Raw genomic sequence first — 56,142 nt, 5'->3', positions numbered from 1 at the left:
GGCGAATGCACCTGCAACGGGGGCTATTTTATTTTCAATAAAATCAAAAAAAATGTTAGACATGATTTTTCTCCTGTTATTAACCAATCATGGCCAATGCATCGTTAAGGATTTTCTCGCCTTTCATCATGCCGTAATCCATGGAGTTGATGACACCAACGGGCTTACCTGCGGCATCCCCTTTGGCTTTAAATGCGGCCAGTTTGTATTTAATTTGTGGGCCTAAAAGGCAGCAATCGTAATTAGGTAATGTGGCGTCAAACTCATCCATACCGACCGCGACAATATCAACTTCAATGCCTTTAGCTGCTGCAGCTTGCTGCATTTTTCTAACGACCATGCTGGTAGACATACCGGCTGCACAACAAAGAAATATTTTTTTCATGTTATTACTCCTGATTTGATGAGGTTAAACGTTATTGGTTAAGTAAGGTGCTTGCATGCATGGCAGGAGTATAACAGTAAACTGGTAGCGGTTTCTGCAAGCGCTTGCACGTTTTATTTGAAATGTGAGTTAGCACAAAAAATGCGTGTTATTTGTTCTGTTAAGCGAGATGCTGATCACAAAATACAGGGTTAAAGTGAGTAAGTTATTTTTGTGGAGGAGATAGAGAACAAGATGTTTTGAGTTTTGAGTTTTGAGTTTTGAGTTTCGAGTCTTCAGCAAAGGTTGATAGTCACAAAGACAAAGATATATTTTGTGATGGCAGCGCACTGCCATTCGAGTACTGATCGCAGTGAGCATCGCCGACCTAAAACGCTGCGGTCATGCCGTTATTTGATTTGAAACGATGAGAAACGAGAATATCATTCAGTGTAAAACAGAGTGTAAGTTAGCGTAATGGGCACTCTGCCTTGAGCTGTTGTGGTTTTTCTCAGAAGGCTTATTGATAAAAATTTTCCATCCAGCTCTCAAGAATAAGGGCGGCGGATACGCTGTCAATTTTGCCTTTTTCAAGGGCTTTATAACCACCATGTGTAAAGATAAATTCTTTTGCGCTGGCGGTGGTTAAACGTTCATCCTGTAAGGCAACTTTAACACCAAAGCGGCCATTTAAACGGTTGGCAAATTTTTTGGCGCGTTGTGTAATTGGCTGCTCGCTGCCGTCCATGTTCAGGGGTAAGCCAACTACAATTAAGTCAGGCATCCAGTCGCGGATCACTTGTTCGACAATATTCCAGTTGGGAATACCGTCATTTGCTTTAATGGCTGCTAAGGGCTGGGCGGTTGCGGTGATCATTTGACCGGTGGCGACGCCGATACTTTTTGTACCGTAATCAAAACCTAATAGGGTTGCTGGTGATTTTAATGCTTCAGTCATGGGTATCCTGGTGTAAATGGGGCATTTATATGTTTTTATTAACCGATGTTTTATAAAAACAGCGGTCAAGCTTTGACGGCGCGCTTATGCGTGGCCCATCTCAGTTGATAATTGTTCGGGATTTATTCCCAGTCGTTGCAAAGACGCAGTCCAACGTTGCTCTGCGGGAGTACTGAATATTATGTCATTTTGACTTTCCATGGTAATCCAATGGTTGTCATGCATCTCTTTTTCTAATTGTCCGGAGCTCCAGCTTGCATAACCCAGGGTCACTATATATTTTTCGGGTTCATTTTTAGTACCAAGGGTTGATAAGATGGCATTGGAATTGGAAATCATCAATTGCTCATTAAGCTGGGTACTTTTTGAATTATCGGCAACGGGAGAGTGTAATACAAATCCTCTTTCAAGTTCCAGTGGTCCGCCTAAAAAGACCGGATTGAGCAACGGAGGTTCAGGATGATGATTAATACTGTCAACGTTGTTTAATAATTCCTGCAGGGTTAATTTTACGGGAAAGTTAATAATAAAACCCATTGCGCCTTTTTCATCATGTTCGCAGATGTATACAACAGAATGTTTAAAATAAGGATCGTTCAAAGAGGGCATAGCAATTAAAAAATGATCCTTCAGTGTGTTGAGTACTTCCGCCGGGTTATCAATTTTTATGGTTTCCATATGAAGGCTCCTGATTATTGCCATACTTTGAGTATGGCAATAATTACATATATTACTGTTTTTTTGTAATACGTTTTTCGATCGCATCCATTAACTTGGCGCTGATGTTGGTGCCAAAGGCATTATCAATTTCCTGTATACAGGTCGGACTGGTCACATTTATTTCAGTTATCTTGTCACCTATAACGTCCAAGCCAACAAAAATAAGCCCTTTTTCTTTCAGTTGAGGACCAATGGTATTGGCAATATGCCAGTCACTTTCAGAAAGCGGCTGTGCCACACCGCGACCGCCGGCAGCTAAGTTACCACGCGTTTCACCCAATGCTGGAATACGCGCAAGTGCATAGGGCATCGGTTCGCCATCAACGATTAGAATACGTTTATCACCGGCATTTATTTCTGGCATAAATACTTGCGCCATGCAGTAGCGGCTTTGATGCTCGGTTAATGTTTCGATGATCACGCCAATATTGACATCATCTTCTTTAATTCGAAATATTGAAGCGCCGCCCATACCATCAAGCGGTTTTAGAATGACGTCTTTATGCTTTTTATGAAATTCGCGAATTTTTGAACTGCTGCGAGTCACTAAGGTGGTTGGCGTGAATTCACTAAACCATGCGGTAAACAGTTTTTCATTCGCATCACGTAAACTTTGCGGCTTATTAACAATTAAGCAGCCTTCAACTTCAGCGCGCTCTAACAGGTAAGTGGCATAAATGTATTCGGTGTCAAAGGGAGGATCTTTGCGCATTAATACCGCATCGAGATCCGCAAGCGGATGATCGACGGCATCTTCAAGTTGATAAAAATTATTAGGATCGCGCTGCACCGTCAGTTTTCTACTGCTTGCAAAACAGCGGCCATTTTCTAAATAGAGATCCTGCATTTCTAAATAATAGAGTTCCCAACCACGGGATTGCGCTTCCAATAACATTGCAAAGCTAGAGTCTTTATGAATTTTAACATCTTTGATTGGATCCATTACGATCCCGATTTTAATGGTCATTTTATTTCCTATTTATCGGTCTTATTGAGTATCTTATGCGAGATCACCAAAACGGCATTGCAGTGCGGTAATTGCACTTAATGCAGCGGTTTCTGTGCGTAAAATACGCGGGCCTAATAATGTTTCTGTGAAGTTTAATGTTTCAGTCAAGGTTATTTCTTGATCGGTTAAACCACCTTCAGGGCCGATCAGTAAACGAATCCGTTTGATTTCCGGCGGTAGCGTATTAATCGAATATTTAGCACGTGGATGCAGGGTCAGTTTGGTGGCTTGCTCGGTACTACTGCACCAAGTCGTTAACGCCTGAGTTTCATGGATAACCGGAATGATATTACGGCCCGATTGTTCGCAGGCTGCCACGGCTATTTTTTGCCACTGCTGCTGTTTTTTAGCCATGCGCTGGTCATCGAGTTTAACACCACAACGTTCACTTAATAATGGGGTTATTTCATTAACGCCTAATTCTACGGCTTTTTGAATAACAAACTCCATGCGATCGCCCCGTGAAATGACTTGTCCCAGGTGCAGATATAACGGACTTTCATTATTGGTTTGATTAAATGAGTTTATCAATGCCGTGCAACTGCGTTTCTGCAGGTCAGTCAGGGTTGCCAGAACTTCTCCTCCCAAGCCATTAAACAGAATTATTTGTGCGCCGACTCTTAAACGTAAAACATGGATATGCTGTATCGCATCTTTTGAAAGGTTAACTTCAGTGGCAACGGTTAATGTTTGTGGATCATAAAAACGAGGAATACGCATAATCATTCTGTTTAAGTAGAGGAAAATTTTGCCAAGTATAACGTGAAAACATGCGATAAAACTATGCTAAAAATTGTTTTATCAAATGTATGAAATTCAAGTCCTATAAAAATATTTTTGAATAACGCCCTGCATGACTTTAAACATAAGGTAGATAATGGTTTGTTTTTAACTCATTGCAGTCTGCAAAATGCATGGCGAATAATTTTCTTAAAAGGCTGGTTATCCATGCCGAATATCGCGTAATAGCTTGTCTGCCAAAGGTTGTAAAATATCAACTTGAGGATGAGTGTGAGAAAAAGTTCTTAAACCGTAAATACCCATCATTAAATATTGCGCTAAAAATTCGCTGTTACAGTCTTTATCTAATAATTTCTGGGCCTTAGCGTTATCAAATACCTGCGACAGAGCATTTTGCCAACTGTGTAAATGTTTATTAATCATCAGTCTGATATCGTCGTCTTGCTCACCCATCTCACTTAATGATTTGGTTAACAAGCAAGATTTTGTGGCATCGCAGCTCAGACATTCTTCAACAATATGTGTTAAATAATCACGTAAATTGTCTAATGCCGGCTTAGCATTATCAAAAAATTGTTGAAATTGCAGATTTCGATCTTGCTGATATTGGTCAATTGCCGCTAATAACACGCCTTTTTTATTTTCAAAAGCGCAATAAATGGATCCTGGATGTAAGCCTGTTGCTTTAGTTAGATCCTGCATACTGGTTTTAGCATACCCATTGACCATGAATGCACTCATAGCCGCACGCAAAACGGTTTCTCGATCAAATTCAGCATTTCTCATGACATGTCACTGTAGGTTAACAACAAAGCATTATATTCCATAGAAGTTGATTCTAACTAATTTTGAACATTTATTCAAAAAATACTTGAATGAATGTTCAAGTAAGACTATCTTGAATGAACATTCAAGATAGGAGGTGTCAGATGACATCTAATTTATTTACACCCTACAAATTCAATGACACTTTAACATTAGCAAATAAGATTTTAATGGCGCCGTTAACGCGTTGTATGGCGGATGATGATCTTGTGCCAACTCAAGCGATGGCTGACTATTATGCCCGCCGTGCAGATGCCGGTTTGATTATCAGCGAAGCAACGATTATTCGCCCTGATGGTCAAGGTTATCCTCATACTCCCGGTTTATTTACGCCTGCACAAATCAATGGCTGGCGTGTGGTGACCGATGCCGTACACCAAAAAGGAGGTAAAATTTTTGCTCAACTTTGGCATACCGGCCGGGTCGCACATCCACACTTTTTTGCTGGCGGTGATGTCCTATCTGCGTCTGCGCAGGCGGTTGAAGGTACAGTGCCAAGAATGCGCGAACTGATTTATCAAACGCCCAAAGCAGCAAGCTTAGAGGATATTAAACAATTAGTTGCAGATTATGCACAAGCGGCAGAAAACGCCATCGATGGTGGTTTTGACGGCGTTGAGATCCACGGTGCTAACGGTTATCTAATTGATCAGTTTTTACACCACGACAGTAACCGCCGCGAAGACGAATATGGTCAGAGCGCCGAAAATATGTCACGTTTTGCGCTTGAAGTTGTCGATGCGATAGTGGCGCGCATTGGCGGAGATCGCACCGCTCTGCGTGTATCACCTGGTGCTTATTTTAATATGGCAGGCGATCCGCGTGACCGTGATGTGTTTGATTATTTACTGCCTGAGTTAGCAAAACGGGATCTTGCCTTTTTACACGGGGGTATTTTTGACGATTCAATGGAATTTGATTATCTCGGTGGTACTATTTCATCTTATTTACGCAGTGTTTATCCTAAAACCTTAGTAGGTGTCGGCAGTTACACAGCTGAAACGGGAAGTGCAGCCATTGCGGCTAATAAATTTGATTTACTGGCCATTGGTCGCCCTTTTATTGCTAATCCCGATTACGTGGAAAAAGTACGCAAAGGTGCTGAACTTGTTCCTTACGCTGATACTATGCTATCGGAACTGATTTAATAGTTTGTTATTGTTTTAGGTTATGGCTGGTTGTTTTTAGTCATTTCTTTTCAATATTTGTTAAGACTACCGCCTTTTATGCGGTGGTCTTTTTTATCCCGGGTAGCATTGATCAGGCTGCCGTTTAAGACGTGATCATCAAGTCATTATGGTTTGCAGCTGATACCAAATCCTATTATTCCCTACTGTGCGGCCAGCTTAAGCTGCGCTCGGTACTTCTATCATTACCTTTATCATCTTCTTCAATACTGTATTTGTTAGTTGTTTGACCATGGTCAATATGCGACAATTTAGCATAATTATGCTATCTCGATTGTTTAGGAAAAACTTATGAGTTTGACGTCTTTAAAAAATAAATCCAGTGATCCCAAACAGGGGGTTTATTTTATTGGTACAACACCACCCAAGCAGGATACAGCGATAGAATTGGTGGCTGGTATTGCAGATAAATTATTAGACAGGCTCGATTCGATTGATTATGACGGTTTAATTGTTTATGACATTCAAGATGAAACCTCACGTATTGATAAACCACGTCCATTTCCCTTTAAATATACCCATGATTCGCGCTTATATTCAAAAATTTTACATGATAAGTCGACTAAGCCGGTGATCACCTATAAAAGTGTTTCGCAACGTGACGGAGTTGATTTTTCGCGCTGGTTGTCCGATGCATGGCACCAGTTTTCGGTGCGTGACATTGTCTTAGTCGGCAGCCCCTCGGCCGATGGTGATATTAAATTATCGTTAGCCGATGCTTATCAGGTTGTGAAAGATCACAATTTAGATTTTCATTTAGGTGGCGTGACAATTGCAGAGCGCCATACCAATAAAGGTGATGAACATCTGCGTATGCTCTCTAAAGATGATCAGGGTTGTGAATTTTTCATTTCACAAGCGGTTTATAATGCTCAGGCAACCATTGATATGCTCACCCGTTATGCTCTGGAATGTAAAAAACAGGGGAGAAAAGCAAGACGTGTGGTACTAACTTTTTCCCCCTGCGGCAGTGCAAAAACTCTGGCATTTATTGAGTGGCTGGGTATTTCCGTGCCCGAGGCTACTAGCCTGCGAATTCTCGAATCGGATAATCCATTAAAAGAATCGTTGTTAATCAGCCGCAATAATTTTGAACAAATTCTGCAAGCATGTCTGCCTTTGGATATTCCCTTAGGTTTAAATATTGAAAGCTTAACCAATCGCAAAGAAGAGATAGATGCAGCCATATTATTATTCAAATTGTTAAAAGCAACATTAGATCTTAAGTTGGCAGAATCGCAACTTTAAGTTTGATTGATATACCCAAATTCCTTGAATATGCAGATTTAAGGAATTTGAGCATAGAATAATAGGATAAAAAAATGTCTCTAAGTAGACAAGCACAGACAGAGTTAACGCGTATTGCCGCTAAAGCCGGGCAATTATTGCATCAGCATGGGGCAGAAAGCCGTTTAGTGGAGCAAACAACACAACGTCTGGGAATGGCACTCGGTGCCCGCAGTATTGAGTTGTCCGTTAGCCCCGATGCCATCGTTATCACCAGTTTATTTGAGGACGACTGTGTTACCACAACGCGGCGATGTTACGACCGGGGTATTAATATGCAGATGGTATGTGATGTACAACGCATCTGTATCATGGCTGAAAAAAAACTGTTGGAGGCAGACCAGGTAAAAGAACGGCTTAATCGTTTAAAACCGATGAAATATAATCGTTGGGCAGTGGTGCTCATGATTGGCCTGGCATGTGGCAGTTTCAGCCATTTTTTCGGTGGAGATTGGCCGGTTTATATCACTACTTTTTTTGCTTCCGCAGGGGCAATGACGATCCGTCAAGAAATTGCTCATCGCCAGCACAATCCTCTGGTCAATTTTGCCGTTGCGGCATTTGTTGCTACCACTATTGCCAGTGTTGGTGTTATTTTTCAATTTGGTGAAAAACCTGAAATCGCACTGGCGGCTTCGGTATTATTACTGGTTCCCGGTTTTCCTCTGATCAATGCCGTGTCCGATATGCTCAAAGGGCATATCAGTATGGGCATCGCGCGCTGGGTATTCGCAAGTTTATTGACCTTGAGTGTTTCCGTTGGAATAGTCGCTTCTATGGCGTTAACGGGGGTTGTTGCATGGATAGGATCATAAAACGGCTGGCTTTTTTGCAGACCCAGATTAAGGAATGCTTAAAATGGATTTAATAAGGTTATTGATAATAGATGCCTGGTTTGCCTGGATCCCCGCGGTTGGTTTTGCGATGGTCTTTAATGTGCCTAAAAAAATGCTTATTTACTGCGCAATTGGCGGCGCATTTGCGCACAGTTTCAGATTTTTATTAATGCACTTTGGGGTACATATTGAGTGGGCAACCCTTGCCGCTTCAAGCAGTATGGGATTTTTAGGATTGTACTGGTCGCGTAAACATTTGATTCCGCGTCCGGTGTTCACCGTCGCATCTGTTATTCCTATGATTCCGGGCAGTTTTGCATTTACCACAGTGGTGGGTATTGTGCAGTTAAACTCAGGTGGATATAGCCTGGAGTTGATCCAAGTTGTGATTGAAAACGGTTTACGCACTTTGTTTATTTTGGCAGCTCTGAGCTTTGGTTTGGCCATACCTTCACTGCTCATTTACCGTGGCCGGCCTATTGTGTAATTTAATAGCGTAAAAACAGTCATTTTTCTGTTATTGAAATTTAATTAGCTATTTGCTAATACCTCTTTATACCAATTCCACTAATTAAGTGATCTGTTTAGGCGCAGGGAAAATGCATGAAAGCAAGGCATTGATTGCAGTAACTAGTTGTTCTAATTATCAAATAAATAGCTAAGACTAAAACGTAGTTTTATGTCTAGCTAGCATGTATTTTAACCAGCATAAATGAACAGAAAATTAATGGATTTGGTATTACCTGTTAATCGTGTAAACTTCGCGCTCTTAATTTTTGAAATAAGGCTTTAAAATGTCAGACAAATTTTTCTTTAAGGGTAAAAAAGAGAAAAAACCCAAACATTCCAGTTATGGTTTTAATACCAAGCGCGCAGCAAAAGCAGGCACTGAAGAATCTCCCTTTTTATTATCAGTCAACACTGAAACAAGAAAAGCTGAAATTGAACAAATTTTGCAGGACAATAATTTGTTTGCAAAGATTGAAGTGAATGCAAATGTTGCTGAAAATATTGCCGAACTTGAAGGGTTCTTGAATAAACCTAAAACTATCACCGTTGAAGCAAAACCGCAACGTAATGATCCCTGTCCTTGCGGCAGTGGTAAAAAATACAAAAAATGTTGTGCTTAAAGCAGTAATTAACCCATTTTATGATATTTCAGGGAGCTAATATGACTAACGAGCAACAGATTCAACTTGAGGCCGCCGCTTTTCGCCGTTTATTAAAACATTTAGACAGCCGTAAAGATGTGCAAAATATCGAACTCATGAATACAACGGGTTTTTGCCGTAACTGTTTATCTAAATGGATGATGGCAGAAGCAAAAGAGTTAGCGGTTGAACTCGATTATGACCAGGCTCGAGAACACGTTTACGGTATGCCCTACAGTGAGTGGAAAGAAAATCACCAGTTACCGGCAACCGCGGAGCAGATGGCTGTTTTTGATGCATTACAGGCGAAAAAATAAGCACAGTTTATGAGGGATTTCACTCCCTCTCGCGTATTTTTGGCTACTCTATTTGCCGGGGTTTTCAGCGTAATATTTTAAATCTTCTTTCCATAACCGTTCAAACTCCATCATCTGAGTATGCCTTTTTGATTGATTATGATTAAGCCTGTCTTCCTGCCGAACAAAGGGGCCTGCGCGGCAAAGGGTACAGAGGTCATCATCCAGGTAAAGTGCACCCTGTAAGGCGTCACTCAAATCATGTTGTTTTTTGCTGCTCCAGACATAAGTGGTGCCCTTGGTATCTTTAACAAATTTATCACGTTCAACATTACGGATTTTGTAGCCGGGGAAATTGGTAATGTCAAAATCAATTGAGCCTAAGTAGTTAATATCTGTCTGTACATGCAGCGAATTTTCAATATTCCATTCGCGGTACGGTTTAACATCTTTAGAGGTGATGAAACACAGTTGCTGGCCATCCGGATCTAAAAAATGCTTAAAGGAATTAATTAAAAATCTCCGTAATAAGCGCCGGTTAAGGGTATTGAAATTGACATCTTTACCACGCTCCTGATACTCGGAAAATGAACGGAAAGCGGGTAATAATGGAAACTGAAAGATAACCACATCAAAACTGTTTTTTTGCAGACCTTTCCAGGTTTTTGGATTGGTCAGATCAAATCCAAATATGAGAGGAATCTCTTTGGCGCTTAACTGCTGCTGAAAATGATCGCCGTATTTTTCGCTCATAGTGGCGAATGAGTCATAGACAGTTGCTGTTAAAGCTGCCGGTTGATGACTTAACAGGGCATTGGAAAAAGATAAATCACCATCCCCAACGGTTAAAATTCGCCACTCTTTTTTAATAATCATGTTGTTAACTCTTTGAAATAAATTTGCGAGTGTAATCTAACATTTTATGGCTGCTATTAGTATTATACTGACCTAAACCGTTATGTTCTTAGGTGGGGTTGTATGAGTGACAGTTGGTTATCTAAAAGTCTATTTTTTACCCTGTTTTTTGTTTTTTCTGCTATTTCCTCGGTTATGGTTTCAGCGGAGCCGCCTATTGAGAATAAGGTTAACCAGCAAGCTTATGAGATTGGTCTGATGGTGCGGGACTTACAAAGCGCCATCAAATCACCCCAACAGCAAGAATCATTATTGCTCATTCTCAATTACGGGTCCGATAATCGTTACCACAGGATGATCCGCGCTTGGTTATTTGAAACCTTAGTGGTTGTCGAAAATCAGTTATACGAGAGTCAAAATGTTAAACAGCAGAATAAACTGCAACTAAAATCGGACGCATTAAAAAAAGCCATCGCTCTGCTAAATACTGATTAGGGGAGGCTATAATAAAAATCACGCTAATCATCAGAAAAGGGGACTTGTGGTGATGATACTACTTATCGAAAATGTGCATTCAAATTACAATTAGATTAAACTTACTAACCCATTATTTGCAATCAATTAGTTATAAATATGTATACGCTTCGCCCCTATCAACAAGACGCTGTTCAAGCGACTGTTCATTACTTTCGCCAGCATGCTACTCCTGCCGTACTGACGCTTTCAACCGGTGCGGGGAAAAGCCTGATCATTGCTGAATTAGCCCGGATCGCTAAAGGAAAAGTGCTGGTGCTGGCACACGTTAAAGAGTTGGTTGAGCAAAATCACGGTAAGTATGAAAGCTATGGCTTAAAAGCGTCAATTTTTTCCGCCGGTCTGGGCCGTAAAGAAAGCGAACTTCAGGTTGTTTTTGCGTCGGTACAGTCAATAGTGAACAGTTTAAAAGAATTTTCTGAAGCTTTCTCTTTACTGGTGATTGATGAGTGCCACCGCGTACCGGAAGACGAAAACAGCAGTTACCGAAGAGTTATTAGCCATCTGCAAAAAATCAATCCGAAAATAAAAGTGTTGGGGCTTACCGCCACACCCTATCGTCTCGGAACAGGGTGGATTTATCAATATCATACGCGCGGGCAGGTCCGTACGCAGCAACCTCGTTTTTTCCGTGATTGTATTTTTGATTTACCGATTCGCTTTTTACTGGATGAAAAATACCTGACTGAGCCCAAAATAATGGACATGGCTGTTTTGGGGTATGATTTTTCAAGCCTTAAATCATCATCAAACGGGCATTTTAAAACCGCTGAACTGGACAGTATTGTCAAAAAATCCCAGCGCGTCACACCAGAGATTATCAAGCAGGTGATTAATACTGCGAAAGATCGACTTGGGGTGATGATTTTTGCTTCAACGGTTAATCATGCACGAGAAATCATGGGCTACTTAGAGGATCAAAATGCAGCGCTGGTGATTGGCGATACGCCGCTTGAAGAGCGTGATCGTATTATTAACGCTTTTAAACAACGCAGCATTAAATATCTGGTGAATGTCTCAGTATTAACCACCGGATTCGATGCTCCGCATGTCGATTTGATCGCCATTTTACGTCCAACGGCATCCCTGAGCCTCTATCAACAGATTGTGGGACGGGGTTTACGCCTGTTTGCGGGCAAAGAAGATTGTCTGGTGATGGAATTTGCGGGTAACTGCTATGATTTATATCAACCGGAATTGGGTGAACCTAAACCCGATAGTGACAGTGAAATAGTCACTATCCCTTGTCCTGCTTGTCGCTTTAATAATAACTTTTGGGGAAAAATGGATCCCGCCGGGTTTGTGATTGAGCACTATGGCAGACAATGCCAGGGTTATGCTAACAATGAGCAGGGTGAAAGGATCATATGCGGTTATCGTTTTCGGGCTAAGTTTTGTGAACTCTGTGGTACGGATAATGATATCGCGGCGCGGCAGTGCCATGATTGTGGCCATGTACTGGTGGATCCCGATAAAAAACTGCGCGAAGCGCTTAAGCTCAAGGACGCATTAATTATAAATTGTGCGGATCTTAGATTAGAGCCCGGCAAAAATAAATATGGCAAACCGCAACTTAAGGTCACTTATATTAGTGACGAGGGTGCAGAGCTGAATGAATTTTGGCAGCTTTCGACTAAAACGCAAAAATCTGAATTTTTAAATAAATTTATTCAAGCGCATTTAATTGACCGTCACCATCCTTTTACAGAAACAGCGCCGAGTAAGATTTTTAATAATCAGCACCGGCTGCGTCCGCCTGAAATTGTTATAGCCAGAAAAAAAGGCCGTTTTTGGAGTATTAGCGACAAGTTGTTTGATCTCAAGCTGTATCAAAAAGACGCGGTTTGATAATTTATTCCGTTTTAACGTTTTAACGTTTTTAGTGATCATCAGCCGATAACAATGATATTAATCTGTTCTTTTGGCCAAGGCTTTGAGCATACTCGCCGTGACCAGAGTGATCCCTTTTTCAGTCACACGGAAACCGTTTGCTATATCTTGCTCTTTATCATAACCAATGGTTAAACCGGCAGGAATACGACAGCGACTATCGACGATAACACGCTTTAATTTACAGTGTTCACCGATATCGCAGCTATGCAGTAACACGGATTCCTCAATAACACTGTAAGAGTGGGTATGAACATTTGAATATAATAATGAGTTACAAACAGTTGAACCTGAGATGATACACCCGCCGGCAATCGTTGAATCTACCGCCATACCACGGCGATCTTGGTTATTAAAAATGAATTTGCTCGGTGGAAGCTGCTCCTGGTATGTCCAAATTGGCCAGGCTTTATCATACAAATCCAGCTGTGGTTTAGGCATAACAAGTTCCATATTCGCTTCCCAAAATGAATCTAATGTACCCACATCGCGCCAGTATGGTTGATTATCACTAGCCGGATCTTTGAAGGCATAGGCAAAGACGTTATTATCTTTGATAATGGCAGGGATCACATCATGGCCAAAATCACGACTGGAATCTTTGCTTGAATAATCATTTAGCAGATGTTTGAATAAAAAATCAGTATTAAAAAGATAATTACCCATTGAAGCCAGACACTGACCCGGCTCACCTGGTATTTCATTAGGTTGAGCAGGCTTTTCATTAAATGCAATTACTTTATTATTCGCGTTGATGGTCATTACGCCAAAGCTACCCGCCGCTTCTTCCGTTGTGGCTTCAAGACAGCAGACGGTCATATCAGCATTATTGGCAACATGCTCAGCTATCAGAGGGCCATAATCCATACGATAGACTTGATCGCCGGATAAAATCAAAATATATTTAGGATGTTCAGCAAGAATGATATCCATGTTTTGGTACACTGCATCGGCTGTCCCCTGATACCAATCGTTGCCACTGCCTTTTGATGCCGGCAAAACTTCAACAAATTCGGATAAATTAGCCTTAAAATGTCCCCAGCCGCGGTGAATATGGCAGATTAAAGAGTGTGACTTGTATTGAGTGGCTACCCCGACGCGGTTAATACCAGAGTTGATACAGTTTGATAATGGAAAATCGATGATTCGAAATTTACCGCCAAAATAGACAGCAGGTTTAGCTCGCGAATCAGTCAGTTCGAATAATCGACTGCCACGACCGCCTGCTAAAATTAATGCGTAGGTATCTTTAGTGAGGTTACTAATATTCCTATCGCTGTCGTAGCGCATAAAAATCTCCTAAAAATTGAGTAAGAAAGAGATAACTTTTGTTATTTTTATCACTAATATGAACATTAACCAGATAAAGAATAATAAAATACAAACTGTATTCTTCACCCCTTGATTTAAATACTTGAGTCATAACAAAGGCTTTGTTTGTCCAGTGCCTGTTTATGACCATGTGCATGGAAACTATAAATAAATGCTGCAGTAAATTGTCAGGTTAGCCCAATATTTTGCTTATCTTTTAAAAATATCGGCATTATTCGCCATGTTGCGACTTATGCCTGAATAACAATAGATCTTATTTTTGTTAAAACTAAAATCAATCAACTGATCAATTAAATATGATTTTTTAATCAATTTCAAGTGATTTAAGATTTAAGTATATATAAAATCGATGACGCCATTGATTGAAGTAACGGCTCATTTTTACCAGAAAGAAAAATCCTGTGCGTTATCGCTAAAATATTAAGTTGCAGCAAGCACTCGGAATGTATTTTCGGTAAATATTTTTATCTTACCTGTGCATTCACTTTTTAACGCACCGGCTTGGACAGCTGAACCATCTACCGAGCCAAGTTTAGTGAAATTAAAGACATACAGAGTTTCGTACGTTCATAAAACTAAACTGGCGTTTAATTCGCTCGATGATTTCTTTAGCTAACGTCATTTAACAGACAGAAAAATGTAAACTAAGGCGCTTGCCGAAAGGGTTGGTTTATTTATAAAAATTTTGGATGTTGCCGAGTTTGCATTTTAATCTTGAAAAGTATCAAAAAAAGAAAGTTCGCATTCAAATTGCCAATATTCATCGCTATAGTTTTAGGGCTAGTCTTGCATACTCACCAGCAAGATTAAGCCAATATCGACTTGTTTTGCTACTCGATCGGGCGAATTTAAAAAGCAGTCAAAAAAAAAGAGTAACCGAAGCTACTCTTAATTTATTTTTGCACTAAATAAGCGCCTCTAATCAATGGCAGTCCATTCCTTAGAACCACTATCCTTGCTGTTTATCTGATCAATTTGTTTTTTAGCCAAGGCTTTCAGCATATCACGAGTAACAAGCGTTACCCCTTTGTCAGTAACACGGAAACCATTTGCGATATCCTGCACTTTATCGTAACCAATTGTTAAACCCGCCGGGATCATACATTTACTATCGACAATCACTTTTTTTAATTTACACTTCTCGCCGATATCGCACCCATGCAGTAATACTGATTCTTCAATAACACTGTAAGAGTGTGTATGCACACTTGAATATAGCAATGATTTACGAATAGTTGAACCTGAGACGATACAGCCGCCGGAAACCGTTGAATCAAGCGCCATACCGCGGCGTTCTTCGTTATCAAAAATAAACTTAGCGGGAGGAAGTTGCTCCTGATATGTCCAAATAGGCCAAGCCTTATCATATAAATCAAGCTGTGGTTGAGGCTCCACAAGTTCCATATTGGCTTCCCAAAATGAATCTAATGTACCTACATCGCGCCAATAGGGTTGATTATCACAATCCGGGTCTTTGAATGAATAGGCAAAGACGTTCTTATCTTGGATAATTGAAGGGATGATATCATGACCAAAATCACGACTGGAGCCTTCCGTAGAACAATCCTTTTCTAGCTGTTCAATTAAAAATTCAGTATTAAAAACATAATTGCCCATTGAAGCTAAACACTGACCTGGCTTACCGGGTATTTCATTAGGCTGGGCCGGTTTTTCATCAAATGCTATAACTTTATTGTCAGTATTGACTGTCATCACACCAAAACTACCGGCGGCCTCTTCCGTTGCGACTTCGAGACAGCAGACTGTCATATCTGCATTATTGTCAACATGCTCAGCGATTAAAAGACCGTAATCCATGCGATATACATGATCGCCAGATAATACCAATACATATTTAGGGCGTTCAGATTTAATGATATCCAAGTTTTGGTATACCGCATCTGCTGTCCCTAAATACCAATCTTCGCCTTTCTGTTGTGATGCCGGCAAGACATCGACAAACTCAGATGCATCAGCTTTAAAATGTCCCCAACCACGGTTAATATGACGGATTAATGAGTGTGACTTGTATTGAGTTGCAATCCCTACGCGGCGAATGCCTGAGTTGATACAGTTTGATAGCGGGAAATCGATAATACGGAATTTACCACCAAAATAAACCGCTGGTTTAGCGCGCGAATTAGTTAGTTCATATAAACGACTGCCGCGACCTCCAGCTAAAATTAATGCATAAGTATTTTTAGTGAGGTTACTAATATATCTATCAGCATGATTATGGGGCATAAAAAATCTCCAGAAGGTATGATATGAGAGGGGTATTGTCGTATTTATAAATAAATATGGCTTACACCAAAGAAAGGATTTACTTTCGAAAATAGAACGAACTGAGTTTGAACATTGGTTTCCAGTATCCCCGTAGACTAATATAAATAATTAGTTTTCAGCAATCTGTAATGTAGATCTGAAATTGTTAATTTCATCGAAATAATGATGATTTTATTGTGATTTTTGTGAGGTGCGTTAATGTGGTAGGTTGCTGTAAATTATGCTGAGTAAAACATCTTTTACACTCAACTGACCATAAAATAGAATTTATTTTATGGTCAGTATGACCAGAGGTATATATTAGGTGATAATATTTTTCATTATCTGGTATTCATGATTGATTAGTTTCTCAGTGTTTTATTTTAAAAGGTTGGCAAAGGAATAACTTAAAATTATTTTTTCACTAAATATTTTGAAATTTAAACGGACCAACATTTATTTGCAATTCGAACTCGTCAGAATAATAGTAAATCAACTTGTTTTTTATTTTTTGTATTTTATAAAGAGTATAAATGCGATGCGTTACTAATTTGTGCTACCAATAAATTCATTTATGATAAATAATGTTTATATTGATATGTTATTTATTTTTCCTGAGGAGAACAGAAAAATCTATTTTCCAATCGATTTTTCAAAAACTATCTTACTTGGTAAAAATTATACTATGTCTAATTTGTAAACAGTCTTGTCGTTTGAAATTTTGTTACTAATTTTTAAACAGAAAATACCCCTCCTAATGCAGGTCATTTTAAGGGGCAGTTATATTCTTAATGCACTGAGTATAATTAAACCGTACCACACTGAAATTATTTACTTAAATATAAACAAGGGATGTTATGAAAAAAACTTTAAGTACCACTGCGCTGGCCGTGTCGTTAGCTTTATGTTCGTTTGTTGCGAACGCTGCAGATTTTAAACCTGCAGTTGCCTATGACTCCGCCGGCAAGTTTGATAAATCGTTTAATCAGGCCGTTTTTCAAAACGGAGCAACTAAATTCACTGAGGATACACAAATTGCAGTACGTGATTTTGTGCCGTCAAATGATGCGCAACGCGAACAGGGCTTAGCCCGTCTTGCTCGTGGTGGTTATAATCCGATTGTTGCCGTGGGTTTTATGTATGGCTCTGCACTGGAAAAAATAGCTAAAAAATATCCTGATACGCAGTTTGTGATTATCGATTCGGTTGTCGATTTACCGAACGTTAAGTCACTCTTATTTAAAGAGCATGAAGGTTCATTCTTAGTGGGCGCATTAGCTGCACTCAAATCTGAAAACAAAAAAGTGGGTTTTGTGGGTGGAATGGATATTCCACTGATTCGTAAGTTTGCTTGCGGGTATGAGCAGGGCGCTAAGTACATCAATAAAGACGTTGAAGTATTTCAAAATATGACCGGTTCTACCAATGCGGCATGGTCCGATCCTGCCCGCGGTGCTGAGCTGACCAAAAGTCAGTTCACTAAAGGGGTTGATGTTGTTTTTGCAGCCGCTGGTGGTACCGGTGTAGGTGTTTATCAAGCAGCCAAGGACGGTGGCAAGTATGCGATTGGTGTTGATTCAAACCAAAACCACTTACATCCTGGAGTGATGCTGACATCTATGGTTAAGCTGGTTGGTGTGGCAACCTATGATATTTTCAAAAAAGCGGAAGCGGGTAGCTTTAGCGCCGGTATTGATACCCTTGGTTTAAAAGAAAATGGTGTTGATTGGGCGTTAGATGAAAATAACCGTGCGCTGGTAACACCCGAGATGGAAACTCAAATTAATAATATCAAAAGCAAAATAGTAGCCGGTGAGATTGTAGTACACGACTATACGACTGACAGCAGCTGTAACTATTGAAATTAATTTGTAACAAATGCTAAATGATAAAAAGCTCCCTTATCCGCAACGGTAAGGGAGCTTTTTTAAGTATTTATAGCCAATCTTACTGCTTCAGGCAGATTAGCTATAAATAGTACCAGCAAAGAGAAATAGCGATGTCTACAGCTACAAATAAGCAAAAGTTTGCCTTAGAGTTACACGGTATTGATAAAAAATTCGGTGCTGTTCACGCCAATAATAATATTGACCTGCAGGTGCCCGCCGGCAGCATTCACGGTATTATCGGAGAAAATGGCGCGGGAAAATCCACTTTGATGAATATTATTTATGGATTTTATACGGCTGATGCCGGCGAGATTAAAATTGAAGGCATCCCTCGCAAACTGTTAAGTTCTAAGGAAGCCATCAGTTATGGCATTGGTATGGTGCATCAGCATTTTATGTTGATAGATAACTTCAGTGTGCTTGAAAATGTGATTTTAGGCGCTGAACATGGCCTGTTATTAAAACCTAGCTTAGCCGCTGCGCGTACTGAACTCGAACGTCTTGCCAAGGAATATCAACTTGATGTGCCGATTGATGCGTTGATTGAAGATCTGCCCGTTGGTTTACAGCAGCGGGTGGAAATTTTAAAAGCGTTATATCGGGGCGCTAAAATTCTTATTCTAGATGAACCGACAGGGGTATTAACCCCTCAGGAAACAGAGCACCTGTTTAATATCTTTGATGCACTGCGTGATCAGGGGGTGACCATTATCCTGATCACCCATAAATTAAAAGAGATTCTGGCGGCAACCGATAATGTTTCGGTTATGCGTCAGGGAGCGATGGTCGCCCACCGAAAAACATCGGATACGGATAAAGAAGAATTAGCTGAATTAATGGTGGGGCGCAAGGTAAGGTTAAAAGTTGATAAAAAGGTTGCTCATCCTAAACAAATATTATTATCAACGGACAAGCTGACTTACACGGATCAGATGGGCGTGGATCGTCTAAAGTCTGTTTCAATAAACATTAAAGCCGGTGAAATTGTCGGTGTTGCGGGTGTCTCCGGCAACGGGCAATCTGAATTAATCAATATGTTAGCGGGCTTATTAACCCCGACTAGCGGCAGCATTATTATTGGCGATACCACGATAGATGCGGCTCATCCGGCAACGCCGGACAGTACTCGTCAATTAAGTGTCGGCCATATTCCCGAAGACAGATTGTCAATGGGCCTGATAAAATCTTTTTCTGCCGAAGAGTCTGCTCTGCTTGGTTATCAGAACCTGCCTAAATATAACGGTAAAATACTCAATAAATTAAAGGTTATTACCAAGGAATGTGCCCGATTAATGAAGGAGTGGGACGTTCGTCCGCAAAACCCCAAACTGCGCAGTTCATTATTTTCCGGCGGTAATCAACAAAAATTAATTATTGCGCGCGAAGTGGATCAAAACCCCGATATATTACTGATTGGCCAACCAACACGCGGCGTGGATATCGGTGCAATAGAGTTTATTCATAAACGTATCGTTGAATTACGTGACCAAGATAAAGGGATCTTACTGGTTTCCGTGGAGTTGGAAGAAATTATGACCTTAGCTGACCGGATAATTGTTATGTTTGATGGCCATATTGTCGGTGAAGTAAGTGCCGCACAAGCCAATGAGAAAATTCTTGGCATGATGATGGCCAATATTATACCCGATGAATTGCAGGGAGAAGCGCAATGAATGATTCAAAAATACCCGCATGGGTAAATGCTTTTGTCCTGCCGATGATTAATATTTTATTGGCCTTTGCATTTTCGGCTATTATTTTTATCGCCGTGGATGTGGATCCCATTGAAGCTGCCCAGGTAATGATTCGCGGTGCTTTAGGATATCAGGAAGGCATAGGTTATACATTGTATTACGCGACTAACTTTATGTTTACCGGGCTCGCGGTGGCGGTGGCTTTCTCCGCTGGTCTGTTTAATATCGGCGGCGAAGGTCAGGCTTACATGGGCGGGCTTGGTGTCGGCATGGCCTGTCTGGCGCTCGATAGCACCTTACCTTTCTGGGCTCTTTTACCCATTACCATGTTTGCCAGTATGGCTTTTGGCGCATTATGGGCATTAATACCTGCCTATTTGCAGGCCTATCGCGGCAGCCATATTGTTATTACCACTATTATGTTTAACTTTATTGCTTCCTCATTGATGGTCTATTTAATGGTCAATGTGTTTAAGCTCGACGGGCAGATGGCGCCGGTATCGCGTATTATTGAAGACAGTGCCAAGTTGCCTATGTTCCATGAGATGGCCGCCTGGTTCGGTTGGTCATTTGAATCTTCACCGATGAATCTGAGCTTTTTTATTGCTTTGCTCTGTTGCTTGTTAGTGTGGATATTATTATGGCGCACTCGTTGGGGGTATGCGATTCGCGCTATGGGATCCAGTGCCACGGCCGCTGAGTATGGCGGCATCAATTATAAAAAACTGACCATAGTGGTGATGCTTATTTCAGGTGCGCTGTCGGGTTTGTTAGGCATTAATGAAGTGCAGGGTTATAGCCATCAGTTGAAACTGGATTTTGTGGCGGGGTATGGTTTTACCGGTATTGCGGTTTGCCTTATCGGTCGTAGTCATCCCGTTGGTATTATTCTGGCCAGTTTATTGTTTGGTATTCTTTATCAGGGCGGGGCTGAGCTGTCCTTTGATTTTCCGAATATCGACCGGGAGATGATTCAGGTAGTACAGGCCTTAGTGGTTTTATTTAGCGGTGCACTTGCTTTTATGTTGGTAAAACCCGCTGAGCATCTATTTTTTTACCTAGATGAGCGTAAAAAATTATCCCTTAAGCAAATAAATTCGGAGACTTAAATTATGTATGAGAATCTGATTTTAATATTAGACGCCACCTTAAGAGTATCAGCCCCCCTGATATTAGCGGCACTGGCAGGGCTTTTTTCTGAACGTTCCGGAATCGTCAATATTGCCCTAGAAGGTCAAATACTGTTTTCCGCCTTTGCAGCTGCGGCAGCGGCTTCAGTAACAGGATCTGTGTGGCTGGGATTGCTCAGCGGCATCGCCGTTGCCTGTAGTTTGTCTATGCTGCACGGATTTGCATCCATTACCCACAAAGGTGATCAAATTGTATCCGGCGTAGCCATCAATATGTTAGCCGTCGGCTTGACCGTTACTCTGGGCCGTTATTGGTTTGGTCTTGGCGGGCAGACGCCTGCCTTGCTTGATTCGCAACGTTTCCTGCCGATCACACTTCCCGGTGCAGATGCGCTGGCCGATGTACCAGTACTGGGTTTGTTATACAGTGAGCTGATATCCGGCCATAATCTTCTTGTCTACGTGGCTTTATTCGCCGTGCCCATCTGCTGGTGGGTGATCTACAAAACTCGCTTCGGACTGCGCCTCAGGGCGGCGGGAGAAAATCCCCATGCCGTAGACACCGCAGGTATCTCGGTTGCCTGGATCCGCTATCGAGCATTGCTGGTGACGGGATTGTTAACTGGGATTGCCGGGGCTTATTTATCAACGGCACACAGTGCCGGTTTTGTGCCTAATATGAGTGCAGGTAAAGGCTTTATTGCACTGGCGGCATTGATCTTTGGCAAATGGCGTCCGGTTCCTGTGTTATTCGGTTGTTTACTGTTTGGCTTTTTAGATGCAGTGGCTATCCGCTTGCAGGGCGCTGAACTGCCCTTTATTGGTGAAATACCGGTGCAGTTGATTGAGGTGCTACCTTATGTCCTGACTGTCCTGTTACTTGCTGGTTTTATCGGCCGAGCGGTGGGGCCAAAAGCCGTTGGTATACCCTATATCAAGTCCCGCTAATCATTAACTTACATTAAAGCAATTTAGGGATTAGTATTGATCGTCAGCGCTCACTTTAGGCGCTGGCGATGCGACTAATTCCTAATTGATAGCAATGCATACTCTATACGGGTAGAATCGCCTCCAAAATATAAGTAACTTATAAAAGAGAGTGATTTCGTGACCCAACAAAAAATTGAATTATTGGCCCCCGGCGGTGATGTAGACGCGATTAAAGCCGCTATTATGGCGGGTGCAAATGCCGTTTACTGCGGTTTAGATACTTTTAATGCGCGCAACCGCGCAGCCAATCTTTCATTTGATGAGTTAGTCGGTGTGATTGGGCTTGCCCATCAATATCAGTGTGAAGTTTTTTTAACCTTAAATATTGTGATTTTAGAGCACGAAATAGCCGGTATCGTTAAATTACTTAATCAATTGGTTAATACCGGTGTTGACGGCATTATTGTGCAGGATTTAGGGGTGTTTAATCTGGTCAAGAAACATTTTCCCAGCCTTAAAATACATGCTTCAACGCAGCTGACTACCCATAATGAAGGGCAAATCTTGTTTCTCGCTAAAATAGGCGCAACCAGAGCGAATTTGTCACGCGAATTGAACCTTGGCGAAATAAAAAGTTTAACGACAGTTGCCCATGAGAAAGCGGTGCTGACCGAAGTTTTCGTGCATGGCGCTTTATGTATTGCTTTCTCCGGGCAATGTTATTCAAGCTCCGTCAGTGTTGGTAACTCAGGTAATCGTGGTCGTTGCAGTCAGGCATGCCGCGATGAGTATGAAATCACCGCTGCGGGTAATAAATTTCCGCTTAATTTAAAAGATAATTCAGCCTATTTTGATCTGCCTGAATTGGTTGATGCAGGTGTTGACTCCTTAAAGATTGAAGGGCGCATTAAAGGGGCTCAGTATGTTCATACCGTGGTCGATACCTGGCGTCAGCAGATCGATGCATTTGTAACAAGCGGTAAATTATTAGAAGATGACTCTAATCTTTATAAAGTCTTTAACCGTGATTTTACCAACTCCTTCTTGAAAGGTAATCTCACCAAAGATATGTTTATCGATAATCCCCGTGATAACAGTTTTCAGCATGCTAATGACAAAGAAAATGCAATATCGGTAGTACAGATTCAAGAGGTTCAACAAACACTTTCCACGGAAAAAAATGAAATAGGCAGCTTGGTTGCCGAAAAAATCAAACATCTGAACATTGTCAAAACGCCCGTTTCAATGGCTTTTTCAGCAAAACTGAATAAGCCGTTAGTGGTTACCGTTAATAAAGATAAAAAAGTCTTTGTGGTTGAGTCTGCCATGCAATTAATAGCGGCAGATCAATCCTCGGTTGATCAGGCTGCCATTGAAAAACGTTTCAAAAGTTTTAAAAACGGTGAATATAATCTTCAAGATTTTGATTTTGAGGAATTTGATTCCGGTTTGAGCCTGCCTTTTAAAGAACTTACTCGAATCAAAAAGCAAGTCGCTTTTCTATTAAATGATTCCGTTGAAATTATTCCACCCGTCACTCTACCGGCGCTTAAAAAGTATCCTAAAAAAGAGGGCAAACCAACCTTATCAATACTGATCAGTAATGAAAAGGATCTGCACCTCTGTGATGTGACCGACGCTGATATCTATTTTAAATTACCGGAAAGCTTTAAAAAGAACTGCACCAAGTTTATTAAACTCTTTTTACAAAATCCGAGATTGATTCCATGGTTCCCGGCCGTATTAATAGGCAAAGATTACCTGGAAGCGGTGAAAATTTTAGAGCAGGTAAAACCTCAACGGATAGTGACTAATAATACCGGTATCGCCTATCAGGCAAATGCTCTGAATATCGATTGGATAGCGGGGCCGTTTTTAAATACTACCAATTCCTATGCCCTGATGACGCTGCAGGAAGAGCTTAATTGTTCAGGTGCGTTTATTTCTAATGAAATTAATCGCAATCAGATTAAAAATATCGCCCGTCCGGAAAACTTTAAGCTGTTATACAGTATCTATCATCCTATTTTAATGATGACCAGCCGACAGTGTTTTTTCCAGCAAACCGTCGGTTGTAATAAACCCAGCATTGAAGATGGCTGTATGCTGAAATGTGAAAAAGCGACAACCATCACCAATGTAAAAGGATTCTCTTTTGCGGTTGATAAACAGAAGGGCGGATACCCGAGTATTTACAATGATGAACAATTCTTAAATTTTGACGTGGTGACAGATTTTGCCGATTTATTCGATGAGTTTTTTATTGATTTAACCGATATTGGCGCCGGTTCAAAAGCGCGGCAGGATAAGGTTGCTTTGATTAAACACTTTGAAAACCTGCTGGCAGGTGTAGAGGGAGCGCAACAGCAACTTGAACAGAGAGTAACTGTTACAACCAACGCTCAGTACAGTCAGGGTTTATAAATATAAAATGCTGGGCAAGGAAAGGCAGAGCGCCTAAACCTTGCTCAGTGAATTCCAACCGCAGAGCCGCTTCGATAAGCTCAATCTGTCTATTTGGTCTGTTGCTTATACCACTGGCTGAGATACTCGGCTCGAATGATAATGTGCAAGCGGCCGCGAAATGGATGGGTATATTCACTTTTTTCAACTAAAAAATCATCCGCTTTTTTCACTGTTAAAATGACTAAAGCATCAGGATGAGCCTTTAACCAGTTATTCCGCTGGGATTGATCTTGATCCAATATGACTAACGGCTGCTCAAGTCGTCCGGAAAATTGAAACTGATTATGATATTTCCCCATATGGGCAACAACAATCCCTTTTTCCTGTTTTTGATGAATAAAAGTTGCCGTTTCCGTCACATCATAAATTTGTGTAAGTACACTCGATAAAGCGGGTATGAGTATATATATGCCTAGTGGAAAAGAGATTAAAACTAATTTAAAGTAATGCTTTCCTAACCTCTCAGATAAAAGCATTAAAGCCGATAAAAATAATGGAACAATGCCCCAAAGTATATTAATTTGCGGGTTTTGCGCAACGGGAAAAGCCTTCGCTACCCAGAGATTTCCTGAAAATATTAATACCGCTAACAGTAATAATATTATTGCTAAAAACGACTCTTTCCTAAATTTTTTAATATCCACTTTTGCCGCTAAAAAAATCGCTAATGCGGGGAATACCGGGAACACATAATGTATCTGTTTACCGCTGATGCAACTAAAAATGAGCACCACCAAAAAGAACCAAGCCAGTAAAAATCGGTCATTTTTTGATAAATTTAAGCAATTTTTTGTTTGCCACATTCCCCTTAAAAATATCCAGGGTAATAATAATATTGGCAGGATCATTACAAACCAATAAAAAGGACGCGCATGTGCGAAGGAGTCTTTCATTCGTCCTGCAGACTGTCCCCAGAATATTGCCTGAGCGTATTCTTCTCCACCTGCAATGGCTGCTGGTATGGCCCAGGATAAAACAATGACACCCCCTAAAATTAATGAAATTAGCCCCGCTTTAAGCAGTTTCCCGGTAGATATCATGTTTTCTCTGCGCCACATGAAATACAGGATAAATACCGTAATAGTATAAATAAGAATAACTGGTCCTTTGACCAGCATTCCTATGCCTAAACTGACGCCTGCCCAGAAAATGAAAGACCAGCGCTGGGTTTGTGCAAAACGCCAAATACAGATGACGTAACTCAATACGAAAACCGTTAATAAAAGATCAAACATTGACATGGGGACATATAAGAACCAACCGGTGAAGCTCAATAAAATCAGAGGGCTATAGTTTGCTGCTTGCGTATTATCATCATAGATTAATAAAGATAAACGGCGAATAAGAATAAAATTAAGAGAAGCCAGCAGAGGCACTACAATACGCGCGCTCCATTCGTTAACGCCAAATATGGCCCAGCTAAGGTTCATTAACCAAAACATCATAGGGGGTTTATGGGCGTAAGTTTCGCCATTGATATGCGGGACTAGCCAATTGTTACTTTGCCACATCTCCCAGGCAACAGAGATATAACGTGTTTCATCGAGAGGGAAAATAGGACGAAAGTACAAATTTAATGCAATAAGCAAAAAACTTAATAAAAATGCTAAAAATAACGGTTGTCGATCTTGGGAAAGATTCATGATTGATCCTTGTCGGCATTTTCTAATGCTGATAATTTTCGCTTATAACTGATCATCAAAGTGATATTTCTAATATAAATAAAAAGCCCTAGCGATTGACCGACGATAAAAACCGGATCTTCCCGATGTACTGCATAACAGAATAAAAATAATGAACCAATAATACTGAGATACCAAAAAGGCGCCGGTATAATACTGTTTTTGGCTTTTTCACTGGCCCACCATTGCACTAGCATGCGCAAAGAAAACATTATTTGACCAATAAATCCGGCGATAACCCAAGGATCTTTCATAAATTCCCACATTAACTTATATCCTTTTTATTACCTGCCGTTAGAGAAGCCTTACTGTTTGGATCTTCAACTTCAATTTTAGGTAGATGGGTTCGACGAGTCAGCCAAAGAACACCTAAAACATCATAAATACCGGCAAATAATCTATCTAATGTGCCGTAATTGGAAATACCGTGTGTACGATCTAGATGATTCACTGCTAACGAAGAGACACTGTAACCTTCGTTACGAAATAACACCGGTAAATAGCGATGCATATGCGTAAAGGTCGGTAAATTTAAAAAGGCACAACGTTTGAAAATTTTAATCCCGCAGCCTGTATCTGGAATATTATCATTTAATACTGTTGCTCGAACCCAGAGTGCAAATTTAGAACTAAAACGACGCCATGATGTATCCTTGCGATTTTTTCTGTGGCCAATAATCATCGCTAATGCAGGATCGTTACTTTGTGAAAAGGCACTGATTAAATTGGGAATATCAGCCGGATCATTTTGACCGTCACCATCGAGTGTAATAATAAGGGGAGCTTTGGCCTGTCGTATACCCGTTATAATAGCGCGACTTTGTCCGCATGCATGATCATGATGAAATACGCGTAATGAGGGGAATTTAGTCAATAATTGTTGAAGTTCGTTACGGCTGTTATCGGTACTACCATCATTGACATAAATGATTTCATAGCAGCAATTTTGTAAGTTATTAGCGATGCCTTCTATAAGAGGTTTTAAATTTCCACTCTCGTTATGAATAGGCACAACCACTGAAATATCGGGGATTTGGACGCTCAAAATAATTCTCTCTTTTGTATGAAACGGATCAGTAATTATTTTTCTAAATATTTTTTTCTTTCTGATTTATCCTTATTAAAAATAATATAATCAGCATTAAAGATCCCATAAATGCATAATTTGAATAGTATATATAAATTTGAGTTTGTGATCTAACGCATTGAAAAAATAGTGTCTATATTCTCTATTTTTTAACTTAATCAAGGTCGTTTTATCATTTAACTTTGATTTTGTTGTTATTTTTATCAGAAATCTCATAAACCATCAATCGCATAAAAAGCATAAGAGTAATCAGCTTTGTTATTGACAGATTGCGCAGTAAAAAATACCGAAGAAAGAGAGACTGAATACTGACACCTAGCGCGTACCTTGAGGAACAACCGAAAATAATCTGTGGTTTTTTTGATTTTATTACAGGCATAAAAAACCAGTAATAAGCTAATTTATTCTTCTACCGAAGGTAGTAAAAGAGGGGGGTGAAAGAGAGACTTGAACTCTTGCACTTTGCGCGTACCTTGAGAAATAGTTGAACCTAATCTGAGGTGTCTTTGACTTTATTATAGGCATAAAAAAATTAGCAATAAGCTGATTTATTCCTCTATCAAGGAAGTAAAAGAGGGGCTGGAAAGAGAGACTTGAACTCTCACACCTTGCGCTGACTTTGAGGAACAGCTGAACCTAATCTGTTGACCTGCTCATTACTTTCTTACAGGCATAAAAAAACCAGCAATAAGCTGGTTCATTTATTCTTTTACCGTAGTAAAAGATGGTGCGGAAAGAGAGACTTGAACTCTCACACCTTACGATACTAGAACCTAAATCTAGCGCGTCTACCAATTCCGCCATTTCCGCATCAATGTGGCTGGGATAAGAGGATTTGAACCTCTGAATGCCGAGATCAAAACCCGGTGCCTTACCGCTTGGCGATATCCCAGTTGTTATTTTAAAGAGATTACTTCTCTTTTATTCGCCATTCAGAATGCCGAGATCGTGATTAACACTCTCAGCGCATTACTGCTTAGCTATATCCAGTTGTTAAGTTTAGACTTCTTCAAGTTTTCCAACCCGTTTACACGTGTCAGAGAATGTGGCTGGGATAAGAGGATTTGAACCTCTGAATGCCGAGATCAAAACCCGGTGCCTTACCGCTTGGCGATATCCCAACTGTTATTTTAACGAGATTTCTTCTCTTTGGTAATTCTTTATATAAATAAAGAATGGTGCGGAAGGAGAGACTTGAACTCTCACACCTCGCGATACTAGAACCTAAATCTAGCGCGTCTACCAATTCCGCCACTTCCGCAACTAAGGTAAATGGTGGCTACACCGGGACTCGAACCTGGGACCCCATCATTATGAGTGATGTGCTCTAACCAACTGAGCTATGTAGCCATCTACCTTAATCATCTCAACTCATACTGCCGAGGCAGTCGTCGTTTCGATGGGGCGCATTATGCGGATATCGATGATTGTCGTCAACTCCTTTTTAAGAAAAAAAGTGATTTTCTTTCCGTTTGCTCGTTTGCTAAGCAAGTTGATCTTATTTTAATCAACAACAGGGCTTTTTTAGCTAAAAGATTGATAAGCACAGGATAACTAAACAGGATAAGTACCCATAACAATCTAAAGGTGAGCAATGATGGGGATCACCTCTGTGCGGATATTGATGATTGTCGTCAACTCCTTTTTAAGAAAAAAAGTGATTTTCTTTCCGTTTGCTCGTTTGCTAAGCAAGTTGATCTTATTTTAATTAACCCTATTTTACGCAACAAGGAAACTTTTTTAGCTAGAAGCTTGATAAGCACTGGATTACTAAACAGCTTAGGTACCCATAACAATCTAAAGGTGAGCAATGATGGGGATCACCTCTGCGCGGATATCGATGATTGTCGTCAACTCCTTTTTAAGAAAAAAAGTGATTTTCTTTCCGTTTGCTCGTTTGCTAAGCAAGTTGATCTTATTTTAATTAACCCTATTTTACGCAACAAGGAGACTTTTTTAGCTAGAAGCTTGATAAGCACTGGATTACTAAACAGCTTAGGTACCCATAACAATCTAAAGGTAAGTAATGATGGGGATCACCTCTGCGCGGATATCGATGATTGTCGCTACTTATCTTTAAGGGAAAAAGTGATTTTATTTCTGTTTGCTCGTTTGCTAAGCAAGTTGATCTTATTTTAATTAACGCCTATTTTACGCAACAAGGAGACTTTTTTAGCTAGAAGCTTGATAAGCACTGGATTACTAAACAGCTTAGGTACCCATAATAATCTAAAGGTGAGTAATGATGGGGATCACCTCTGGGCGATATCGGTTATTGTTCTTAACTAAACTCCTCGGTTTATTATTCAAAACGGTTTTTTATGTCTTAAGTGGGTAAACTTAAGCGGACTAAATCCTTTACCGTTAAGCAATGGACACATTAATGAAGATATTACACACTTCAGACTGGCACCTTGGCCAGTATTTTATGATGAAAACCAGAGAAGCAGAGCATTTACATTTTTTAAACTGGTTAATTGAAGTGGTCAATAAGCAAAAAATAGACGCCCTAATCGTTGCCGGCGATATTTTTGATAGCGCATCTCCCCCTTCCTACGCGCGCAAGCTATACAGCGACTTTATTGTCCGGCTGCAAAAAAGCAGCTGTCGGCAGATCATTATTATGGCCGGGAATCATGACAGTGTGGCCGTGCTCAATGAAAACAAAGATTTATTAAAAGCATTAGATGTTTCTGTATTAGCCGGATTAAATGATGATTTATCGGAACACATTATCGAGCTTAAGGATGCGCAGCAAAAAACTCAGGCCTTAGTTTGCGCACTGCCTTTTTTACGGGCCGCAGACGTAATGAAAAGTGTTCAGGGCAGTTCGGCCTCGGATAAACAGATTTCTCTGCAACAGGGCATCGCAGACACCTATCAATCGATCTTTGATCTTGCTAATGCGCAGTGTAATGGTCAAACCCTTCCTATTATTGCAACCGGCCATCTGACCGCGGTGGGCTGTAGTGTTTCTGATTCGGTGCGTGAAATTTATATCGGCACACTGACCGCTTTCCCCGCGGCGCTCTTTCCTGCTTTTGACTATATTGCCCTGGGGCATATCCACCGTGCGCAAAAAGTGCAGAAATCTGACCATATCCGTTACTGCGGCAGTCCGATTCCCTTGAGCTTTGATGAAACCAAACAACAGAAAAACATTAATATTATTGAGTTTGATACAGATAATGCTTTAACCGTTAATGAAACAGAGATCCCTGTTTTTCAGAAAATGCTGGTTATCAGCGGCGATTTGGAATCTGTCACTGCGCAGTTACAAGACCTTAAAAAAGAGTTAGACGGTCAAAGTGCCTGGGTAGAGGTCAAACTCAAGCAGGCTTTTTATCTTTCCGATGTACATGCGTTATTGAATGAACAGGTGCAGGAAAGTGAAATAGAGATTTTAAAAATCAGCAGTCCGACCATTAATGAAAAAAACCAGTATCAGGCAGCGGATAAATCAACGCTGGACAATTTAACCCCGGCGGATCTTTTTCAGCATCGTTTAGAAATCGAAGACAGTTACAGCGACCAGCAGAGAGAGCAGTTAACCACACTGTTTGCCGAAGTCTGCTCTGAAGTGGAGCATAAATCATGAAAATTCTTTCTTTACGTTTTAAAAACCTGAATTCATTAAAAGGTCATTGGAAAATTGATTTTCAGGATGCTGATTTTTTAGAAAACGGTCTGTTTGTTATTACCGGACAGACAGGGGCAGGTAAAAGCACCATTCTAGATGCAATATGTTTAGCTTTATACCAGCAGACGCCAAGGCTGGACCGAATTACCCAAAGTAAAAATGAATTGATGACACGTGGCACCTCAGAGTGTTCGGCTGAAGTAGAATTTAGCGTCAAGGGTGAAGGCTACCGTGTTTTCTGGGAGCAAAAAAGAGCCAGAAAAAGTGCAGCCGGAAAACTGCAGGCGCCTATCTGTGAATTAAGCACCATAGAAGGCGATGTACTTTGCACTAAAAGCAGCGAAGTATTAAAGCAGGTGATTGAGCTGACCGGACTTGATTTTTCCCGCTTTACAAAATCGATGCTGCTTGCGCAGGGTGGTTTTGCCGCGTTTTTAAACGCCAATACTAAAGATCGCGCGGAACTGCTGGAAGAGTTAACCGGCACTGAGATTTATTGTGAAATCGCCAAGCATGTGTTTGAACGTAATAAACAGGCGCAGGCGGAATTAGATTTATTAATCAAAAAAGCAGATGTTTTAGAAGTACTCTCACCCGAGCAGGTTGAAGCGTTAAATGAGCAGGTTAAGCTGCTTGCCGCCGATAAACAGACTCTGCAAACAGACTTAAAAGATATCGAAGGCGCTTTATTATGGCTGAAAAACGCACAAACATTAAAACAGCAGGTAGAAGCGCAGTTGACACTGTTAAACAACTGTAAGCAGTCGATCGCTGATTTTAAAGATAAACAGCAGCAGATTGAACTGGCACAGCAGGCTAAACTGCTTGAGGCGCCTTACCAGAGCCAGCTGTTAAACGCGCAGAAGATCAAGTCTGGCGAACAGTTAATAGTCGCCAGTGAGCAAAAAAAACAGATATTACAAACGCAGTTAATAGAGAATAAAAACAGCGTTGAAACGCTAACGCAGTCGCAGAAGTCCCTGCAACAAAACCATGCGCTTCGCCAGAAACAACTCAATGAACGTCTGCTGCCTTTAGATTTAGCGATAGAGCAGTTAACCAAGCAGTGCAGCGAACAAAAATTGACTGTCGACAAGCAGACAAAAACAGCCGTTACAGCAAAACAGACTCTGGATATTCTGTCAGTTAAACAAAATAGCGATAATTTGGCCTTAACAACCTTAAATGAGGCATTACAAACGCAGCAGACTGCGCATCAGCTTCAGGAAAGTCTGCCGCTCATTGAGCAGCAGTTTTCTTTGTATATTAAGCAGCAGTTACAGTTAAAAGAGTCTGTCTCAGCCAGTTCTGATTTGCAGAAAAAGCAAACTGTGCTGCACAATAAACTGCTGAATGTACATAAGCAGGTCAAGCTTAGTGCACAAGCTCAGCATGAAAAGCAGCTGCTCCTGCAGCAACACCAGCAGCACCGAGAGTTATTATTGGAAAGTGCGCAATTTAGTCGCGCTGCGCAGCTTAATACGCAGCTGACAGCGCTCTATGATCAACAGTCTCAAAACCAGCAAGCTTTGTCCTTAACCAAGCAGCTCGATGATACAACTGCAAGATTAGCCGCGCTGCACAAAAACAGCGCTGCATTAGAGCAAAACATTAAAGGTAATGAACAGACATTAAAGGTCAGTGAGCAGCAAGGTCTGGAGTGTAAAAGTGCACTGCCTGCGCTGCAAAAGCTGTTAAAACAAGATCAAGTTATTTCCCAATTGGGCGATCTTAAAAAATTGCTACAGGAAAAGCAGCCTTGCCCTTTATGCGGATCCATTGAACACCCCTCGGTGAGCGATTATCAGCCCGTGGATATTTCTGAAACGCAAACCGCGCTATCGCTGCAAGAGCAGCATCTGGAGAGTCTCAGAGAGCAGTATTCAGATCTTAAAAATCAGATAAAAACAGATAATAAGCAGCTCGCAGCGTATCGTCTTCAGGTAGCGGAGCTTAATCAGCTGTTTGAAAATCAGCTCGATGAATGGAAAAATAGCGCTTATTTATCTGAGTTTGTCTATCAGCAGAGCAGTTTTGCGGATTTATCTTTATTAACCCATAGCTTACAAAAGCAACGTTTTGATATTGAAGCGCTACACCAACAAGTTCAGAAAATCGATGAGCAACTTCCTGATTTACGGGAGGTGATGGAGGCGCTAACGCAAAAAGCCAATGACCATGAAAGGTTATTGCAGCAGCTTAATAACGAGCATGAGGTTGCTGATAATGAACAGCAGCGATTAACCAAAGAGCAGCAGGCGCTTTCATCTCAACTTGACGAAAATCAGCAGGACATCCGCCGCCAGCTCCCTGATGAGTTATTAAACAAGCAGGCTGAAGTAGAGCAATTATTTAACAATCCGGCAGCGTGGCTTGAAAATCAGAAGAATTTAATTCTTTTGTACCAGTCACAGCAGACGCAAAGCATTACCCTGCAAAGCCTCATCGACAAACAAGCTCATGAAATAGCACTGCAGGAGCAGCAGTATAGACAGCAGAAAAATGTATTAGAGCAGCTGCAGACATTATGGCAGTCTAATCAAATGCAGCTTTCCGAGCAGCTTAAGCAACGAACGAATGAATTTGGCAATCAAAGCCAATTGCTGATTCGTCAGCTGCTTGAATCTGAAAAAAATGAACTGTCGCGCAAGTTGGAGCTTGCGATGACCGAACTGCACTCTGTTCAGGGGCAATCAGCGCGTTTATCCGGACAGCTTACCGAGCAGAAAAACACGCTTGCCGAGCTGCAGGGTAACCAGCAGACACTGTTGAGACTTTTCGAAACACAGCTAACCGCCAGTCCTTTTACAAATCAGAACGACTTTATTAACGCGCGTTTAGCAGAAGAGCAGCTACAGGCGTTACTAACGTTGCAAAAACAGCTGCATGAACAGTTACTCACAGAGAAAACCCGTTTAAGTTCGGCGCAGCAGAGCCTTGAAAAACATCTTGGTTTAAAGGTGACTGAAAAAGAGCAAAGCGTATTAGAAAATGAGCTTGTCGTGAATCAGGAAAAATTCGAGGTTATCGGTGAACAGCTGGTGGAGAAAAGAGGCAAGCTGCAGGCAGATCTTCGTTTAAAAGCGCAGCAGCAGGCGCTGCTCGACGAACAGCTGCAACAAAAAGACAGTGCCGAGCAGTGGGCGATGCTCAATAAACTGATCGGCTCAGCAGACGGCAGTAAATTCAGAACCTTTGCGCAGGGTTTAACCCTGGACAACCTGGTTTATCTGGCTAATAAAGAGATGGCGGATTTACATCAGCGTTATCAGCTGCAGCGCAATATTGATGAACCCTTAGCACTGCAGGTGATTGATTTATGGCAGGCGAATGCCGTACGGGATGTAAAAACCCTGTCCGGCGGGGAAAGTTTCTTAGTGAGTTTAGGCCTCGCTTTAGCGCTTTCTAATCTGGTCAGTCATAAAACCCAGATAGAATCGCTGTTTTTAGATGAAGGCTTTGGCACCTTAGATGCTAATACCTTAGAAATCGCCCTAGATGCGTTGGAGCGCTTAAACGCAACGGGTAAACTGATTGGAGTGATTTCCCATGTTGAAGCGCTTAAGGAGCGGATTAATAAGCAGATTCATGTCAGTAAAGGTAGCGGGGCGGGTTATAGTCAGCTGGATAAGCAATATGTTTTTGTTGAAGAGAGTTAACTCTATGCAGGGGACTTTTGTCGATAAATAAATACTCATGGTCATTCTCGGAATGTTTTAATCGGGAATCTTAATGAGTTGGAAACCTAGATGATTTGGTGACTTTTGGACTGCGCTGCATAGTAATCCTGATTTCCTTTGCTAAAGTCATCGAGAAAACAAGAAAAACGTACGGGAATTTTCGTAGCAGCATTTTATTTTTAAGATATTTAGGTGCTTTATTCAGTTGGTAACTTTTTATTTTGTGCTCGTTCCTTTGCTTCTTTTCTAGCATTAGAACGTTTCTGTTTACGTTCTAATGCCGCTGAAAAACGTTCTCTCTCTCTATCTGTTTCACAAATTATCTGTGGAATATGACGCGGTTTTCCGTCCGGATCGAGAGAAACAAATGTGAGATAGGCTGATGCAGTATGGCGGACTTCGCCTGTTAAAACTGACTCGGCTTCAATTCGAGCTCCAATTTCCATTGAAGTAGAGCCAACATAATTGACACTGGTTTTTATTCTTAGAATATCACCTACATACACTGGAGAATGGAAGTCTAGGCGGTCGAGAGATGCTGTGACGGCATTACCTCCGGTATGACGCATACCCACCATACAAGCAGTATTATCGACTAATTTCATGATTGAGCCACCGTGAACATTACCGGCAATATTGGCATCAACATCCATCATTTGCTGAACAATCGTTATAGTGCTGAATGCAATTGTTTTTGGTTCCATGTTGTATTCGAGATACGCGTCTGTAGGTCTAACTTGTTTTCTATCGATAATTTTTACAGCGTTCATTGTTTCTCCTGAATAGGTCAGTATTGAAAAATCCTACTAACGTGACAGAAATTGTCACCTAGTTGATCTGCGTCACACTTTTAAGTATTGGAGTAGTATAAATATTTTTTAATATAATTGTTAATAATTTGTTATAAAAAGATGAATTAAGAGGATCAGGTTTTTAATTTTGAGTTTTAACAGACTGATTTTATTTAAATTCTAGAAGGTTGGATATCCACTTATATTTCATTATCAATTCAATATATTAGCGCAGCAACATGGCAACCAAGATTATTGGCGACTTAAGTGACCAGTATTTTGTATGTGGCCACTTTTTTTTCATCGTCATTCTCGAGATGTTTTAATCGGGAATCTTAATGAGTTTGTAACCTAGACGATGCCGCATTGGGGATAAGTAAGCTTTCGCTTGTGGCTTTTGGTGTAACTTTTATTGTTGGTCTTTCGCCCTTGACGGCGAGTAGACGATGAGAAACCGAAACGCAGTTTCGCAGTTCGAGAGAGTCATGCTCTTTCAACGGCCAAAGAAAAGTAACCAAAAGAAAGGCTGCCCCGAGCCATTTTTTGATCTTGCACTGCCTATCTGTTTTTAACGCACCAGTTCGGAATGTACGTCCCTGTGCATGCCGAACTTAGTGGAAACCTCCATGTTTCCACTTGCTAAAACAGTTGTTCATTACAAGATAAATGGACGGGGAATCCGTAGCCGTATTGGTTTGATTTATCTAAAAAAAATTTGGATATTCCGCTTTTTCTTCGTTTATTTATCATCGTCATTCTCGGAATGTTTTAATCGGGAATCTTAATGAATTTGTAATCTAGGCGATATCGCATCTGTTCTTCGTAGGCTTTTGCTTGTAACTTTTATTGTTGGTCTTCCGCCCTTGACGGCGTGTAGACGATGATAAACCGAGACGTAGTTTCGCAGTTCGAGAGAGTCATGCTCTTTTAACAGCAAACAGGTCACACAGAGCTTAGCCCGATCGTGACACTATGTTGCCGCATAACTCACAGTGCAGTTCCAACACGTTTTTTATTCTTGTACTGCCTACCACTTTTTAACGCACCACCTCAGTATCAACATTGCCACGCTGAGCGTGGGAACGAGAAATAGCCCTCCAAGCGAAAGCTTACGAATAATCGATGCGGCATCTGATTGCTAATCCAGACGTTTAATCAATTTTGCGGGTTGTCCTCCGACCATAGTATCGGGTGCTACATCTTTAGTTACCACTGCACCTGCGGCCACCACCGAGCGCGCTCCAATGGTGACCCCCAGACAAATCACTACATTGCCACCTATCCAGACATCATCTTCCACGGTAATCGGCAAACATATTGTTTCCCATTCTCTACGTCTGCGGTAATCAATGGGGTGGGACACGGTGTAAAACTGTGCATTTGGGCCAATCAATACATTATTGCCGATAGTGATGGGGGCGTTATCTAACATGGTAGCGCCCATATTGATAAAGCTCGATGAACCTATCGAAATTGTTTTTCCATATTCACAGCGAAAAGGGGGGCAGATAAAGCTGCTTACAGTCATGCTTTTTAATAAGGTTTTGAAAAAGGGAGACGATTTACCGAATGGACATTGGTTAACTTTTTGTAATAAGTTGAATGCAGTCTCTTTAAGTGCGGTTAATTCAGGGCCAAAATCGTCGTATTTCAAGCCTAATTGCATTTTTTCAAATTCAGTCATTGTTTCAAGTTGGGACATCACTAATTGCCTTCTGGTCAGGTTTATCTGTTGTTTATAAAATGGAATTATTATCCAAACAGGTGGCTTAGGGCGCAGGGCCGGTCTTTTATTTTAAAAAGATTAATTTCATTTCAATTCAATCTACTAGAATAGCAAACCAATGCGGCTACGGAAATTCCCATCCATTTTTGTTGTGATGAATGACTGTTTTAGCAAGAGGAAACACACCGTCAGGGCAAAAGGTTTCATAAAAACTTTGAATAAAATGGTTAAGCCAGCAGGGGCTGTGATTGGGTTAATATAGTAGGTCACAAAAATGAAAGTGCTTTATGTGACTGCCCCCTATCGTTCAGGGGACAGTATTATTACTATTATTCAGGCATATCCTGAATGATATTGTGGGTGAAAACTATCACTTTGCGCGCGTCATCGGCATGCTCAGTGAAAGCCGCTATATTGCTAGTATCGGTATCTGTTTCATCATCGTTAATACCGCTAGTATCACTATCCCTGAGTACACGCTCCCAAATGTCTTGCGTCTCATCAGTGTAAGTAAAGCTGAAATCTGCTTCGCTTGAATCGTGCCACTGAACGTACTCAACATCGAGCCCTTTATACTCACCCTGGGAGTTATGCCCGTAACCACTAAAGTTTGCATAAATCTTGTCTGAGCCTAAAGCGATACCGCCAATAAAAACACCGCCATCTTTTAAATAACCCAAACCGTGCTCGTCAATATTGAGATCACTAAGACTAATATAAACGTCTATTTCCTTTCCTTTCTCTTTGACAGTAACGGTGCCTTCCAGTTTACCCCATTCCATGAGTGCCTTATAAAGGGCTAGGTTCTGCAATGGTGAATCGATGGTTTTGTCCATTGTTATATCATAACCATCCTCATCGATTTGGATTTCTCCATTCTCATCCTTGACGGGTACGCTGTAGATCAGGCGTCCACCAAGATCTCGTTTAAGCATGGTGGCAGTGTTGATATCGTTGATCGCTTCGACAAGCTGTCGATTGAGCACATAAGGGTTGGTCATGGCGGTGCGAACAAGATTCAGACGACCCAATTCGAGTTCCTGTACGTATTCTTCATAACCGGCTACCACAGCACATTTACTAAGGCCATCCATATATTCTTCTACGACCATAGGAACAATATCGGTATCGATATTATTCCCTTCTTCGTCAATAATAGTTAACGTTTCAGAAGCAACGGGCTTTACACAATTGTTCAAATCAAGTAAAGGGATCCCATTTTCATCACGGTGAAGTATCCACAGGTCACCGAAAAGATCCACTTGCGCTATATCGTCCAGCTTATTGATGCCGAGCACATTATTAACAAAAATCAGCGCATCGACAGTTAACGGGACTTCTTTGCTCATTGCGGCTGCTAGGAAAGAGGCGGCGCTGTCTAACACACGCGGATCATTAGCCGGATCATCGGTACCTGTCAGCGTGAAGGGTGCAACGGCAGGCAATGAGGCAATGTCATTATCAACGGGAAGATCCTGAATGATATTATGCATAAAGGTGATAACTTTACGCGCATCATCGGCCAACTTGGCGAAGGCTACTATATTAGTTCCAGAGAAATCCTCGCTATCAAGGACCCGCTCCCAAACATCGGCTGTAGCGTCGAAATAAACACGCGGATCCATGACCTCGTCATAGTTGAGATTATACTGGACAAAATCGATACTTGTCTTGTGATAACGCTCCTTACTGTCATAGCTTACGCTTGAAAAATCAGCATAGTTATTATACAGATCAATTCCTTTGTCGCGTCCAGGAGTACCGTCACGCAAGTAGGCCAGGTCTCCCATCGCAAGATCAGAGCGAATTTCAAGCCAGGGTGCCGGGATAATTTCTCCTTCCTCTCCCCTTGTTTCTATTCCGTAGCCGGCAATACGTCCCTCAATTATCAAAGCCATGTACAAGGCTAAATTCTCCAGTGGTGAATCGATGGTAGAGTCTTCGCTGAGGGTGGTAGTTTCTCCGGTTAGCTCATCCAAAATTTCTGTATTGGTGGTCAGTATCAAGCGACCAGCAAGGTCAAGGGAAATTGAATCAGCAGCGTTAATGTTTGTGATAGCTTCAGCTAGGGAGCGGGCTAAAACATCGGGGTTATTGGCTGAACTGCGCACTACGTTGATTCGCCCGATATCCACTTCCAGTGTGTAGCTTTCAAACTCAGGATCCACTTGACATTCTTCAGCTAGCATAGGAACGATGTTAGTAACGATAGGAATGCCGGCTTCATCCAAGAGGGGCTTGCCTTGATCGTCAAGCACTGCGATTGGTTCACTTGCTAAAGGCTGTTCGCAACCATTTTCATCAAGAATGGGCAGTCCGTAGTCATCACGCAATAGAACCCAGAGATCTCCATAGATATCCTGCGGTGTCCCCTGCACCTCATTAATACCCAAGACTGAGTTGACAAAAATCAAATTATCCACGGTAATTTCATTTTCCTTGCCGCTGGCAGCCGCTAGAAAAGATGCGGCACTAGGAAGAATACGGCTGTCAAGTGGCACATCCATAACAGTGTTATCTACAACAGAGTCATCCATAACAGTCGTATTATCTTTCTGACAACCACCCATGACCAATATAAGTATTAAAAAGCTAAACTTAACTAAGTGTAAAAGTAAATCTTTCATTTTAATTCTCCTTATCATTAATCGTCATCTATAAGTGAATGATAAGTCAATGTTTTTGGCTTCTCCTTTGGGGAACTAAAGTGATATTGATACAGATCATGCTTTGGTGGGTTAACGTGGAGCTGTTGACTACACCGGTCGCATTTTTGTAATTTAAAAGTCAACTTTACGCTCTTTTTAAGCGTCACTCTGACTACTTTCTTCCTGTAGATGTTTTTAGAATGAATGAAAAACAGGTGGGCAGTGCAGGATCAAAAAATGCTCAGCGCGGCTTGTCTTTTACTGACTTAACTTTGGCCGTTTAAAGATCGCGACTTCTTCAAACTGCAAAACTGCAGCAAAACACTGCAAGCGAAAGTACACAAACAAGATAAATCGTCTCAAAAAGCGAGCATTCATCTGTCAGTTATAAAACCCGAATAGAATCGTTATTTTTAGATACCAATAGCTTATAAGTCGCCTTAAATTAGCCGGAAAAGTTAAACACAACGGGTAAACTAATGGGCATTATTTTTAATGTTGAGCATTGAAAGATCAGAACAGTAAAAATGCTCTAAAAAATAATAATTAAATTATTGAATAATAAGACTAATTTTGTTTTTTTTGAATGTCGGTTGCGGGTTTCTCAGTAAATGTTAAAGAGAATTTTTTTTTGATGTTGATCGCAAAATTAGCTATAATCTGCGACCAATTTATTATAGCGTCCCATTAAGTCATAGTGGGTACTATTTGTACTCATTAAGGATTACAAGCCGTGTTTGAATTTCCACATGTTGATAAGAGTAGTGTCAAAAACGATCTGTTCTCGGGTATAACCGTTGCCCTTGCGCTAGTACCAGAAGCGGTTGCATTTGCATTTGTTGCGGGTGTTGAACCTATGGTCGGTCTGTATGCTGCCTTTATGGTCGGTTTAATAACCGCTTGTTTTGGCGGGCGTCCGGGAATGATTTCCGGTGCAACAGGTGCGATGGCAATCGTTATTGTTGCTCTTGTCGCTGAGCACGGTGTTGAATACTTATTTGCAGCAGTTTTACTCGCCGGTCTGCTGCAGATTTCCTTTGGTGTTTTCCGTCTGGGTAAATTCATCCGCATGGTGCCACATTCAGTGATGATAGGATTTGTTAATGGTTTGGCCATTGTTATTTTCTTAGCGCAAATGGGGCAATTCAAAGTATTAAATGATGCGGGAGAACTTGGATGGATGCAGGGTGCACCGTTATATACCATGCTTGCTTTAGTACTACTTACGATGTTAATTATTCATTTTCTACCTAAATTTACCTCTGCAATACCGTCAACACTGGCGGCGATTGTTGTTGTTACATTATTAGTCTATTTTATTCCCGCTTTAGAGGTGCGTACTGTTGTTGACTTCCTGCGCACTATGACAGGTGATGAAAGCGCTACCGTTGCCGGTTCATTGCCAACATTTGCATTGCCAATGGTGCCATTTTCAATGGAAACCTTAATGATTATCTTACCTTATTCATTCATATTGGGGGCGGTAGGTCTTATTGAATCCCTATTAACCCTGACTGTTATTGATGAAATGACCGGAACCCGTGGTCGTGCTAATAAAGAATGTATCGCACAGGGTGCGTCGAATATGGTCAATGGTGTATTTGGTGGTATGGGCGGTTGTGCAATGATCGGACAGTCGATGATTAATATTAATTCAGGTGGCCGCGGTCGTTTATCGGGTATTACAGCAGCACTAACACTGTTAGCTTTTATTTTATTTGCTTCCGGTTTAATTGAGATAGTTCCTATTGCGGCATTAGTTGGCGTGATGTTTATTGTGGTATTAAGTACCTTTGAGTGGGCGTCCTTTAAGATGATGCGTAAGGTACCAAAGAAAGATGCGATTGTTATTATCTTAGTAACAGGCGTGACAGTCGCGACAGATTTGGCCATTGCCGTCTTTGTCGGGGTAATTGTTTCAGCGCTCGTATTTGCGTGGGAGCATGCTAAACATATTTATGCAGTAAAAGTCATTAGTGAAGATAAAAAAGAAAAAACTTATCGAATCAACGGCCCATTATTTTTTGGTTCGACAAGTCATTTTCTGGACCTGTTTGATGTGACAAATGATCCGCGCTGCGTTATTGCTGATTTTGCCGAATCGCGTGTTGCCGATCATTCTGCCATTGAAGCTATCAGTGTATTAACGGATCGTTATGTCAAAGAGGGCAAAAAACTACATATTCGCCACCTTAGTAAAGACTGTCGCAAGCTATTAAGTAAAGCCGGGGTGCTGGTTGAGATTAATATTATTGAAGATCCCATCTATAAAGTTGTCTCCGATGAACTCGCTTAATAAATTAAGGCTCCGGACAAGTAAGCCCTTTATTTTTAAAATTTGCTGCTTAAACGGCGCATAATAGAGATGACAAATCGATGGAAAATAACAGTGAAATGAATGAAAGTTTCACTATTTTCCGTCGGTAATAACGGTTTTAGAGTGGATTAAGTTCGACTTGTGAAGAGAGGGATTTATTTCAATCAATGAGTTATAACATGATGGCGGTTTTAAATTCATCATGTAACACATTGATTATTTGGTTTTTGTCTGTTTCCCGGCTCCTTCAGGGAAATAATTTAAAATGCGACTTAGTGCTTTAAAAATAGGATGCTGATGATTCTTTTACACTTTAGCGACTATTTTTATTTAGTTGAAACACGAGTCGGGCGGTAAACTGCGTCGCATTTAGGAGTTGCGTGAAGGTTTTTGGCATTCCACACGGAAAACCAGATGTGTTTGTTACGTAAGGTTTTTCTATTAGATTTCATATTATTTCTCCTGTTTAATTTAAGTTATTATAAAGACTTTTCATTACAAAAATGTGACGATAAAAACATTTTTTTGTGCCTGATCTTGAGAAAAAACAAAGAATGTTACTGCTTTTTAGCCGATAATCAGCGCAAATCAGACAAAATCTTAATATATCATCGTAGCATTTATTGAAAAAGTAACAAGAATGTCATTAAATAGCTGAATATTATAAAGCGTAATTAAATAGATACATGTCACAAAAAAAGGTAGACTAATTTATATTAATTACAGAATTTACGATTTTTTTATAAGAATTTAAGGCAGGAGAGATGAAATCATCTTCCGCCATTATCACATATTTCGAATATTTACTTAGCAGTTACAGTAGTAACAGAATGAGGTAGCAAATGATTAAGAAGATTGGTATTTTAACAAGTGGCGGTGATGCACCTGGGATGAATTCAGCGATACGTGCAGTGGTACGCTGTGCACTGACAAATGGTATTGAAGTGTATGGTATTTATGATGGTTATGCCGGACTTCATAAGGGTAATATCAAACAGTTAACTCGTCATTCTGTTTCGGATATGATCAACCGTGGTGGTACTTTCTTAGGTACGGCCCGCTTTCCTGAATTTAAAGAAGAAAGTGTTCGTAAAGAAGCGATTAAAAATCTGGAAAAGCACGGTATTGAAGCCTTGGTTGTGATCGGTGGTGACGGTTCTTATATGGGTGCGAAAAAACTCAGTGAAATGGGTTATCCCTGTATCGGTATTCCCGGCACAATTGATAATGATATTGCCGGAACAGATTATACCATCGGATTTATGACCTGTTTAAATACCATTGTTGATGCGGTAGACCGTTTACGTGATACTTCTTCTTCACATAACCGTATCTCTATTGTTGAAGTGATGGGCCGCTATTGTGGTGATTTAACGCTTTGGTCTGCTATTGCGGGCGGCAGTGAATATGTTGTTCTGCCGGAAATTGGTTATAACGAAGCTGAATTATTCGAGCATATTGAGACTGGCGAAGCTTCGGGTAAAAAGCATGCCATTATCATGATCACAGAACATGTTACTGATGTGACTGCACTGGCTAAACGTATCGAAGCTAAGACTGGCCGTGAAACACGCGCCACTATTTTAGGTCATATTCAGCGTGGTGGTTCACCTATGGCGTTTGACCGCGTATTAGCAAGCCGTATGGGTGCCCGTGCCGTTGAACTTTTGATTGATGGTAAAAGCGCACGTTGTATTGGTATTCAACATGGTGAGATGGTTGACCATGACATTATTGAATGTTTAGAAGAGATGCAGCGTCCATTCCGCGAAGATTTATACAATTTATCGAACGTGTTATTCTAATCACAGAAAGATAAATTTATATGCTATCAGCCTACCTTTCGGTAGGTTTTTTTTTAGGTGAAAAATGAATAAACAAAGCTCCCCTTATCAACCTTTACTGGCACTCTGTGAGATAGCTGAAATCAAAAAGAGTGCGCTGGATGCAGACCAAATGTTAGGGTTTATCTGCGCCATCAGCGCATCTCCCGTACAACTTGAGCTGCAGGACTGGCTACCCGGTTTATGGGCTGAAGGTCAAACACCCTCTTTTAGTAATGAGCAGTTGGCGGTTGAATTTGCGACTGCGGCCATGCAGTTTTACGATGCTTGTTTTACTGGCTACCAACAATCGGCAGCGCTTGTGTTACCGACCCAAGATTGGATCAATGAATCCTTGCAGATTACCGCGCAGGGCAGACATTTCGCATGCGGTTATTTATCGGGTTTTCAACATGTTGAGGAAATTTGGCAGACTATCGGGATGACCGAAGAAGGGACGCTTGCGCAGCTGTTGCAGACCACAACATTATTATTAAGTAAAATGGCAGATAACGGTGACGATCAAGCGCAGATGTTGGCTGTATACAATCAACTGCCGGAAATGGATGAAATAGTGTCTTCATTGCCTTTATTGTTGAGTACACTGGGGCATTTTTCTTTGCAGGTAAATAACCATGTCTAATGTATCGGGTGATCTTTTGGCGCGCTATAAAAATTATTTTTCAGTGGTCCATGAAAATAACGAATTTATTGTGATCAATAAACAGGCCGGTATTAATTTTCACAGTGAAGATGGTGAGTTTGGAGTAGTGGTTGCCGCGGAAAAAGCCTTTGAATGCAAACTTTATAGCGTCCACCGTTTAGATAAAATGACCTCGGGTTTATTACTGTTGGCTAAATCATCCCAGCTTGCCGCACAACTTTCTGCCTTATTTTTTGATCATCAGGTTCAAAAATATTATCTGGCAATCAGTGATAAAAAACCCAAAAAGAAGCAGGGGTTAATAAAGGGCGGTATGGAAAAATCCCGTCGCTCTATGTGGAAGTTAACTAAACAGCCCAATAATTTGGCGATCACCCAGTTTTTCAGTTATCCATTGGAGGATGGCAAACGTCTGTTTGTTATTAAACCGCGTACCGGGAAAACACATCAGATTCGTGTTGCCCTTAAAAGTATCGGCAGTGCTATTTGCGGTGATCCTTTATACGCTGAAAAATCGGAGCAGACTGCGGCATTTGATCGCGCTTATCTGCATGCTTACCAGATTGACTTTAAATTAAATGATCAAGACTATCATTTTAAAGTTAATCCCGAGTCAGGGTGTTTATTTACAAATGAAGTTTTTATCGAGCAAATAGAAGCGATCGGTGCCACCGAAAAGTTGCCATGGCCAAAAATTTAAACTCACTTGAAAAATTAAACTCACTTAAGAAGCACTAAAGTGAGTTCAAATAAGTTTGATAGCAATTCCACTAATTAAATGCACAGAAAATTAATGGATTTGTCATCAGTTAGCAAATTCTGTCCAGATAGGAGCATGATCAGAAGGTTTCTCGATAGCTCTTAACTCATAATCGATGCCGGTATCGATGGTTTTTTCTGCCAATTTTTCCGTGGCTAAAATAACGTCTATCCGTAAACCTCTATTATCATCAAAACCACGGGAGCGATAATCAAACCAGCTGTACTGGTCAGAAACTTCGGGGTTTAATAATCTGAAGGTATCAATAAGACCAAAATCCATTAATTTAGCTAACCATTCACGCTCTTCCGGCAAAAAACTGCATTTTTTCGTTTGTAACCAGCGTTTTTTATTGACTTCACCGATGCCGATATCCAAATCAAGCCGAGAGATATTAATATCTCCCATCACAATCAGTTGTTCCTGATCATTGTGAAACTCATTGAGATAAATATTTAAATCTTGGTAAAATTTACGTTTTGCAGGGTACTTGGTTTCGTGAGTTTGGCTCTCTCCCTGGGGAAAATAACCATTGAGGATGCGCACGGGTAAACCCTCTTTATCTTCTATTGTGACCATGATCATGCGGCGCTGCGCTTCTTCGTCGTCCGTAGGAAAACCGTATTGCACATCAAGGGCTTTATTTTTACACATCATTGCCACACCGTAATGGCCTTTTTGCCCATGAAAATAAACGTGGTATCCCATTGCTTCAACATCAGCAACGGGGAAAACATCGTTATGGACCTTGATTTCCTGAAGCCCGATGACATCTGGTTGGTGTTTATCAATAATAGCTTGCAGCTGGTGAAGACGAGCTCGCAGCCCATTGATGTTGAATGAGATAACTTTCATTAAAAGGCCTTAAATAAAATCAAATGACAGAAGACGGAGAATGTACCTCGTCCGGTTTAATAACTCAACAGAGTCGGCTACAAAAATATTACCTTAGTTGAATTGGGATAACTGAGAAAACAGCGCTAAAAAGGGAGGATGAAAAAAGTGGTTCAGCTTAATCGCTTAACTGAGCGACATAGCATTTGAGTTTCATGACGTTAAAAACAGAAGGTAAAAAAAAGCGGCTCAGGTCAATGCCGCTTGATAGATTAGCTGAGAAAAATACTGTCTTAGTCTGATAATGCTAAAACAAAGAGATGAGAAAAACACTGTCTTATCCTAATGTCACTAAAACGTGGTTAAGGTGATCGACCGTTTCAAAACCGCTGTCAGTTAAATAACCACCATCGGGATTCGTTGTTAAACCTTTGTCATACAATGATTTGGCTGCGGCAAGGACGGACGGATCTGCATCTTTATGGACTTTAATGCCGCCTAGTTGAGATTCAACAGGGAATTTGGCAAGCAGTTTCATTTCTTCAAATAAAGTATCTGGGTAATTTTTCATTATGATTATTCACTTTTATTAAATTAGGAATATTTATAATATGTAGTTGTGATTAAATTGCAATTACTAGCGGATGTGAATTTGTTCTTGATCAAATTATTAGGATGAATAAGTTGAGTGTAGGTTGTTAAATAAACAATCTAGTGGTGCTGAGCTTGCCGGAAAGTTAACTGTTTGTTTCCAATAGCTACTAGCATCCCTGTTAAGCGTTATTTGGGCAATGGCGGGTTAGTTTTAGGCATAAAAAAACGCAAACGGATGTTTGCGTTTTTGTAAAGAGATTAATGCTGTTTACGGGTTATATTTACCAATAACCCTGAGCATCTCTTTTAAAGGTTATGTTTACGAATAACCGTTAGCATCTCTTTTAACAGCTTTGGATTTGCTGCAACAACATTACCGGATTTCATGTGATCATTGCCGCCGTTAAAGTCGGTCATCATTGCACCCGATTCTTTAATTAATAGTTCACCAGCCGCGATATCCCAAGGCTTTAAACCAAATTCCCAGAATCCATCCATACGACCAGCCGCAACATAAGCAAGATCAAGCGCAGCACTACCGCTACGACGCATATCGGCAACATCCATAAAGAAATCTCTAAAGATATTTAAGTATGTTTCTGTGTGGTGTTTTTGCTTGAAAGGAAAACCTGTGGCTAAAAGTGTACCGGGAAGTTTTGCGACTATATTAGTACGCGTACGGTAACCATTAATTTGAGCACTCTGACCTTTAACAGCCGAGAACAGCTCGTTACGAATTGGATCGAATACAACACCAACTTCAGTACGGCCTTTTATTTTTAATGCAATAGATACAGCAAAGTGCGGGATACCGTGAAGGAAATTAGTTGTACCGTCTAACGGATCAATAATCCATTGGTAATCCTTGTCTTTACCTTCATCTGCGCCTGACTCTTCTGCAATGATGCAGTGGTCCGGGAATGATTTGCGTAAAGTACCAATTATTGCAACTTCCGCTTCTTTATCAACGCTGCAGACATAATCATTTAATGATTTTTCTTCAACTTCGACAGCTTCTAAATTTTCGTAGCCTTTAACAATTACTTTGCCTGCATTACGGGCAGCACGAATCGCAATATTTAACATTGGATGCATTGGATCACCATTAGATTTTAAAGAACATTGAAGGGAGATTCCCTCGGCGCAGAATTATACAGAGATCACATAAATCTGCAATATTTCACCTTGTTTATTTTTCGAACTGTTTCTAGTTTCACTGTTAATCATCGACTTTATTCTACAAAATAGATGGTTAAGCGGCGATAATAGAACTGTTTTTTGTAATTTAATTAGTGGTAAACTTCGGGCACTTAAATTCGTCTTAAACATAAAGGAATACAGATGCTAGAAAACGTACGCATTATACTCATTGGTACTTCTCATCCCGGAAATGTCGGCAGTGCAGCAAGAGCAATGAAAACAATGGGGTTAACAAAACTAGTACTGGTCGCGCCTGAATGTGAAATTGATGGAAAATCCATTGCACTTTCGGCCGGTGCTTCGGATGTATTAAAAAATCATCAGCTTTGCAGTACCTTAGATGAAGCGCTTGCCGATTGTGGTTTGGTGATTGGAGCCAGTGCACGCCCGCGAACACTCGACTGGCCGATGCTGGACCCGCGTGAAATGGGTCTGAAAGCGGTTGTTGAAGGAAGCAAACACCCCGTAGCATTAGTGTTTGGTCGCGAAAACAGTGGTTTGACTAATGATGAGCTGCAAAAGTGTCATTTTCATGTGTTTATTCCTGCAAATCCGGACTATAGCTCCTTAAATTTAGCTATGGCAGTACAAACTTTGAGCTATGAGATTCGCATGGCATTTTTGGCTGCAACGGCTTATCCCGAACAGCTCGAGGAATATCCTCTTGCGCAGGAAATCGAAGGATTATTTAACCACCTGGAACAAACGTTAACGGATACTAACTTTATTGTTCCTGCACATCCAGGCTTGGTAATGAATAAATTACGGCGCTTTTTCAACCGCGCTCGCCCCGAAGTTAAAGAGCTTAGAATGTGGCGGGGGATTTTAAGCAGCGTCCAAAAAGCCGTGGGTTCTGCGGGTAAAAATGTTAATAAATCCGCCGATTCAGACAAACAATAAAAACCTACTAAAGCGTATGGTTTTTTACTTGACTATTTTTGTCAGGTATTTATACTGACCTTATGAAGTCCACGGAAAGTGTTGTTATATCTCATTTTCCCACTATATAAGTGAAGCATTATGAAATTAACTTCAAAAGGTCGATACGCAGTCACCGCCATGCTTGATGTCGCCATTAAAGAGCATACCGGACCTGTACCATTAGCTGATATTTCGGAACGTCAGGGCATATCCCTTTCATATCTTGAGCAGCTTTTTTCCAAATTACGTAAAAAGGAATTGGTTAGCAGTGTCCGTGGGCCGGGTGGAGGGTATAGACTGGGCAAAGAGCGCAATGAAATCTCAGTAGCAATGATCATTGACGCCGTAAATGAATCTGTAGATGTCAGGAAGTGCACCGGAAAAGGTGCTTGTTCCGACGATGGCGTACAGTGTTTAACACATTCATTGTGGGCTCAGCTAAGTGATCGAATCAGTACCTTTTTAGATAATATCACCCTTGAAGAGTTAATGACCTCTGAGCATGTGCAGAATATTTCTGAAATTCAGAATAACAAATTTAACCAAACTGAACAATTAAACGTTAAAGCACAATAATACGTTTATCCGTCACAGTGGAGATACAAATGAAATTACCAATTTACCTTGATTACTCTTCAACTACACCTGTTGATCCCCGTGTTGCAGAAAAAATGATGCAATATCTGACCTTAGGTGGCGAGTTCGGTAATCCGGCTTCCCGTTCGCATCGATTTGGCTGGCATGCCGAAGAAGCTGTGGATCTTGCGCGCGAACAAATTGCGGATTTGATTAATGCAGATCCTCGAGAAATGGTTTTCACCTCCGGCGCAACAGAATCAAACAATCTTGCTATTAAAGGTGCTGCTCATTTTTATGTTAAAAAAGGTAAGCATATCATTACCGCAAAAACTGAGCATAAAGCCGTATTAGACACTTGTCGTCAGCTTGAGCGTGAAGGTTATGAAGTGACTTACCTGGATCCCAAGGAAGATGGCATCATAACACCGCAACAATTAAAAGAGGCATTACGTCCGGATACGGTTCTGGTTAGTTTAATGCACGTAAATAATGAAATTGGGGTGATTCAAGATATCGCCGCTTTTGGCGAACTGTGCCGCGCGAATAAAACCATCTTTCATGTTGATGCGGCGCAAAGTGCCGGCAAAGTAGAGATTGATACACAGGCAATCAAAGTGGATTTAATGTCATTTTCAGCGCATAAAGTTTACGGTCCTAAGGGCATCGGTGCACTGTATGTCAGTCGTAAACCGCGTGTTCGTTTAGAAGCACAAATGCACGGTGGTGGCCATGAACGTGGTATGCGCAGCGGTACATTACCAACACACCAAATAGCCGCTATGGGCGAAGCTTTCCGCATCGCTAAAGAAGAGATGGCCTCTGATAATGAACGTATCCTGGCATTACGGACGCGTTTATTAAACGGCGTTAACAACATGGAAGAGGTCTATGTAAACGGCTCTTTAGAAAACCGTGTTGCGGGTAATATCAATATTAGTTTTAACTATGTTGAAGGTGAGTCTTTGGTAATGGCGCTTAAAGATTTAGCTGTCTCTTCGGGCAGTGCATGTACCTCGGCAAGTTTAGAGCCTTCGTATGTTTTACGTGCTATCGGCCGTGATGACGAGTTGGCGCACAGTTCAATTCGTTTCAGTATCGGTCGTTTCACCACTGAAGAAGAAATTGATTACGCAATTAACATTATTCGTAAAAATATCGGACGCTTACGTGATATGTCTCCTTTGTGGGATATGTATAAAGAAGGCATCGATATCAAGAGTATCGAGTGGGCACATCACTAGGTTTGATTGAGGCTTTTAGATGATAGTACAAGGCTTACAAAGAAGCATTGTACTTTTACTCAAGAGAATGAACACTAAATTACATTTACGAACAATATTAGACAAAAGACTAAAAGGATAACTATCATGGCTTACAGCGAAAAAGTAATAGACCATTATGAAAACCCACGTAACGTTGGTTCGTTTGACAAAGATGATCTAAGTGTTGCAACCGGTATGGTTGGTGCACCTGCTTGTGGTGATGTAATGAAACTACAGCTTAAAATTGGTGAAAATGGCGTGATTGAAGATGCCAAATTCAAAACGTACGGTTGTGGTAGCGCAATAGCATCAAGCTCTTTAGTAACTGAATGGGTAAAAGGTAAAACGCTGGAACAAGCGGGCACTATTACTAACACTCAAATCTCAGCAGAGCTTGCTTTACCGCCAGTGAAAATTCACTGTTCTATTCTTGCTGAAGATGCAATTAAAGCGGCAATTACTGATTATAAAAGTAAACATCCGAACGCATAAAAAGCGGTGGTATGTATCTGCGGATATTTGCCAATATTAAATTTTTGAATTAATAACGGGAGTCACTTTTGGCTATCACAATGACAGAACCAGCGGCAAAACATGTTGCTGCTTTTCTCTCTAATCGCGGCAAAGGAATTGGTTTACGCTTAGGGGTTAAAACATCGGGTTGTTCAGGTATGGCTTATGTACTTGAGTTTGTTGATGTGCTTAATGATGACGATGAGGTATTTATCGATAAAGGTGTCAAAGTCATTGTTGATAAAAAAAGTCTCACTTACCTCGATGGTACAGAATTAGATTTTGTTAAAGAAGGCCTGAATGAAGGTTTTGAATTTAACAACCCTAATATAGACGGTGAGTGTGGTTGTGGTGAAAGTTTTAGTGTCTGATACTTAAATTTAAGCCTCGAACTCGTTATACTGATAAATCGTATTTTACTGAGGAATTATGTTTACATTTTTCCTCTTTTTTTTTAGGAAACTGTTGTGAATTACTTCGAGCTATTTTCTCTTCCGGTCATCTTTCAAATTGACCAAACACGATTATCTGCAACTTACCGTGAACTGCAAAAACAATACCATCCTGATAAATTCGTGATGCAAAACGCCAGTGAACGTTTGCGTGCAATGCAGAAAAGTACAGAAATAAATGATGCTTACCAGACATTAAAAAACAGTTGCTTACGTGCACAATACCTGCTGTTATTGGCAGGTGTAGATATCGCTTTAGAACACAAAACATTACAAGATACTGCTTTTTTGATGCAGCAGATGGAGTGGCGTGAAAGTATCGCGGCATTTACCGAAGACGATCAAGATAAAATTGATGAATTTGCACTGAACATACAACAACAGGTCACAGATTTAGAGTCAAAGATAGAAGTGCAACTTCAAAATGATGAATTGGAAGCAACCGCAAACAGCATTAGACAATTAAAATTCATGCTCAAACTTCAAATTGAATTGGCTTTAATCGAAGAAAAATTGTTCGATTAAGACTGACACTAGAAAACAGGATATTAAACGATGGCATTACTTCAAATTGCAGAGCCCGGTTTATCTGCAGCGCCGCACCAGCATAAATTAGCTGCTGGTATCGATTTAGGGACAACCAACTCATTGGTTGCAACTGTCCGCAGTGGTGGGGCTGCTACATTAGTCGATCATCAGCAACAAGATATGCTGCCGTCCGTGGTGCACTACGGTGAAAAAGATGCCCTGGGTGATACGCAGATAAGCGTCGGCCATGATGCTCGGCAACACCTTTTAACGGATCCCTTAAATACTTTAGTTTCCGTTAAACGGCTGATTGGCAAAACTCTGGTTGATTTGGATAAAACCCATCTGCCCTACGAGTTCAGTGCTCACGAAAGCGGCCTGGCGCAAATTAATACCAGAGCGGGTGCAATCAACGCCGTTCAGGCTTCAAGTGAAATTTTAAAAGTATTAAGCCAGCGAGCGACGGATAGTCTGCAGGGCGAGCTTGACGGGGTTGTTATTACGGTTCCCGCCTATTTTGACGATGCACAACGTCAAGGCACCAAAGACGCCGCGCGTTTGGCAGGTTTACATGTTTTACGTTTATTAAACGAGCCTACCGCTGCGGCCATTGCCTATGGACTTGATTCCGGGCAGGAAGGCGTGATTGCCGTTTATGATTTAGGAGGCGGGACCTTTGATATCTCTATTTTACGCCTCCATGCGGGCGTTTTTGAAGTGCTTGCCACGGGTGGCGATACTGCCCTTGGTGGTGATGATTTTGACCTGACTATTGTTGACTGGATTAAATCTGAAGCCGCCATTACAGGCGAAATATCGCCGCAATTACAGCAAGAGTTATTACATGTTGCTCGGACAGCCAAACAGCAGCTTAGCGATCAGCCTCGGGTTGAGATTAAACTCGAGTATGCGCAATGGTCAGGGTTGCTTGATAAAAGCACTTTTGAGTCGCTGATTGAAAAATTGGTGCAAAAAACATTACGTGCCTGCAAGCGGGCGATTCGAGATGCCGGCATTAACCTTGATGAAATAGCAGAAGTAGTGATGGTCGGCGGTTCAACGCGCGTTCCCTTAGTGCGTGAAAAAGTGGCTAATTTCTTTAAAAAAGAACTGTTAACGGGTATTGATCCCGATAAAGTTGTCGCTATCGGCGCTGCCATTCAGGCTGATATTTTAGTCGGTAATAAACCTGATTCAGAAATGTTATTACTGGATGTGCTACCTCTGTCATTGGGTTTAGAGACCATGGGTGAGTTAGTTGAAAAAGTCATTCCGCGTAATACCACTATTCCGGTTGCCCGCGCACAAGAATTTACGACCTTTAAAGACGGTCAAACCGCGATGCTAATCCATGTCTTACAGGGCGAGCGGGAAATGGTCGGTGACTGCCGTTCTTTAGCGCGTTTTGTGTTGACCGGTATTCCGCCAATGGCGGCAGGTGCCGCCCATATCAGGGTGACTTTTCAGGTTGATGCCGACGGTTTATTAAGTGTCACCGCGATGGAAAAATCCTCCGGAGTGAATGCCTCGATAGAAGCAAAACCTTCCTATGGTTTAAGCGATGATCAGGTGATGGAGATGTTAACTGATTCCATGACCTTTGCTGAAAAAGATATTCAAGCGCGGATGTTAATTGAACAGCGAGTTGAAGTGAAACGTGTTATCGAAAATCTTGACGCGGCACTTAATAAAGATGGTGCAGAGCTGCTTGACTTGGACGAGTATCAAGTCATTAAAGATAATATCAAGGTGCTCGCTAAAATTGCTGAAAATGATGATGTTAATGCCATTAAAGAAGCACTTGAAGCGATTGACAAACTAACTGATAATTATGCATCATTACGCATGGATGCCTCAATTAAAAAAGCTTTAACGGGTCGCTCAGTAGATCAAATCTAGCACGCATTAATTAATTTAAAAGATAGAAGGGGCCATTAAGATGCCACAAGTAATATTTTTACCCAATGAAGAGTTATGTCCCGATGGTTTAGTGATTGAAGCTAAAGAAGGCGAGACTATTTTAGATATTGCCTTAAAAAACAATATTAATATTGAGCATGCCTGTGAAAAATCCTGCGCCTGCACTACCTGCCATGTAGTCGTTCGAGAAGGCTTTGATTCACTTGAAGAAAGTGATGAACTGGAAGATGACATGTTAGATAAAGCATGGGGACTTGAGCCAGAATCACGGTTAGGTTGTCAGGCCTGCGTAACAAAGGAAAATTTAGTGGTAGAAATTCCTAAATACACCGTTAATATGGTTTCAGAAAGTCATTAGTGATATCAGACCAGGCTGCAATTAACTAGGAGATAAAGATGAAGTTACAATGGATAGATTCTTTAGAAATAGCGTTAGCTTTGATTGATAAATACCCTAAGCAAGATCCAATTCAACTGCATTTTACTGAATTGCGAGAATGGATTTTGAGTCTCGATGATTTTGATGATGATCCCAGCCATTGCAGCGAACGGATTTTAGAGGCCGTACAGCAATGCTGGATTGACGAAGTTTAATGATATACACAAATTACTGTGAATCTGAATTTTCCGGTAGTTTGACTATATAGTTTTTAAAAACGCAAGCTTTGGCTTGCGTTTTTGTTTTTCGAAAAGGAAAAAATATGAGCGATGTTTTTTTGGTTTCTTTAAGTTTTGCAGCGGCATCGGCCATCTGGGGAAAGGGGGCTCTGCTGAGTTTTAACGAGGGTCATGCCACTGTCCATTTGAATAAAGATAAGCCTTTATTCCGGCAGGTTCAAACAGCGGCCCGCAAGTTAGATAGCATGTCGCTTGAGGGGGTTCAATTAAGCGGCTCACTATGGGATAAGGAACTGCGTTGGGCATTTTCTCAGGGTTTTTATAACGCCAAAAAGGGTGCAAATATAGACTTTGCTGAAGTGGATCCAATACAGTTACAAAACCTCACAACGCAAAAAAAGATTGTTGAATGGGTGCGGGAAACGATTAATCTCGGGCCTGAAGCTTTACCGCCTGTTTTGCTCTGTGAAAAAGCGGTGCAGTTAATCGAGTCTGTTTTACTCGAAGGTGGCGCAATTTCCCATCATATAATTTCCGGTGAACAGCTGCTAAAAGAAAACTTTCAGGGAATTTATCAGGTCGGCCGCGGCAGTGAGCGCCCGCCCTGTATGTTACAACTGGATTTTAATCCAACGGGGAATGCTGACGCCGTGGTTGACTATGCGTTAGTCGGTAAAGGTATCACTTTTGATTCAGGTGGTTATAGTTTAAAACCCAGCGGTTCGATGGCCACCATGAAAAGTGATATGGGTGGCGCAGCGACGCTAACCGGGGCATTAGCGCTGGCCATTGCTAACGGATTAAACAAACGGGTTAAATTATACCTGTGCTGCGCGGAAAATTTGGTCAGTGGCCATGCTTATAAATTGGGTGATGTGATAACTTATAAAAATGGCGTTACCGTTGAAGTGTTAAACAGTGACGCGGAAGGACGTTTAGTCTTAGCCGACGGTCTGATTGCAGCGCAGGAAGATAACGCTAAAATTATTATTGATGCGGCAACCTTAACCGGAGCTGCTAAAATGGCCGTCGGACGTGATTATAACTGTGTATTAAGCATGGACGATCAACTGGTTGAGCTGGCAAGTGCTTGTGCCAAGCAGGAAAATGAATTTCTGTGGCGTTTACCGCTAGAAGAGTTCCATTTTCAGCAGATCAGTTCATCATTTGCCGATATTGCAAACATTCACAGTGGTGAAGGCATGGCAGGGGCTTCAACTGCGGCGGCATTTTTAGCAAAATTTGTTATTAATCCACAATCAAACTGGGTACATTTTGATCTCTCCGGTTGTTATCAACTGAGTGATAACGGTTTGTGGGCGGCGGGTGGCAAAGGCCACGGTGTGCGCACTATCAGCAAAATGTTATTCGCTTAATCCGTAATCAGACAATAAAAAGCGCGCTATAAAAAAAGGACGGTACAATTAAATTGTACCGTCCTTTTTTCCTCTTACTTTAGATTCGATTTACAGAATCTGCTAAAAAGTAGCGACTGTTGTTGTATTTTCCGCTGTGACTTCTACTGGCTCTCCGGCTGAATGGAT

General features: G+C 41.1%; 49 protein-coding genes and 5 tRNA genes (1 of these 54 cut by a window edge). 30 read left to right on the top strand and 24 right to left on the bottom strand.

Going from position 1 to position 56,142, the window contains the following annotated elements; all coding sequences use genetic code 11:
• Window positions 1–79: 79 nt before the first annotated feature.
• From ACJAZP_RS03215 to ACJAZP_RS03190, 6 genes are all read right to left on the bottom strand, one after another.
• Window positions 80–385 (bottom strand): PTS sugar transporter subunit IIB, encoded by a 306-nt coding sequence (locus ACJAZP_RS03215; protein ID WP_415229287.1) that lies wholly within the window; start codon window positions 383–385, stop codon window positions 80–82.
• 499 nt (window positions 386–884) lie between these two features.
• Entirely contained in the window at window positions 885–1,322 is a 438-nt protein-coding gene (ruvX, locus tag ACJAZP_RS03210) for a Holliday junction resolvase RuvX (RefSeq protein WP_415229286.1), read from the bottom strand.
• An 84-nt stretch (window positions 1,323–1,406) separates the two neighbouring features.
• On the bottom strand, window positions 1,407–2,000 hold the full coding sequence (locus ACJAZP_RS03205) for a YqgE/AlgH family protein (RefSeq protein ID WP_415229285.1): 594 nt from the start codon (window positions 1,998–2,000) through the stop codon (window positions 1,407–1,409).
• A 52-nt stretch (window positions 2,001–2,052) separates the two neighbouring features.
• Window positions 2,053–3,009, bottom strand: a complete 957-nt coding sequence (gshB, locus tag ACJAZP_RS03200; RefSeq protein WP_415229284.1) for a glutathione synthase — start codon at window positions 3,007–3,009, stop codon at window positions 2,053–2,055.
• Window positions 3,010–3,042: 33 nt separating this feature from the next.
• Entirely contained in the window at window positions 3,043–3,771 is a 729-nt protein-coding gene (gene rsmE / locus ACJAZP_RS03195; protein ID WP_415229283.1) for a 16S rRNA (uracil(1498)-N(3))-methyltransferase, read from the bottom strand.
• 222 nt (window positions 3,772–3,993) lie between these two features.
• On the bottom strand, window positions 3,994–4,578 hold the full coding sequence (locus ACJAZP_RS03190) for a TetR/AcrR family transcriptional regulator (RefSeq protein ID WP_415229282.1): 585 nt from the start codon (window positions 4,576–4,578) through the stop codon (window positions 3,994–3,996).
• A 143-nt stretch (window positions 4,579–4,721) separates the two neighbouring features.
• Here ACJAZP_RS03190 and ACJAZP_RS03185 point away from each other — a divergent pair, with 143 nt between their 5' ends.
• From ACJAZP_RS03185 to ACJAZP_RS03160, 6 genes are all read left to right on the top strand, one after another.
• Entirely contained in the window at window positions 4,722–5,765 is a 1,044-nt protein-coding gene (locus ACJAZP_RS03185) for an alkene reductase (RefSeq protein ID WP_415229281.1), read from the top strand.
• Between the two features lie 330 nt (window positions 5,766–6,095).
• A complete protein-coding gene (locus tag ACJAZP_RS03180) occupies window positions 6,096–7,052 on the top strand; it encodes a methylenetetrahydrofolate reductase (protein ID WP_415229280.1) in 957 nt (318 codons plus the stop codon).
• Window positions 7,053–7,126: 74 nt separating this feature from the next.
• Complete coding sequence (locus ACJAZP_RS03175; RefSeq protein ID WP_415229279.1) at window positions 7,127–7,906, top strand: threonine/serine ThrE exporter family protein; 780 nt, start codon at window positions 7,127–7,129, stop codon at window positions 7,904–7,906.
• Between the two features lie 43 nt (window positions 7,907–7,949).
• Window positions 7,950–8,414 carry a threonine/serine exporter family protein gene (locus tag ACJAZP_RS03170; protein WP_415229278.1) on the top strand — a complete coding sequence of 155 codons (465 nt, stop codon included), beginning with the start codon at window positions 7,950–7,952 and terminating at the stop codon, window positions 8,412–8,414.
• A 307-nt stretch (window positions 8,415–8,721) separates the two neighbouring features.
• Entirely contained in the window at window positions 8,722–9,057 is a 336-nt protein-coding gene (locus ACJAZP_RS03165) for a PBPRA1643 family SWIM/SEC-C metal-binding motif protein (protein ID WP_415229277.1), read from the top strand.
• Between the two features lie 41 nt (window positions 9,058–9,098).
• Window positions 9,099–9,395: a DUF1244 domain-containing protein gene (locus tag ACJAZP_RS03160; RefSeq protein WP_415229276.1), complete on the top strand. Its 297-nt coding sequence runs from the start codon at window positions 9,099–9,101 to the stop codon at window positions 9,393–9,395.
• 48 nt (window positions 9,396–9,443) lie between these two features.
• On the opposite strand, the gene ACJAZP_RS03155 is transcribed toward ACJAZP_RS03160, so the two are convergent.
• Complete coding sequence (locus ACJAZP_RS03155) at window positions 9,444–10,250, bottom strand: class I SAM-dependent methyltransferase (RefSeq protein ID WP_415229275.1); 807 nt, start codon at window positions 10,248–10,250, stop codon at window positions 9,444–9,446.
• Window positions 10,251–10,352: 102 nt separating this feature from the next.
• Between ACJAZP_RS03155 and ACJAZP_RS03150 the strand changes: the two genes are divergently transcribed.
• Both ACJAZP_RS03150 and ACJAZP_RS03145 read left to right on the top strand, forming a co-directional pair.
• The gene (locus ACJAZP_RS03150; protein WP_415229274.1) at window positions 10,353–10,724 is read left to right on the top strand and encodes a hypothetical protein; all 372 of its coding nucleotides are present in this window, start codon (window positions 10,353–10,355) and stop codon (window positions 10,722–10,724) included.
• Between the two features lie 138 nt (window positions 10,725–10,862).
• Window positions 10,863–12,611, top strand: a complete 1,749-nt coding sequence (locus ACJAZP_RS03145; protein WP_415229273.1) for a DEAD/DEAH box helicase — start codon at window positions 10,863–10,865, stop codon at window positions 12,609–12,611.
• Between the two features lie 60 nt (window positions 12,612–12,671).
• Here the strand turns inward: ACJAZP_RS03145 and glgC (ACJAZP_RS03140) are convergent, their stop codons facing one another.
• Both glgC (ACJAZP_RS03140) and glgC (ACJAZP_RS03135) read right to left on the bottom strand, forming a co-directional pair.
• Window positions 12,672–13,943 carry a glucose-1-phosphate adenylyltransferase gene (glgC, locus tag ACJAZP_RS03140; RefSeq protein ID WP_415229272.1) on the bottom strand — a complete coding sequence of 424 codons (1,272 nt, stop codon included), beginning with the start codon at window positions 13,941–13,943 and terminating at the stop codon, window positions 12,672–12,674.
• A gap of 960 nt (window positions 13,944–14,903) precedes the next feature.
• Window positions 14,904–16,229, bottom strand: a complete 1,326-nt coding sequence (gene glgC / locus ACJAZP_RS03135) for a glucose-1-phosphate adenylyltransferase (RefSeq protein ID WP_415229271.1) — start codon at window positions 16,227–16,229, stop codon at window positions 14,904–14,906.
• An 878-nt stretch (window positions 16,230–17,107) separates the two neighbouring features.
• Between glgC (ACJAZP_RS03135) and ACJAZP_RS03130 the strand changes: the two genes are divergently transcribed.
• The 5 genes from ACJAZP_RS03130 to ACJAZP_RS03110 all read left to right on the top strand — a co-directional run bounded on the left by ACJAZP_RS03130 (window position 17,108) and on the right by ACJAZP_RS03110 (window position 24,317).
• Complete coding sequence (locus ACJAZP_RS03130; RefSeq protein WP_415229270.1) at window positions 17,108–18,112, top strand: BMP family lipoprotein; 1,005 nt, start codon at window positions 17,108–17,110, stop codon at window positions 18,110–18,112.
• Between the two features lie 137 nt (window positions 18,113–18,249).
• Entirely contained in the window at window positions 18,250–19,812 is a 1,563-nt protein-coding gene (locus ACJAZP_RS03125; RefSeq protein ID WP_415229269.1) for an ABC transporter ATP-binding protein, read from the top strand.
• Window positions 19,809–20,942 carry an ABC transporter permease gene (locus tag ACJAZP_RS03120; RefSeq protein WP_415229268.1) on the top strand — a complete coding sequence of 378 codons (1,134 nt, stop codon included), beginning with the start codon at window positions 19,809–19,811 and terminating at the stop codon, window positions 20,940–20,942. Before ACJAZP_RS03125 ends, ACJAZP_RS03120 begins: the two co-directional genes overlap by 4 nt.
• Window positions 20,943–20,945: 3 nt before the next feature.
• Window positions 20,946–21,911, top strand: coding sequence for an ABC transporter permease (locus ACJAZP_RS03115; RefSeq protein ID WP_415229267.1), 966 nt, complete (start codon window positions 20,946–20,948; stop codon window positions 21,909–21,911).
• Window positions 21,912–22,070: 159 nt separating this feature from the next.
• Window positions 22,071–24,317: a peptidase U32 family protein gene (locus ACJAZP_RS03110; RefSeq protein WP_415229266.1), complete on the top strand. Its 2,247-nt coding sequence runs from the start codon at window positions 22,071–22,073 to the stop codon at window positions 24,315–24,317.
• 89 nt (window positions 24,318–24,406) lie between these two features.
• Here the strand turns inward: ACJAZP_RS03110 and ACJAZP_RS03105 are convergent, their stop codons facing one another.
• From ACJAZP_RS03105 to ACJAZP_RS03070, 8 genes are all read right to left on the bottom strand, one after another.
• Window positions 24,407–26,002, bottom strand: coding sequence for an ArnT family glycosyltransferase (locus ACJAZP_RS03105; protein WP_415229265.1), 1,596 nt, complete (start codon window positions 26,000–26,002; stop codon window positions 24,407–24,409).
• Window positions 25,999–26,307 (bottom strand): lipid-A-disaccharide synthase N-terminal domain-containing protein, encoded by a 309-nt coding sequence (locus tag ACJAZP_RS03100; protein WP_415229264.1) that lies wholly within the window; start codon window positions 26,305–26,307, stop codon window positions 25,999–26,001. Before ACJAZP_RS03100 ends, ACJAZP_RS03105 begins: the two co-directional genes overlap by 4 nt.
• Window positions 26,307–27,086: a glycosyltransferase family 2 protein gene (locus ACJAZP_RS03095; RefSeq protein WP_415229263.1), complete on the bottom strand. Its 780-nt coding sequence runs from the start codon at window positions 27,084–27,086 to the stop codon at window positions 26,307–26,309. The genes ACJAZP_RS03100 and ACJAZP_RS03095 overlap by 1 nt, the downstream gene beginning before the upstream one ends.
• 767 nt (window positions 27,087–27,853) lie before the next feature.
• Window positions 27,854–27,938, bottom strand: a tRNA-Leu gene (locus ACJAZP_RS03090).
• Between the two features lie 7 nt (window positions 27,939–27,945).
• Window positions 27,946–28,020 (bottom strand) — tRNA-Gln (locus tag ACJAZP_RS03085).
• Window positions 28,021–28,174: 154 nt separating this feature from the next.
• Window positions 28,175–28,249: transfer RNA gene (locus ACJAZP_RS03080), tRNA-Gln, on the bottom strand.
• Between the two features lie 55 nt (window positions 28,250–28,304).
• A tRNA-Leu gene (locus ACJAZP_RS03075) sits at window positions 28,305–28,389 on the bottom strand.
• Between the two features lie 12 nt (window positions 28,390–28,401).
• A tRNA-Met gene (locus ACJAZP_RS03070) sits at window positions 28,402–28,478 on the bottom strand.
• Window positions 28,479–28,715: 237 nt separating this feature from the next.
• On the opposite strand from ACJAZP_RS03070, the gene ACJAZP_RS03065 reads away from it, so the two are divergent.
• The 3 genes from ACJAZP_RS03065 (at window position 28,716) to ACJAZP_RS03055 (ending at window position 34,427) form a co-directional block, all read left to right on the top strand.
• Entirely contained in the window at window positions 28,716–29,267 is a 552-nt protein-coding gene (locus tag ACJAZP_RS03065; protein ID WP_415229262.1) for a hypothetical protein, read from the top strand.
• A gap of 244 nt (window positions 29,268–29,511) precedes the next feature.
• Window positions 29,512–30,726, top strand: a complete 1,215-nt coding sequence (gene sbcD, locus ACJAZP_RS03060; protein WP_415229261.1) for an exonuclease subunit SbcD — start codon at window positions 29,512–29,514, stop codon at window positions 30,724–30,726.
• Window positions 30,723–34,427: an SbcC/MukB-like Walker B domain-containing protein gene (locus ACJAZP_RS03055; protein WP_415229260.1), complete on the top strand. Its 3,705-nt coding sequence runs from the start codon at window positions 30,723–30,725 to the stop codon at window positions 34,425–34,427. Before sbcD ends, ACJAZP_RS03055 begins: the two co-directional genes overlap by 4 nt.
• A 218-nt stretch (window positions 34,428–34,645) precedes the next feature.
• Here ACJAZP_RS03055 and ACJAZP_RS03050 read toward each other — a convergent pair whose 3' ends face one another.
• From ACJAZP_RS03050 to ACJAZP_RS03040, 3 genes are all read right to left on the bottom strand, one after another.
• The gene (locus ACJAZP_RS03050) at window positions 34,646–35,218 is read right to left on the bottom strand and encodes an acyl-CoA thioesterase (protein ID WP_415229259.1); all 573 of its coding nucleotides are present in this window, start codon (window positions 35,216–35,218) and stop codon (window positions 34,646–34,648) included.
• 1,159 nt (window positions 35,219–36,377) lie between these two features.
• Window positions 36,378–36,923: a sugar O-acetyltransferase gene (locus tag ACJAZP_RS03045; protein WP_415229296.1), complete on the bottom strand. Its 546-nt coding sequence runs from the start codon at window positions 36,921–36,923 to the stop codon at window positions 36,378–36,380.
• Window positions 36,924–37,294: 371 nt separating this feature from the next.
• Complete coding sequence (locus ACJAZP_RS03040; protein ID WP_415229258.1) at window positions 37,295–39,592, bottom strand: hypothetical protein; 2,298 nt, start codon at window positions 39,590–39,592, stop codon at window positions 37,295–37,297.
• A 754-nt stretch (window positions 39,593–40,346) separates the two neighbouring features.
• Here ACJAZP_RS03040 and ACJAZP_RS03035 point away from each other — a divergent pair.
• The 4 genes from ACJAZP_RS03035 (at window position 40,347) to ACJAZP_RS03020 (ending at window position 45,117) form a co-directional block, all read left to right on the top strand.
• Entirely contained in the window at window positions 40,347–41,909 is a 1,563-nt protein-coding gene (locus ACJAZP_RS03035) for a SulP family inorganic anion transporter (protein WP_415229257.1), read from the top strand.
• An 863-nt stretch (window positions 41,910–42,772) separates the two neighbouring features.
• The gene (gene pfkA, locus ACJAZP_RS03030; RefSeq protein WP_415229256.1) at window positions 42,773–43,735 is read left to right on the top strand and encodes a 6-phosphofructokinase; all 963 of its coding nucleotides are present in this window, start codon (window positions 42,773–42,775) and stop codon (window positions 43,733–43,735) included.
• 64 nt (window positions 43,736–43,799) lie between these two features.
• Window positions 43,800–44,396 (top strand): UPF0149 family protein, encoded by a 597-nt coding sequence (locus ACJAZP_RS03025; RefSeq protein WP_415229255.1) that lies wholly within the window; start codon window positions 43,800–43,802, stop codon window positions 44,394–44,396.
• The gene (locus ACJAZP_RS03020; protein ID WP_415229254.1) at window positions 44,389–45,117 is read left to right on the top strand and encodes a TIGR01621 family pseudouridine synthase; all 729 of its coding nucleotides are present in this window, start codon (window positions 44,389–44,391) and stop codon (window positions 45,115–45,117) included. The genes ACJAZP_RS03025 and ACJAZP_RS03020 overlap by 8 nt, the downstream gene beginning before the upstream one ends.
• Window positions 45,118–45,222: 105 nt before the next feature.
• On the opposite strand, the gene xthA is transcribed toward ACJAZP_RS03020, so the two are convergent.
• The 3 genes from xthA to suhB all read right to left on the bottom strand — a co-directional run bounded on the left by xthA (window position 45,223) and on the right by suhB (window position 47,700).
• A complete protein-coding gene (gene xthA, locus ACJAZP_RS03015) occupies window positions 45,223–46,032 on the bottom strand; it encodes an exodeoxyribonuclease III (protein ID WP_415229253.1) in 810 nt (269 codons plus the stop codon).
• Between the two features lie 316 nt (window positions 46,033–46,348).
• Window positions 46,349–46,582 carry a TIGR02647 family protein gene (locus tag ACJAZP_RS03010; RefSeq protein WP_415229252.1) on the bottom strand — a complete coding sequence of 78 codons (234 nt, stop codon included), beginning with the start codon at window positions 46,580–46,582 and terminating at the stop codon, window positions 46,349–46,351.
• Between the two features lie 329 nt (window positions 46,583–46,911).
• Window positions 46,912–47,700: an inositol-1-monophosphatase gene (gene suhB / locus ACJAZP_RS03005; protein ID WP_415229251.1), complete on the bottom strand. Its 789-nt coding sequence runs from the start codon at window positions 47,698–47,700 to the stop codon at window positions 46,912–46,914.
• Between the two features lie 246 nt (window positions 47,701–47,946).
• Between suhB and trmJ the strand changes: the two genes are divergently transcribed.
• The 10 genes from trmJ to pepB all read left to right on the top strand — a co-directional run bounded on the left by trmJ (window position 47,947) and on the right by pepB (window position 55,974).
• Window positions 47,947–48,705, top strand: coding sequence for a tRNA (cytosine(32)/uridine(32)-2'-O)-methyltransferase TrmJ (gene trmJ, locus ACJAZP_RS03000; protein WP_415229250.1), 759 nt, complete (start codon window positions 47,947–47,949; stop codon window positions 48,703–48,705).
• A 120-nt stretch (window positions 48,706–48,825) separates the two neighbouring features.
• A complete protein-coding gene (gene iscR / locus ACJAZP_RS02995; protein ID WP_415229249.1) occupies window positions 48,826–49,302 on the top strand; it encodes a Fe-S cluster assembly transcriptional regulator IscR in 477 nt (158 codons plus the stop codon).
• A gap of 29 nt (window positions 49,303–49,331) precedes the next feature.
• A complete protein-coding gene (locus ACJAZP_RS02990; protein ID WP_415229248.1) occupies window positions 49,332–50,546 on the top strand; it encodes an IscS subfamily cysteine desulfurase in 1,215 nt (404 codons plus the stop codon).
• 126 nt (window positions 50,547–50,672) lie between these two features.
• A complete protein-coding gene (gene iscU / locus ACJAZP_RS02985; RefSeq protein WP_415229247.1) occupies window positions 50,673–51,059 on the top strand; it encodes a Fe-S cluster assembly scaffold IscU in 387 nt (128 codons plus the stop codon).
• Between the two features lie 68 nt (window positions 51,060–51,127).
• Complete coding sequence (gene iscA / locus ACJAZP_RS02980) at window positions 51,128–51,451, top strand: iron-sulfur cluster assembly protein IscA (protein ID WP_415229246.1); 324 nt, start codon at window positions 51,128–51,130, stop codon at window positions 51,449–51,451.
• Between the two features lie 96 nt (window positions 51,452–51,547).
• A complete protein-coding gene (hscB, locus tag ACJAZP_RS02975; protein ID WP_415229245.1) occupies window positions 51,548–52,057 on the top strand; it encodes a co-chaperone HscB in 510 nt (169 codons plus the stop codon).
• Window positions 52,058–52,087: 30 nt separating this feature from the next.
• Entirely contained in the window at window positions 52,088–53,959 is a 1,872-nt protein-coding gene (gene hscA, locus ACJAZP_RS02970; RefSeq protein WP_415229244.1) for a Fe-S protein assembly chaperone HscA, read from the top strand.
• A 40-nt stretch (window positions 53,960–53,999) separates the two neighbouring features.
• Window positions 54,000–54,338, top strand: coding sequence for an ISC system 2Fe-2S type ferredoxin (gene fdx / locus ACJAZP_RS02965; protein ID WP_415229243.1), 339 nt, complete (start codon window positions 54,000–54,002; stop codon window positions 54,336–54,338).
• Window positions 54,339–54,376: 38 nt separating this feature from the next.
• Complete coding sequence (iscX, locus tag ACJAZP_RS02960; RefSeq protein ID WP_415229242.1) at window positions 54,377–54,574, top strand: Fe-S cluster assembly protein IscX; 198 nt, start codon at window positions 54,377–54,379, stop codon at window positions 54,572–54,574.
• 107 nt (window positions 54,575–54,681) lie between these two features.
• Window positions 54,682–55,974: an aminopeptidase PepB gene (gene pepB, locus ACJAZP_RS02955; RefSeq protein WP_415229241.1), complete on the top strand. Its 1,293-nt coding sequence runs from the start codon at window positions 54,682–54,684 to the stop codon at window positions 55,972–55,974.
• A gap of 102 nt (window positions 55,975–56,076) precedes the next feature.
• Here the strand turns inward: pepB and ACJAZP_RS02950 are convergent, their stop codons facing one another.
• On the bottom strand, window positions 56,077–56,142 hold the final stretch of the coding sequence (locus ACJAZP_RS02950; protein WP_415229240.1) for a DUF4382 domain-containing protein. Its footprint extends 906 nt past the window's final position; the window shows 66 of its 972 coding nt (coding positions 907–972); its start codon lies beyond the right edge, outside the window; its stop codon occupies window positions 56,077–56,079.

The organism is Psychromonas sp., assembly GCF_047632955.1.
Lineage (GTDB): Bacteria > Pseudomonadota > Gammaproteobacteria > Enterobacterales > Psychromonadaceae > Psychromonas.
Note: the sequence above shows the minus strand (reverse complement) of the source record. Positions and strands in the feature narration are given on the sequence as shown.

Coding starts and splice junctions, on each gene's coding strand:
- ACJAZP_RS03215 (WP_415229287.1), bottom strand. CDS start 385: ATGAAAAAAATATTTCTTTGTTGTGCAGCCGGTATGTCTACCAGCATG.
- ruvX (WP_415229286.1), bottom strand. CDS start 1,322: ATGACTGAAGCATTAAAATCACCAGCAACCCTATTAGGTTTTGATTAC.
- ACJAZP_RS03205 (WP_415229285.1), bottom strand. CDS start 2,000: ATGGAAACCATAAAAATTGATAACCCGGCGGAAGTACTCAACACACTG.
- gshB (WP_415229284.1), bottom strand. CDS start 3,009: ATGACCATTAAAATCGGGATCGTAATGGATCCAATCAAAGATGTTAAA.
- rsmE (WP_415229283.1), bottom strand. CDS start 3,771: ATGCGTATTCCTCGTTTTTATGATCCACAAACATTAACCGTTGCCACT.
- ACJAZP_RS03190 (WP_415229282.1), bottom strand. CDS start 4,578: ATGAGAAATGCTGAATTTGATCGAGAAACCGTTTTGCGTGCGGCTATG.
- ACJAZP_RS03185 (WP_415229281.1), top strand. CDS start 4,722: ATGACATCTAATTTATTTACACCCTACAAATTCAATGACACTTTAACA.
- ACJAZP_RS03180 (WP_415229280.1), top strand. CDS start 6,096: ATGAGTTTGACGTCTTTAAAAAATAAATCCAGTGATCCCAAACAGGGG.
- ACJAZP_RS03175 (WP_415229279.1), top strand. CDS start 7,127: ATGTCTCTAAGTAGACAAGCACAGACAGAGTTAACGCGTATTGCCGCT.
- ACJAZP_RS03170 (WP_415229278.1), top strand. CDS start 7,950: ATGGATTTAATAAGGTTATTGATAATAGATGCCTGGTTTGCCTGGATC.
- ACJAZP_RS03165 (WP_415229277.1), top strand. CDS start 8,722: ATGTCAGACAAATTTTTCTTTAAGGGTAAAAAAGAGAAAAAACCCAAA.
- ACJAZP_RS03160 (WP_415229276.1), top strand. CDS start 9,099: ATGACTAACGAGCAACAGATTCAACTTGAGGCCGCCGCTTTTCGCCGT.
- ACJAZP_RS03155 (WP_415229275.1), bottom strand. CDS start 10,250: ATGATTATTAAAAAAGAGTGGCGAATTTTAACCGTTGGGGATGGTGAT.
- ACJAZP_RS03150 (WP_415229274.1), top strand. CDS start 10,353: ATGAGTGACAGTTGGTTATCTAAAAGTCTATTTTTTACCCTGTTTTTT.
- ACJAZP_RS03145 (WP_415229273.1), top strand. CDS start 10,863: ATGTATACGCTTCGCCCCTATCAACAAGACGCTGTTCAAGCGACTGTT.
- glgC (WP_415229272.1), bottom strand. CDS start 13,943: ATGCGCTACGACAGCGATAGGAATATTAGTAACCTCACTAAAGATACC.
- glgC (WP_415229271.1), bottom strand. CDS start 16,229: ATGCCCCATAATCATGCTGATAGATATATTAGTAACCTCACTAAAAAT.
- ACJAZP_RS03130 (WP_415229270.1), top strand. CDS start 17,108: ATGAAAAAAACTTTAAGTACCACTGCGCTGGCCGTGTCGTTAGCTTTA.
- ACJAZP_RS03125 (WP_415229269.1), top strand. CDS start 18,250: ATGTCTACAGCTACAAATAAGCAAAAGTTTGCCTTAGAGTTACACGGT.
- ACJAZP_RS03120 (WP_415229268.1), top strand. CDS start 19,809: ATGAATGATTCAAAAATACCCGCATGGGTAAATGCTTTTGTCCTGCCG.
- ACJAZP_RS03115 (WP_415229267.1), top strand. CDS start 20,946: ATGTATGAGAATCTGATTTTAATATTAGACGCCACCTTAAGAGTATCA.
- ACJAZP_RS03105 (WP_415229265.1), bottom strand. CDS start 26,002: ATGAATCTTTCCCAAGATCGACAACCGTTATTTTTAGCATTTTTATTA.
- ACJAZP_RS03100 (WP_415229264.1), bottom strand. CDS start 26,307: ATGTGGGAATTTATGAAAGATCCTTGGGTTATCGCCGGATTTATTGGT.
- sbcD (WP_415229261.1), top strand. CDS start 29,512: ATGAAGATATTACACACTTCAGACTGGCACCTTGGCCAGTATTTTATG.
- ACJAZP_RS03055 (WP_415229260.1), top strand. CDS start 30,723: ATGAAAATTCTTTCTTTACGTTTTAAAAACCTGAATTCATTAAAAGGT.
- ACJAZP_RS03050 (WP_415229259.1), bottom strand. CDS start 35,218: ATGAACGCTGTAAAAATTATCGATAGAAAACAAGTTAGACCTACAGAC.
- ACJAZP_RS03045 (WP_415229296.1), bottom strand. CDS start 36,923: ATGACTGAATTTGAAAAAATGCAATTAGGCTTGAAATACGACGATTTT.
- ACJAZP_RS03040 (WP_415229258.1), bottom strand. CDS start 39,592: ATGAAAGATTTACTTTTACACTTAGTTAAGTTTAGCTTTTTAATACTT.
- pfkA (WP_415229256.1), top strand. CDS start 42,773: ATGATTAAGAAGATTGGTATTTTAACAAGTGGCGGTGATGCACCTGGG.
- ACJAZP_RS03025 (WP_415229255.1), top strand. CDS start 43,800: ATGAATAAACAAAGCTCCCCTTATCAACCTTTACTGGCACTCTGTGAG.
- ACJAZP_RS03020 (WP_415229254.1), top strand. CDS start 44,389: ATGTCTAATGTATCGGGTGATCTTTTGGCGCGCTATAAAAATTATTTT.
- xthA (WP_415229253.1), bottom strand. CDS start 46,032: ATGAAAGTTATCTCATTCAACATCAATGGGCTGCGAGCTCGTCTTCAC.
- ACJAZP_RS03010 (WP_415229252.1), bottom strand. CDS start 46,582: ATGAAAAATTACCCAGATACTTTATTTGAAGAAATGAAACTGCTTGCC.
- suhB (WP_415229251.1), bottom strand. CDS start 47,700: ATGCATCCAATGTTAAATATTGCGATTCGTGCTGCCCGTAATGCAGGC.
- trmJ (WP_415229250.1), top strand. CDS start 47,947: ATGCTAGAAAACGTACGCATTATACTCATTGGTACTTCTCATCCCGGA.
- iscR (WP_415229249.1), top strand. CDS start 48,826: ATGAAATTAACTTCAAAAGGTCGATACGCAGTCACCGCCATGCTTGAT.
- ACJAZP_RS02990 (WP_415229248.1), top strand. CDS start 49,332: ATGAAATTACCAATTTACCTTGATTACTCTTCAACTACACCTGTTGAT.
- iscU (WP_415229247.1), top strand. CDS start 50,673: ATGGCTTACAGCGAAAAAGTAATAGACCATTATGAAAACCCACGTAAC.
- hscA (WP_415229244.1), top strand. CDS start 52,088: ATGGCATTACTTCAAATTGCAGAGCCCGGTTTATCTGCAGCGCCGCAC.
- fdx (WP_415229243.1), top strand. CDS start 54,000: ATGCCACAAGTAATATTTTTACCCAATGAAGAGTTATGTCCCGATGGT.
- iscX (WP_415229242.1), top strand. CDS start 54,377: ATGAAGTTACAATGGATAGATTCTTTAGAAATAGCGTTAGCTTTGATT.
- pepB (WP_415229241.1), top strand. CDS start 54,682: ATGAGCGATGTTTTTTTGGTTTCTTTAAGTTTTGCAGCGGCATCGGCC.